43 protein-coding genes, 2 tRNA genes and 1 pseudogene (2 of these 46 running past the window's edge) are annotated in these 57,671 nt (G+C 37.7%); 19 read left to right on the top strand and 27 right to left on the bottom strand.

Translation table 11 applies throughout. The annotated features are described in order from the left end of the window. Positions 1-928, bottom strand: partial view of an NAD(P)/FAD-dependent oxidoreductase gene (locus tag RM706_RS04745; RefSeq protein ID WP_311349879.1) — the 5' portion only. It extends 329 nt beyond the left edge of the window; 928 of the gene's 1,257 nt are visible here — the first part of the coding sequence; it begins with the start codon at positions 926-928; the stop codon falls past the left edge of the window. Between the two features lie 143 nt (positions 929-1,071). Here RM706_RS04745 and RM706_RS04740 point away from each other — a divergent pair, with 143 nt between their 5' ends. From RM706_RS04740 to RM706_RS04720, 5 genes are read left to right on the top strand one after another with little or no spacing between them, the layout of a single operon-like run. Further along, positions 1,072-1,482, top strand: a complete 411-nt coding sequence (locus tag RM706_RS04740; protein WP_311349878.1) for a 6-pyruvoyl trahydropterin synthase family protein — start codon at positions 1,072-1,074, stop codon at positions 1,480-1,482. Further along, complete coding sequence (folE, locus tag RM706_RS04735) at positions 1,445-2,146, top strand: GTP cyclohydrolase I FolE (protein ID WP_311349877.1); 702 nt, start codon at positions 1,445-1,447, stop codon at positions 2,144-2,146. Before RM706_RS04740 ends, folE begins: the two co-directional genes overlap by 38 nt. 13 nt (positions 2,147-2,159) lie before the next feature. Beyond that, the gene (locus RM706_RS04730; RefSeq protein WP_311349876.1) at positions 2,160-2,843 is read left to right on the top strand and encodes an SDR family NAD(P)-dependent oxidoreductase; all 684 of its coding nucleotides are present in this window, start codon (positions 2,160-2,162) and stop codon (positions 2,841-2,843) included. A 3-nt stretch (positions 2,844-2,846) separates the two neighbouring features. Beyond that, positions 2,847-3,368, top strand: a complete 522-nt coding sequence (locus tag RM706_RS04725; protein ID WP_311349875.1) for a glutathione peroxidase — start codon at positions 2,847-2,849, stop codon at positions 3,366-3,368. Beyond that, positions 3,368-3,778 carry a hypothetical protein gene (locus RM706_RS04720; RefSeq protein ID WP_311349874.1) on the top strand — a complete coding sequence of 137 codons (411 nt, stop codon included), beginning with the start codon at positions 3,368-3,370 and terminating at the stop codon, positions 3,776-3,778. The genes RM706_RS04725 and RM706_RS04720 overlap by 1 nt, the downstream gene beginning before the upstream one ends. 103 nt (positions 3,779-3,881) lie before the next feature. On the opposite strand, the gene RM706_RS04715 is transcribed toward RM706_RS04720, so the two are convergent. The 14 genes and pseudogenes from RM706_RS04715 to mce form a co-directional block, all read right to left on the bottom strand. Beyond that, a complete protein-coding gene (locus tag RM706_RS04715; protein ID WP_311349873.1) occupies positions 3,882-4,478 on the bottom strand; it encodes a DUF6434 domain-containing protein in 597 nt (198 codons plus the stop codon). Positions 4,479-4,563: 85 nt separating this feature from the next. Next, entirely contained in the window at positions 4,564-5,055 is a 492-nt protein-coding gene (locus RM706_RS04710) for a CIA30 family protein (RefSeq protein ID WP_311349872.1), read from the bottom strand. Between the two features lie 91 nt (positions 5,056-5,146). Next, on the bottom strand, positions 5,147-5,572 hold the full coding sequence (locus RM706_RS04705; protein ID WP_311349871.1) for a hypothetical protein: 426 nt from the start codon (positions 5,570-5,572) through the stop codon (positions 5,147-5,149). Then, entirely contained in the window at positions 5,569-7,059 is a 1,491-nt protein-coding gene (locus RM706_RS04700; protein WP_311349870.1) for a cryptochrome/photolyase family protein, read from the bottom strand. Before RM706_RS04700 ends, RM706_RS04705 begins: the two co-directional genes overlap by 4 nt. Further along, a complete protein-coding gene (locus RM706_RS04695) occupies positions 7,060-7,191 on the bottom strand; it encodes a DUF2256 domain-containing protein (RefSeq protein WP_311349869.1) in 132 nt (43 codons plus the stop codon). Then, positions 7,188-8,306: an FAD-binding domain-containing protein gene (locus RM706_RS04690; protein ID WP_311349868.1), complete on the bottom strand. Its 1,119-nt coding sequence runs from the start codon at positions 8,304-8,306 to the stop codon at positions 7,188-7,190. Before RM706_RS04690 ends, RM706_RS04695 begins: the two co-directional genes overlap by 4 nt. After that, positions 8,306-8,593 (bottom strand): TIGR03643 family protein, encoded by a 288-nt coding sequence (locus RM706_RS04685; RefSeq protein ID WP_311349867.1) that lies wholly within the window; start codon positions 8,591-8,593, stop codon positions 8,306-8,308. Before RM706_RS04685 ends, RM706_RS04690 begins: the two co-directional genes overlap by 1 nt. Then, positions 8,590-9,000, bottom strand: a complete 411-nt coding sequence (locus tag RM706_RS04680) for a DUF2452 domain-containing protein (protein ID WP_311349866.1) — start codon at positions 8,998-9,000, stop codon at positions 8,590-8,592. Before RM706_RS04680 ends, RM706_RS04685 begins: the two co-directional genes overlap by 4 nt. Beyond that, positions 9,001-9,165, bottom strand: coding sequence for a Lacal_2735 family protein (locus RM706_RS04675; RefSeq protein WP_311349865.1), 165 nt, complete (start codon positions 9,163-9,165; stop codon positions 9,001-9,003). Between the two features lie 12 nt (positions 9,166-9,177). Beyond that, positions 9,178-9,404: pseudogene (locus tag RM706_RS04670) on the bottom strand (hypothetical protein). Positions 9,405-9,572: 168 nt separating this feature from the next. Next, a complete protein-coding gene (locus RM706_RS04665; RefSeq protein ID WP_311349864.1) occupies positions 9,573-10,121 on the bottom strand; it encodes a BfmA/BtgA family mobilization protein in 549 nt (182 codons plus the stop codon). A 358-nt stretch (positions 10,122-10,479) separates the two neighbouring features. Next, a complete protein-coding gene (locus RM706_RS04660; protein WP_311349863.1) occupies positions 10,480-11,691 on the bottom strand; it encodes a site-specific integrase in 1,212 nt (403 codons plus the stop codon). Between the two features lie 224 nt (positions 11,692-11,915). Continuing rightward, positions 11,916-11,989: transfer RNA gene (locus tag RM706_RS04655), tRNA-Ile, on the bottom strand. A 53-nt stretch (positions 11,990-12,042) separates the two neighbouring features. Continuing rightward, entirely contained in the window at positions 12,043-12,456 is a 414-nt protein-coding gene (gene mce / locus RM706_RS04650; RefSeq protein ID WP_311349862.1) for a methylmalonyl-CoA epimerase, read from the bottom strand. 92 nt (positions 12,457-12,548) lie between these two features. Here mce and rbfA point away from each other — a divergent pair, with 92 nt between their 5' ends. Together rbfA and RM706_RS04640 are read left to right on the top strand one after the other, a co-directional pair. Further along, positions 12,549-12,941 (top strand): 30S ribosome-binding factor RbfA, encoded by a 393-nt coding sequence (rbfA, locus tag RM706_RS04645; protein WP_311349861.1) that lies wholly within the window; start codon positions 12,549-12,551, stop codon positions 12,939-12,941. A 3-nt stretch (positions 12,942-12,944) separates the two neighbouring features. Continuing rightward, positions 12,945-14,156 carry an ABC transporter permease gene (locus tag RM706_RS04640; protein WP_311349860.1) on the top strand — a complete coding sequence of 404 codons (1,212 nt, stop codon included), beginning with the start codon at positions 12,945-12,947 and terminating at the stop codon, positions 14,154-14,156. On the opposite strand, the gene dusB is transcribed toward RM706_RS04640, so the two are convergent. Together dusB and RM706_RS04630 are read right to left on the bottom strand one after the other, a co-directional pair. Further along, the gene (gene dusB, locus RM706_RS04635; RefSeq protein WP_311349859.1) at positions 14,153-15,148 is read right to left on the bottom strand and encodes a tRNA dihydrouridine synthase DusB; all 996 of its coding nucleotides are present in this window, start codon (positions 15,146-15,148) and stop codon (positions 14,153-14,155) included. The two genes, RM706_RS04640 and dusB, sit on opposite strands and share 4 nt — an antisense overlap. A 223-nt stretch (positions 15,149-15,371) precedes the next feature. After that, entirely contained in the window at positions 15,372-17,795 is a 2,424-nt protein-coding gene (locus RM706_RS04630) for an outer membrane beta-barrel family protein (protein WP_311349858.1), read from the bottom strand. A 98-nt stretch (positions 17,796-17,893) separates the two neighbouring features. Here RM706_RS04630 and lepA point away from each other — a divergent pair, with 98 nt between their 5' ends. Continuing rightward, positions 17,894-19,690 (top strand): translation elongation factor 4, encoded by a 1,797-nt coding sequence (gene lepA / locus RM706_RS04625; protein ID WP_311349857.1) that lies wholly within the window; start codon positions 17,894-17,896, stop codon positions 19,688-19,690. Here lepA and RM706_RS04620 read toward each other — a convergent pair. Both RM706_RS04620 and RM706_RS04615 read right to left on the bottom strand, forming a co-directional pair. Then, positions 19,687-21,525 carry a cation:proton antiporter gene (locus RM706_RS04620; RefSeq protein ID WP_311349856.1) on the bottom strand — a complete coding sequence of 613 codons (1,839 nt, stop codon included), beginning with the start codon at positions 21,523-21,525 and terminating at the stop codon, positions 19,687-19,689. The two genes, lepA and RM706_RS04620, sit on opposite strands and share 4 nt — an antisense overlap. 47 nt (positions 21,526-21,572) lie before the next feature. After that, a complete protein-coding gene (locus tag RM706_RS04615) occupies positions 21,573-23,777 on the bottom strand; it encodes an amino acid permease (protein ID WP_311349855.1) in 2,205 nt (734 codons plus the stop codon). Between the two features lie 215 nt (positions 23,778-23,992). On the opposite strand from RM706_RS04615, the gene RM706_RS04610 reads away from it, so the two are divergent. From RM706_RS04610 to RM706_RS04575, 8 genes are all read left to right on the top strand, one after another. Next, complete coding sequence (locus tag RM706_RS04610) at positions 23,993-24,853, top strand: MBL fold metallo-hydrolase (protein WP_311349854.1); 861 nt, start codon at positions 23,993-23,995, stop codon at positions 24,851-24,853. Between the two features lie 29 nt (positions 24,854-24,882). Then, on the top strand, positions 24,883-26,535 hold the full coding sequence (locus tag RM706_RS04605) for a S8 family peptidase (protein WP_311349853.1): 1,653 nt from the start codon (positions 24,883-24,885) through the stop codon (positions 26,533-26,535). Beyond that, a complete protein-coding gene (locus RM706_RS04600; protein WP_311349852.1) occupies positions 26,532-28,385 on the top strand; it encodes a M1 family metallopeptidase in 1,854 nt (617 codons plus the stop codon). Before RM706_RS04605 ends, RM706_RS04600 begins: the two co-directional genes overlap by 4 nt. Positions 28,386-28,453: 68 nt before the next feature. Continuing rightward, entirely contained in the window at positions 28,454-28,840 is a 387-nt protein-coding gene (gene rnpA, locus RM706_RS04595) for a ribonuclease P protein component (protein WP_311349851.1), read from the top strand. Beyond that, positions 28,824-30,449 (top strand): S41 family peptidase, encoded by a 1,626-nt coding sequence (locus RM706_RS04590; protein WP_311349850.1) that lies wholly within the window; start codon positions 28,824-28,826, stop codon positions 30,447-30,449. Before rnpA ends, RM706_RS04590 begins: the two co-directional genes overlap by 17 nt. A 16-nt stretch (positions 30,450-30,465) precedes the next feature. Next, positions 30,466-31,659 (top strand): alpha/beta hydrolase, encoded by a 1,194-nt coding sequence (locus RM706_RS04585; RefSeq protein WP_311349849.1) that lies wholly within the window; start codon positions 30,466-30,468, stop codon positions 31,657-31,659. A 21-nt stretch (positions 31,660-31,680) separates the two neighbouring features. After that, on the top strand, positions 31,681-32,901 hold the full coding sequence (gene dcm / locus RM706_RS04580) for a DNA (cytosine-5-)-methyltransferase (protein WP_311349848.1): 1,221 nt from the start codon (positions 31,681-31,683) through the stop codon (positions 32,899-32,901). Next, entirely contained in the window at positions 32,901-33,509 is a 609-nt protein-coding gene (locus RM706_RS04575; RefSeq protein WP_311349847.1) for a hypothetical protein, read from the top strand. Before dcm ends, RM706_RS04575 begins: the two co-directional genes overlap by 1 nt. Here the strand turns inward: RM706_RS04575 and RM706_RS04570 are convergent. The 4 genes from RM706_RS04570 to rpiB all read right to left on the bottom strand — a co-directional run bounded on the left by RM706_RS04570 (position 33,506) and on the right by rpiB (position 37,630). Next, positions 33,506-33,946, bottom strand: coding sequence for a GNAT family N-acetyltransferase (locus RM706_RS04570; RefSeq protein WP_311349846.1), 441 nt, complete (start codon positions 33,944-33,946; stop codon positions 33,506-33,508). The two genes, RM706_RS04575 and RM706_RS04570, sit on opposite strands and share 4 nt — an antisense overlap. Positions 33,947-33,952: 6 nt before the next feature. Continuing rightward, positions 33,953-34,873 carry a cation diffusion facilitator family transporter gene (locus RM706_RS04565; protein ID WP_311349845.1) on the bottom strand — a complete coding sequence of 307 codons (921 nt, stop codon included), beginning with the start codon at positions 34,871-34,873 and terminating at the stop codon, positions 33,953-33,955. A gap of 23 nt (positions 34,874-34,896) precedes the next feature. Further along, positions 34,897-36,663: a glycoside hydrolase family 9 protein gene (locus RM706_RS04560; RefSeq protein ID WP_311349844.1), complete on the bottom strand. Its 1,767-nt coding sequence runs from the start codon at positions 36,661-36,663 to the stop codon at positions 34,897-34,899. Between the two features lie 535 nt (positions 36,664-37,198). Further along, a complete protein-coding gene (rpiB, locus tag RM706_RS04555) occupies positions 37,199-37,630 on the bottom strand; it encodes a ribose 5-phosphate isomerase B (RefSeq protein WP_311349843.1) in 432 nt (143 codons plus the stop codon). A gap of 594 nt (positions 37,631-38,224) precedes the next feature. Here rpiB and rnr point away from each other — a divergent pair. From rnr to RM706_RS04540, 3 genes are read left to right on the top strand one after another with little or no spacing between them, the layout of a single operon-like run. After that, positions 38,225-40,414 carry a ribonuclease R gene (rnr, locus tag RM706_RS04550; RefSeq protein ID WP_311349842.1) on the top strand — a complete coding sequence of 730 codons (2,190 nt, stop codon included), beginning with the start codon at positions 38,225-38,227 and terminating at the stop codon, positions 40,412-40,414. A 57-nt stretch (positions 40,415-40,471) separates the two neighbouring features. Beyond that, positions 40,472-41,155 (top strand): head GIN domain-containing protein, encoded by a 684-nt coding sequence (locus tag RM706_RS04545; RefSeq protein ID WP_311349841.1) that lies wholly within the window; start codon positions 40,472-40,474, stop codon positions 41,153-41,155. 1 nt (position 41,156) lies between these two features. After that, positions 41,157-41,828 (top strand): LysE family translocator, encoded by a 672-nt coding sequence (locus tag RM706_RS04540; protein ID WP_311349840.1) that lies wholly within the window; start codon positions 41,157-41,159, stop codon positions 41,826-41,828. Positions 41,829-41,850: 22 nt separating this feature from the next. Here the strand turns inward: RM706_RS04540 and RM706_RS04535 are convergent. The 4 genes from RM706_RS04535 to RM706_RS04520 all read right to left on the bottom strand — a co-directional run. Continuing rightward, positions 41,851-41,921, bottom strand: a tRNA-Cys gene (locus RM706_RS04535). Positions 41,922-41,982: 61 nt separating this feature from the next. Then, on the bottom strand, positions 41,983-42,333 hold the full coding sequence (gene folB, locus RM706_RS04530; RefSeq protein WP_311349839.1) for a dihydroneopterin aldolase: 351 nt from the start codon (positions 42,331-42,333) through the stop codon (positions 41,983-41,985). Positions 42,334-42,380: 47 nt separating this feature from the next. Then, positions 42,381-43,328, bottom strand: coding sequence for a PorP/SprF family type IX secretion system membrane protein (locus RM706_RS04525; RefSeq protein ID WP_311349838.1), 948 nt, complete (start codon positions 43,326-43,328; stop codon positions 42,381-42,383). Between the two features lie 20 nt (positions 43,329-43,348). Then, on the bottom strand, positions 43,349-57,671 hold the 3' portion of the coding sequence (locus RM706_RS04520) for a T9SS type B sorting domain-containing protein (RefSeq protein WP_311349837.1). 338 nt of this gene lie beyond the right edge of the window; the window shows 14,323 of its 14,661 coding nt (coding positions 339-14,661); its start codon lies beyond the right edge, outside the window — the gene reads right to left on this strand; the stop codon is at positions 43,349-43,351.

Genomic DNA, 57,671 nt, shown 5'->3' with positions numbered 1-57,671 from the left:
GCGCCATTTGTAAACCAGTGTGAAAGAATATATTATTTATCAGCGATTCAGAATCTGCTATCAAACCTATTAGGGGTTTATCAATAACTCGTTTTGGAGTGTTAAAATATAAAGTGTCGCAAGATTTCCATTGGGTCGATTGCCCTTTCAGGTTCCTAATTAAATTACTGGCCTCCGTAGCTACTAGGGTGTAATCGCTTTGGAGCGTTTCGCCATTGCTCAGTTGTATTTCTCCATCCCTAATGGCCTTCACTTTTGTATTGAATTGAAAAGTGGTGTTGGATAGCTTATTCGCCAACTGTTTAGGGATAGCGCCAATACCAGCTTTTGGAAGTGCTGCATAACCTTCTCCTAACATCTTATAAATAAATTCAAACATTCTGCTAGAAGTGTTCAAATTAGGTTCTAAAAAAATTCCTGAAAAGAATGGTTTAAAAAAGTCATCTATCATTTTAAATGAAAAACCTAAATCCATTAGATAGGATAATGTAGTTTTTTCTTTGGTCTCAAATATTTCTGATACTGTTTTTCGTTTTAAAGCTCTGTTCAGCTTAAGAATTTTTATTTTATCTGATAAAGTGCCAATACCCGACAAAAGTGTAGGGAACAATAAAGAGGTATCTCGTAATGGGTCGCCTAGAGTAACTTGTTTGCCATTTTTGAATATAGTAGCTCCAGGTTTAAATTGTTGTAAATCCAATGCAGCTGTATCCAGATATTTTTGAACAGCAGGATATGCGGTTAGCAATACTTGAAAACCCCTATCCAACTGATAACCTTTAACGATATCTGTTTTTACTCTCCCACCAATGCAATCTGTGGCCTCAATAATAACAGGTGAATATCCATTTTGTTCAAAAACGGTAGCTGCTATTAAACCACTAATTCCTGCTCCTACGATGTGTATCTTATAATTCGAGTTGCTCATTTCCTTTTAGCTAACAAATCTATCTTCCGTATGCAAAGTTATGAGGTTTAATTTTTGTTTAACAATATTAATTATATATTAAACAAAAATTAAAATACTTTTACATTCTTTATACTATCTACAAAAAACAATTCTCACAATACATGAATAAAATTGCAATTGTAAGGTGCGAGCACTTTAATGCAGCACACAGGTTACACAACAAAAATTGGAGTGATGAAAAGAACAAAGAAGTTTTTGGCAAATGCAACAACCCCAATTATCACGGTCATAATTACGATTTAGAAATAAAAGTTATTGGTTTGTGTGATTTAGAGACGGGTTATGTTGTAGACACAAAAATTTTATCCAACATAATAAAAGAAAAGGTTTTGAACAGGTTTGACCACAAAAACCTTAACCTAGATACTCAAGAATTTATAGACCTAAATCCTACTGCTGAGAATATTGCTACAGTTATATACGACTTGTTGAGACCAGAGATTGAATCAAAACTTGAATTAAAGATTAAACTTTATGAAACACCAAGAAACTATGTTGAATACCCTTATTAAAGAAAACGGACTTAACGGATTTTCGGATGAAGAAATAGGCGACGACCATATTTGCACGGGACTTGAAACTCCTATGAAAGCTAGTGCTTTTGAAATTTCTGATGAAGAAAAAAAAGATAAAATAGCAGGTTTATTTGCGCAGATAATGGATGTTATGGGGCTAGACCTAGACGACGATTCATTAAAAGGTACTCCTAATCGTGTTGCAAAAATGTACATAGATGAGATTTTTTCAGGTTTAAATCCTAATAACAAACCTAAAGTTGCCCTATTTGATAATAAATATCAATATAATCAAATGCTGGTTGAAAAGAATATCACGTTTTATTCTAATTGCGAGCATCACTTTGTTCCAATAATAGGAAGGGCTCATATTGCATATATTTCTTCTGGTAAAGTTATTGGGCTTTCTAAGCTAAATAGAATTGTGCAATACTATGCCAAACGACCTCAAGTACAGGAGCGACTGACAAATCAAATAGCAGCTGAGCTTACTCAAATATTAGATACCAAAGACGTTGCAGTGATTATAGATGCAAAACACTTATGTGTTTCTTCTCGTGGAATTAAAGATGATACTTCTGCTACTGTGACTTCTTTTTATGGAGGTGCATTTAATGTACCAAATAAAATCACTGAATTACAGAATTATTTGAATCAATAGCGAAATCATAACAATGGGGACAATAATAGTAATAGGTGGCAGTAAAGGAATCGGTAAAAGCATAGTAAATATGATGTTGGAAAGCCATAGGGTAATTAATATTAGTAGAACACCCCCTGAGTCTCGACATTCTAATTTAACACATTATGATGGTGATATACTAACTGATGAATTGCCAGATTTAGATAGTGTTGATAGCCTAGTCTACTGTCCGGGAAGTATAAACCTCAAACCTTTAGCGAGATTAAGTTTAGACGATTTTCGTTCCGATTTTGAAATCAATGTGCTGGGTGCTGTAAAAGCCATTCAGAAGTACTTGCCACAATTAAAGAAAGGTGTCAACCCATCTATTTTGCTTTTTAGTACTGTGGCTTCCAAACTAGGAATGCCTTTTCACGCTAGTGTAGCAACTTCAAAATCAGGCGTAGAAGGATTGGTGAAGTCATTGGGAGCAGAATTTGCGCCAACGATACGCGTAAATGCTATAGCACCCACGGTAACCAATACGCAATTGGCATCTAAATTGTTGCGCAACGAAAAAATGATAGCAAATATTACGGAGCGTCATCCTTTAAAAAAGTTTTTAAATCCAGAAGAAGTGGCTTCAACAGCAGCCTTTTTATTATCCGATAAGGCAGCTTCATTTTCTGGGCAAATCTTTGAGATGGATTGCGGTATTGTATCTTTTAAAATATAACAGATGAAAACAATTAGTAAAGCAAAAATAGTATCAAACAAGAAAGAAGTGGTGACTCCTTCTATTTACGATATCTCCATTAATGCACTTGACGGTACTTCTATAGATTTGACTTCCTACAAGGGTAAACACATTTTATTTGTAAATGTGGCTTCCCAATGTGGCTTTACTCCACAATATAAGGAGTTACAAAAATTAAGTGACACTTACCCCGATACATTAGTAGTCATTGGCTTACCTTGTAATCAGTTCGGGAAACAAGAGCCTGGAGATGCTTCACAAATTCAAACATTTTGCGAGCGTAATTTTGGTGTTACGTTTTTACTTACCGAAAAAATCGATGTTAAAGGAAGTAAAAAACATCCACTTTATAAATGGCTTAACACTAAAGACCAAAACGGAAATAAAAGCTCTAGTGTAAAATGGAATTTTCAGAAATATCTGGTCAATAAGGAAGGAAAGCTTATCGATTACTATTATTCGCTAACTAAACCTATGAGCTCTAAAATCACGAAACACTTATAATGTCTATATCGATTATAAGGCTAGGCATTGATTTTGGTCTAGTGGTTTTAATATGGATGATACAACTTATCGTCTATCCAAGTTTTTTACATTATACTACTACAAATCTGGCAGGATGGCACAGAAAGTACACTCCGTTAATCGGTTATATTGTTGGACCTTTAATGTTGGGGCAATTAGGGATTGCCATCTATCAGGTAAGTACCGATTTTACGTTCTATCATAGTCTAAGCATATTGATAATAGCTGCTATTTGGATAATAACGTTTTTACAATTTGTTCCTATCCATAACAACATTTCAAAAGGAAGGGTAAGCGAGTCTATGTTAATGTCCTTGGTTCGAAAAAATTGGTCAAGAACTATTTTATGGACTTTGATTTTTCTAAGTAGTGCGGTTCAATTTTTTTAGAGCGCTTCGTTAAACCTTTGCAACCACTTAGCATAATTAATTAAGCAAATAAAAGTCTTTAATAAATATTTGCCATTAGCATAACTTATCGTAATATCTACTTTTATTCAAGTTCTAAGTCAGAACTTTCATATTTAACAAATCCATTTGTTGTGGGTAATTGTTTTTTTAAATTCCAATACTTTTTTGCATCTGTAAGCGTCTTGTTTTTGTTGTCTGTCAAAAAATCTCTAGTATACTGAGCAAGCATATTATTATCAGCAATTTTTCTTTTGAAATTGGGGTCTTCTTTCCTTTTTTCGAGCTCAAACCATTTTTCTGCTGCTTCAGCTAATGTCTTGCCTTCATTGGTCTTTACCCAATTCATAAAATCGCTATGGCAAGAAAACTTACTTCCAATCTCACTTTTCATAAAACGCCTAAAGTTTGGTCCAAACGAAACATTGTCAGTAATTTTAGTTTCAAGTTTTAATTCAGATTTAGCCCAATTAAATTTTGATTTTGTTTTCTGCTTTTTGGGCTCAGGTTTTAATTTTCCATCATTATCAAGAGCATATATAATTCTATCTCTTAAATCAAATTTTCTTCCATTTGTAGGTAATCCTGAGCACTTACAAATAGTCACCATCTCTTCTTTTAACCAATACCACTGATTAAATTCATTTCCAGTTTTTATTTCTTCAAAGTTTGGTCTTGACATTAATTCTCTTTTATATTCAATTTAATACCTGTATATTACGGTTAGGGTGTTATGATGTAGCTTCTTTCTTTAATAAGTCAATTTTCTATTCCAACCTCACAAAATCGATTTCAAGCATAAAATTTTCCGCTTTTTTATTTCCAATTAAAAAAGCGATTTCTTGAATACTATCACTGTCATAGTTTCCAATATCTAAGGTGCGCCCGCGAAAAGCTGGGTACATCTCTTTGAGATGAATTTCAATGGTTTCCCATTTATTGGTTGTGTTGAACTTACCTGTGTACGAATGGTAATCTGATGCATTTGCCTTCACTCTAAACTGATAGGATTTTCCATCTCCTTTAACGCGTAGTACGGCTTTTGTATATCCAGTGGTATTAATCTTTTTAAATCTATAGCGCAGTGAAGAAAAACCACCATTATTTTCTAAAGATACGTTGCCTTTAAAAACACCGTGACCGTTTTCGTCAATAGTAAAACTTCCAGCTGACCTACCACCCATTACTACGTCATCTACGACCCTCCAGTTATTTATATCACTTTGGGTATCAAAATCAAAAATTAGTTGTGTTTGCATAGACATTATAAATAGTAGTAGTAAACTAATTTTTTGCATTTTTTTCTTTTAAAACTTTCGTGGGATCGTGAAAATTAGTTACCCTATTTTATTAATAATCATAGTATTCCAGATTTAGAAAATTATTTTTAAGTTGGACCATTTTATCAATGAACTTCTTATTTTGTTTATAGTTCTTGTTTTTTAAAAACTGGATAAAGTTTCCATTGGCGTGAATACTAAATGATTGTGCGTTATATATGACCAAACGATAGTAAGGGATAATCCACGAAAAGCGTTCCAGTTTTTTAGTAAAATGAACGATAATGCCCTTGGGACGTAATTCGATATTTGCATAATCGATTTCCGAAAATTTCAACTTGCCCAGGTTTAATTTAGGGCTGATTTTGTGAATCATCAACCTACTAGAACCTATACCGCCTTGTTTGATACGTTGTATGAGGCTAAATGGTTTTCCTGCCAGTGCTACACTTTCTATATCGTAATCTTCATTTTTATGTGTGGTATTAAATATCATACACTTGTTTTTAAACTGTTTAAATAATGCTCGCCATTAGCTAGATGTGCTTCTTTTTTTTCTTGAGACATTTTATCAAACATCCGTACAAGCATTCCCAATCTTGGGTTTTGAAGAAAGAAGGAGCGATGTGTGTTCATAAATCGCCAAAAAAGCCCATCCCAAGCAGCTTGCCATTCGCCTTTTTTATAATTGCTCATTTTCATTAGATAATTGCTGCCACTTATGTAGGGTTTGGTAGCTAACAGACCACCATCTGCAAATTGACTCATTCCGTAAATATTAGGCACCATTACCCAATCATAGGCATCAATAAAGAGTTCCATAAACCAGCGGTATACTTCATTAGGGTCAAACTCGCAAAGCATCATAAAATTTCCAAGTACCATTAACCGCTCTATATGATGGCAATAGCCCGTTTGCAATACTTTTTTAATCGTTAGATCCATAGGAGGAATACCCGTTGTGCCATCATAAAATGAAGATGGAATTTTTCTAGTAAAACCCCAATAGTTACGTGTGCGTTCATCACTTCCCCGACTTTCGTACATTCCCCTTATAAACTCTCGCCAACCTATGATTTGACGTATAAAGCCTTCGGTAGAATTAATAGGAATATCATTGTTTTTCGCATATCCTAGACTCTTTTCTACAACTTCTTGAGGTGTTATTAATCCGACGTTGAGCATAGGCGTTAACACACTGTGGTTGAGTATGGAATGTTCGGCAACAATGGCATCTTCATATAAGCCAAATTCCATAAAACGCTGTTTTAAAAACTGCGTAAACCAATCTTGAGTGGTTTCAAAATTTATGGGATAGAGCAGTTGCTCTGTAAGGCTGCCCAAGTGGTTTGAAAAATGGGTTTCTACATAGTTTCTTGCTTCTTTATAATAGCTGTCAACGTCTGGAAATTGGATAGACGGGGGTGTCTTTTTAGCAGGATATTTTTTTCTATTCTCGGTATCATAGGTCCATTTTCCACCTGTGGGTTTTCCGTCAGCTTCCAAAAGAATATTTCGTTTTTTTCGCTGTTCGGTGTAAAAAGTAGTTTGATGGTATTTTTTCTTATCCTTTCTAAAAAAAGTGGTAAGCTCCTCTTTGGTATTCAGAAATAATGGCGAATCAAAAACCGTAGCGGTAATGTCATTTTCTTTACAGGAATTTTGAATACGTTTCTGTAACCAGTTGTCCACAGGGTCTATATAGTTAATATGCGTGATGCCCTGTTGTTTTAGGTGGGGAATAAGATTTCGGATATCCGAATTATCGTGAATAGCTTCTACATAATGTACTTCTATAGGTTTGGCTTTTAAATACGCTTCATAGGCTTTCATAGTAGCCCTGTGAAATGCTATTTTTTGTTTGTGAAAAGGGTATTGTTTAAAAAACAAAAATTCTTCTATCAGATAAACAGAGGTTTTTACTGCAAAAAGAGGAGAGTCTTTAAAGAGTTGATGGGGAAATATGAGGTTTATCGGATTCATTTATGCTTTGTTTCTTCTACAACGTTCACTACAATATTTTACGCTTTCCCAGTTCTTTTCCCATTTTTTTCGCCACGAAAAAGGGCGCTGACAAACCACACATAATTTTTCGGGTAAGTGTTGCTTTTTCAATAGGGCAGTTCTTTTTTACATTTTTTCCAAAAAGCGAAAAATGATGGATAGTACCCTTTAAAAGAGAACATCCAATCTCTAGGTTCTTCATTGCCCTTATAGTGATTGTTTAAGGGATGTTCCTTGTAATAGATAGCTCCAAAAGCATACGAGCGTATGAAGTCATCAAACGCTCCTACATATAGTTGGATACCTTCAATATTATCTGAAAGTGCCAATATAAAATCAAGGGTCTTTTGTGATATGGGATAGTCTTTAAAATGAGAAGGCTCTAACAATAAAACCCGATTCGCAACCACTTCTTTTTTCCAGAGTGGGTCAAGGTTATAAAAATTATAGACCAATGTGGGTAAAGATTCATCTATTGTAATTGTGGTCGTTGTTGGTAAGGGTGTTTCTAAGTGTATTGAAGTACATTCCTGTAATATATTTGGAATTGGAAGAGAACCAAATGCCTCATAAGATACATCCAGAAACGTAGCTGTCTGCTTCGTATGGCAGTATTTGTTAATGTTATCTTGATTAGCATAGTACTTCTTATTACTGTTCGCTCCTGCTACCCATTGCCAACTGAGTGCGTTGCTTGCCCAATCTGCATCCAATAAATTATAATACATCCATTGTGCGGGGCGCTTCCAATGGCTTTGCGCCATGTTACAGACAATGGAAGCAATGTACATCCGCACGTGATTGTGTAGATAACCTGTTTTGTAGAAATGGGCAATAGCAGTATCTAAGGCTTTAATTCCTGTATTTGCATCAACAACAGCTTTCGGAATTTGAGTATTGGAAATAGGGTATTGTTCGTTTTTTAAATCGGTATTGATAGCTTCTCCTTTAGCTATCCAGACTTGTTGCCAATAATCTCGCCAAGCAAGTTCTTGAATAAACTTTTCAATGTTTTGGGGTTGATAGCCCTGTGTTAATAATTCGGAAAGAATCTGTTGGGTTGAAATTACGCCTCTAGAAATATAAGGGGATAAATAGGTGACGGATCCATCAACAAAATTTCGAGTTTTGCCATACTTTACAGGCTTTACAGAACGGATACGTTGGGTTATCTCATTATAGGTAGTTGGGAATAAGGAAATATCATTTTCAAACAAATCATTCATTAGCGTTTACTGATTTTATTTCCTGAAATGGCTTTTTGCCGTGAGCATTTAAAACGGCTAATCTCTGGACTTCGTTTTTTTAGATGTTTTTGGCTCACCCCGCTATTCACTCGTTTCCTCCAACGGTTAAAACTTGACCTTTTAAGATTAGCTCGCATTAGCTTTATCACCTCTTTTTCAGGCAACTCAAACTGAAAAAGTATCGCTTCAAAAGGTGTGCGGTCTTCCCAAGCCATTTCTATGATACGGTCTAGTTCTCTTTCCGTAAATGCCTTGTTTTTTTTCACTGGTCTTCTATTTTTTGCCAAATCTGTTCGGCATTTAGATAAAAACTACCTAAAGGCTCAAAGTTGCATTGGTTAGGAGCAATAAGAGAGAGAAAAGCTTCTCCATTTTCCCTTTTATAGAGATGATATATTTCCCCAATAACAGGTTCAAAGGAAAACTTCGCATTAAAAATGAGTTGGTTGTATTCAAACTCATTCATTATCTTTTCATACTCGGCTTTGAGTTCTTCATACCTGGCCTTGACCTTGTGGTTTATTTTATTGATACTCCTATTTTTCCAAGCAAGCGTATCTGTGGTCGTAATTACAGGTGCCCCAATATTTGTGGGATAGGGTTTTAATGCCGCATCATAGGTTTGGTTTTCGTTATTAAAAACGACATTGTCGGGCTTTTTGTCTACTGCCATTTAGCTTAGCTTTTCTAGCTGTTTCATTACTTCTTCTGCCTCGTAGGTTTTTTGATCGCTCAATTTTCTATTGGTCGTAGAGAGACTGTGGGCTTCTTTTAAAAGCTTGGCATATTGCTGTTGTAACTTTTCTTTTTCTGATTTCTTTTTGAATAATCCGAACATATTTTATCTTATTTATATTGAGTTGTCTGGTCTAACTTTTAGGCGTTTCTCAATTCTTTTTTTCTTTGCCGTAATTCGTTTCACAATGTCCATCAAGTTGCATCTTTAGTTTCTCAATATATTTCATTAATTGCTAAAATGAGAAGTTTGGCTTCCCTTGAAGCCTTTACACGGTCACTTGTAGTCATATTGCTCATCTTGGTATTTTCAAAAGCTAAAGCCTCTTTTAAAATGTCCATAAATAATTGTGTTTAGCTTTTATCAAATATAATTAAACAAAAATAGATGATAAATAAAGCACAGACAAATGATTGTCTAAAAGACCATCAAAAGCAAACGAAACTTTGTTTCGTGCTGCAGGCCCAAATCTTACCAAACTAATACTACTGAGCGAGGCAGAAATTTGGCTAATCTCTTTGCATTTTGTTCTTGATAGCTGCTAATTCGGTTGCATTTGTGTCAATTTTCCAATAAGGGCTTCCAAACCTTGGCTTTACCCATTTAACTTTTAAAAGGAATTGTAAAACCTCTTGTTTTTCTATTTTATGTCTTTCTTTTAATCGGTCAAACCGTTCTTTAGGAATCATTCCTTTCAACTCATTCCACTCCTCTTTCGTCAATTTCTTAAATTTCTTTTCTTCCCTTATTGGTTGTCTGCTCTTTTTTACAATCTTATGTTGTCCAAAAAGAGCAAGCAGCATTTCGTTGGTAGGCAATGTTTGAGTCTTTTCTATATCCCTGACTATAGCAATCAAAGCATTAATTCTTTTTCTCGTCTTTTCACCATCCTCATCAACCCGTTTTGGGAATTTGCTTGATGGTAAAATTCCGTGCCATTCAAAAAAGTCCATGACCAACTCCCATGTTTCTGAATAGGACTTCGTTATCTTCTTTGAAAATCGTCTGAACCTTTTGATGGTTCTATGGTCTAGCCTTATTGTTCCAAATCCATCCATTTTCTTCTTTTTTTAATTCAATTGTTACAATCTAAAGTCCTGTATTTGGGGCTTTGAAGCTTGATTGTTACAATTAGAATTTCTTTTCCTATTTTTAATTTCACTTTAAAATGTTGAAAATCATTATTTTACAATCATTTTTAACTACGTAACGTCGCTTTAGCGCGTTACCCTCTTGCTATTCAAATCTGGTCTACTTCGTATCCCAAATTTTGAATACGGCAAAACCGCCTTAAATTCAAATAAGTAAGTTGCACCCTATGAAATTTTCCCTTAACGTTTTTCTTCCCGAACACTGGAAAAATTCCACAGGAACCATGTGCAAAAGTCAAGGGTAAGATTTGGGATAAAACTGTTGTCAATATCTTCCTGCTACCAATTCCATGTCCTTGCTCAACTTATGGTCAAGCACCTGAGCATAAATCTGAGTAGTCCGCATAGACTGATGTCCTAGCATTTTGCTTACAGATTCAATAGGTACTCCATTGGACAGCGTGACGGTAGTAGCAAATGTGTGACGGGACAAATGGAATGTCATTCTTTTATTGATATGACATATTTCCGATATCTCCTTTAGATACTGGTTCATCTTTTGATTGCTCAAAACAGGAAGTAATCGTTGCCCTATTTGCTTATTTGGTGACGCTCTGTATTTATTAAGTATTTGTTCTACAATGGGCAAAAGAGGGATGGTGCTCTGTACTTTTGTCTTTGTCAGTAGAATCCTTATCCATTTTTTATGCCCTATGCTGTGGATATTTTCTTCGCCCAAATTTTTCGCGTCGATATAGGATAACCCCGTAAAGCAACAAAAAACAAAAACATCCCTTGTCCTTTCCAATCGAACTAACTTGAATTCTTTCTCAATCAACAATCGCAACTCAATATCAGTCAGCACTTCCCGATACGTTTTCAGCCATCTTGCCTTCCAATGGTAAAAAGGGTCCGTTTTCATCCAATTATTGGCAAGAGCTATCCGTACTATTTTCTTGAAATTGGTCACGTATTTGACAATAGTATTATGACTTCCCGCTTTGCTCAATTTAAGGTAATGCTCAAACCCAGTGACAAACTTCAGATTCACATTGGTAATGAAAAGGTCTTTTCCTCCATATTCTTGAAAGATGAACCTTTCTAAATGGTTTCGGGTTCTTACGTGCCTTCTATAAGTGCTATAGGTGTAATCAACTCCCAAGAGAGATTGCATGTTATTGTTATGATTATCATAAATAGAAAGCACAGTTTTGATTTTGCTCCCCTTGTTCAAAAGTTTATCCTTGACCGTAACTGCTGAATATGGCTGTCCTTGCGAGACAAACTCCGCTTGGATTCGACGGATGCGAACCTTTAAGTCATCTAAATGATTGTTGATTTCATCTGTATTCTGCCCTTTTCCAATAACCCTGTTGGAGATGGGGCACCAATTCTTTGGTCTGACTTTTCTTTTTAAACTGAGTTCGACCCTCTTGGAATCAACTGTGATTCGAAGAAAAAGAGGGGACATTCCATGCTTGTCGGAATCACTCGTTTTTGGGTAAAAAAGGATTGAAAATGTGTTTTTTGCCTCCATAACTGTGCTTTTTGGATTATTAATATCACTTGCAAATCCGAACAAAGAATTGAATGTCAATTCTTTAACATAGTTTGGGCGGCATTTTTGCGAATAAAAAAGTACTCACCGAATCACTCACCAGAATGGTTGATTTCATATGGTTTTATATGAAATCAATAAAAATGAAAAAGCCTGAAAATAGTTCATTTTCAGGCTTTTAGGGAATTTTTGAATTTTCCCAGTGGTCCCACCTGGGCTCGAACCAGGGACCAACTGATTATGAGTCAGCTACTCTAACCAACTGAGCTATAGGACCTGTTTTCTAGGGCAGCAAAATTATGTTTTATTTTTCTATACACCAAGATTTTCTTAGCCTTCGTTTTCTTGAATCTCTTGACATAGTTCAACTAAGACGCCATTAGTGCCTTTTGGGTGCAAAAAGGCAACTCGTTTATGATCAGCTCCATTTTTGGGAAATCCGGGTAAAATCGTAAACCCTTCTCCTTCTAGGCGTTTTATTTCATAATCCAAATCATTTACGGCAAAAGCGACATGATGAACCCCTTCGCCTTTCTTTTCTATGTATTTTGCAATGGGACTATTTTCATTTGTAGCTTCTAAGAGTTCAATTTTATTAGGTCCTGATTTAAAAAATGAAGTGCGCACCCCTTCTGAAACAACTTCTTCCATTTTATACGAAGCAACACCTAGCAGCTTCTCAAACAACAGATTAGAAACAGTCAAATCTTTAACCGCAATACCAATGTGTTCTATCTTTTCCATTATTTTCTTGTTTAGTGCTCTTAAAATCTAAATTACATCTGCTAAAGTTAGCAAATCATGAGCTTCGTCAGTATTTGCCTTATTTTTGTAGAATGGAAACACAACGCCAAAAAAAAATTGCGGGTATTATTCAGAAAGATATGGCCGAGGTATTACAGCGTGCCGCAACCGATGGAGGTTTAAAAGGCACTTTAATTTCAGTCTCCAAAGTGTATGTCACTTCAGACCTTTCCATAGCCAAGGTTTATGTGAGTATTTTCCCAAATAATAAGGCCGCTGAATTGATAAAGGGAATGAAATCCAACGAACCCCTTATTAAACACGAGCTAGCACAACGCACCAAAAACCAATTGCGACGTGTACCGCATTTAAATTTTTATATAGATGATTCCCTTGACTATATAGATGGTATTGAAAAGTCATTAAAAGGTGATGAAAACCCAATTGAAAATAGCGATTTATTACCTAAAAGAAAGAAATCATAGCTCTTGAACTTTCCATTATACATCGCTAAGCGGTATATACGCTCAAAGAGTAGCCAAAGTGCGGTGAACATTATCAATTTCATTACTTTTCTGGTTATCGTCATTGGCTCTGCAGCTTTGTTTGTAGTGCTTTCTGCTTTTGCAGGATTAAAAACATTTAGCCTTCAATTTACAAACACCTTTGATCCAGATTTAAAGGCTATTGCAACGACAGGTAAATTCTTCTCGTTATCTGAAGATGACGAAAAAGAACTGTCTAAAATAGAGGGTATCGCGAACTATTCAAAAGAAATTGAAGAACGGGTATATTTAAGTTATAAAGACAAGAATCATATCGCCTATATCAAAGGTATTGGAGCTAATTATAGAAGTGTTACAGGCTTGGACAGCACATTATATTATGGCAGTTGGGGTGTTGACGAACTCAACGTTGTCGCCGGGCGCGGTATCGTGAATCTTCTAGGCCTAACCATTAACAACTATCAAGACCCTCTTAAGGTAATCACTTTAAAACCTGGCAAAGGATCGCTTACCGCTGATGTTTTGAGTTCTAAATCAACTTATAATCAACTCTCTGTATTGGTGAGCGGTGTTTATGCCATTGAAGATAATCTTGACCATAAATATGTCTTTGGCCAATTACCAATCGTTCAAGCTTTTTTAGAAAAAGACAGTACACAAGTGTCTGCCCTTGGTTTTAAGTTGACTACAAACAGCAATGAACAGAGCGCTCGAATAGCCATAAAATCTGTATTGGGAGATAAGATCATTCTCTTGAACCGACGTGAACTCAATGGAACGCTATACCGAATGCTCAACACCGAGAACTTGGCCACATATCTAATCTTTACCCTTGTTTTAATCATTGCGCTTTTTAATGTTGTAGGCGCCATCATTATGATGATTTTAGATAAGCAGCAAAACTCTAAAACCCTTTATTCATTAGGCACAACCATCAAAGAATTGCGACGGATATACTTTATACAAGGTGTTTTGGTCACTTCTTCTGGGGGGGTTATAGGTGTGTTGTTAGGGTCGGTGCTTATTGGTTCACAGTTAGCTTTTCAATGGTTAATGATTACACCATCGCTCCCCTACCCAGTAGAATATAGCTCGCTAAACATATTAATTGTTCTAGCAACGATAATTGTTTTGGGGCTTATTTCTTCCAAAATTGCCAGTAGTAGAATATCTAAAGAATTAGTTGCTGCCTAAGTTGCGAATTGAAAATCGCCAAACTTTTCTAAGACTTCATCAAAAGCTGTGAAAACATCTGCCGAATCATCACTGGTGACCATTTTCATTCGGTATTGCTTAAAATTAGGAATACCCTTAAAATAATTGGTATAATGACGACGGGTTTCAAAAACGCCCAACTTTTCACCTTTCCAATCAATAGACATTTGTAAATGACGTCTTGCTGCCTCAACGCGTTCTACCATTGTTGGTGGTGCAGCATGTGTGCCTGTTTCAAAAAAATGCTTTACCTCATTAAAAAACCAAGGGTAACCAATACTTGCCCTCCCTATCATAGCACCATCCAACCCATATTCATCGCGCATTCTCATAGCGGCTTCTGGTGAATCAACATCTCCATTACCAAACACAGGGATGTGCATTCGTTGGTTATTTTTAACTTCTGCTATGGGTTTCCAATTGGCATTGCCTTTGTACATTTGGGCACGTGTTCTGCCATGAATCGCAATAGCTTGACATCCTACATCTTGCAGACGTTCTGCCACCTCAACAATTTTAATGGAATTTTCATCCCAACCCAAACGTGTTTTTACCGTGACGGGCAACTTGGTGTGCTCGACCATGGCTTTGGTCAGAGAAACCATTAAATCAATATCCTTTAAAATTCCCGCACCAGCTCCTTTAGAAACTACCTTTTTAACGGGGCAGCCAAAATTAATGTCAATAATATCCGGTCCTGATTTTTCTACAATCTCAACAGACTGTAACATCGAATCAAGGTTGGCTCCAAAAATCTGAATCCCTACCGGACGCTCTTTCTCATAAATATCTAACTTCATGACGCTTTTAGCGGCATCACGAATTAACCCCTCAGAAGAGATAAATTCCGTGTAGACCACATCTGCACCTTGCTCTTTGCACAAGGCTCGAAAAGGGGGGTCGCTTACATCTTCCATTGGAGCTAAAAGCAATGGAAAACTTGGAAGTTCTATGTTTCCTATTTTAGGCAATTTCTTTTTTTTGGATTACAAAAGTACATCAAAAAGGGATATTTCTCAAAATCAAATGGTTACATCTAAAATTATTGAATGGCAAAGAATGAAATGCATGACTCACAGGAAACCTTTGATGCCTAACACATTTCTTCAACTAATGAAATGTATTTGGAATTTTCCGGCAACTTAAAAAATCGAGGCAATCGAGGCACAACTTATTTATGGCCAAAATGAAAAATTAATCTTCTTTTGATAGTCGGTCTCGTTCTTTTTTATCGATTCCTCTTTGATTGTCTTCTAAACGGAAATTACCAAAATTATAGGTAAAGCCTATTCGTACAAACTGTGTTTCTGGTTGCACAAAATAGAAGTTATCTTGATTTAAATACCTAGAACTCAATACCGAATTTACATCGCCCAATAAATCTTCTGCGGTAATCGAAATAACTGCCTTATTATCCCAAAGTGACTTTCTTAAACCCAAGGTTAAATTCGTGTAAGGGTCTTGTATATATGAACCAAATAGATAGTTTGACATATGACTAAAAGTAACTTCTCCGCTAAATGTTCCATCTTCAGAAAGCGTCAAGTAATTGGCCAAATACACAAAAAAACCATTTACTTCATTAGTAAACTCCTGATTACCGCTTTCTATGGCTAAAAACGTTTCATCTTCATGAAAGATAGACATATAAGCATACAGAAACCAGGGGTTCGCAATACTTTTGCTGACTGTAAAGTCTAATCCGTAAGAGGTACTTGCCAAAACATTTTGCCTTGATTCTCTTAATACCTGGGCCTCATTATCTTGAAAAATAAGATTTCTACTAATGAAGTTGCCATTATCACGATAATAAAAGTCAAAAAAGTACTCACTATTTAGGGTATAATTGATATTAAAATTATTACTAAAATTGGGAACTAAGCTTGGGTTTCCCTCAAAAAAGTCGTTCTCATTCGAAAAATAACGGAAAGGATTCAAATCATTATACCTTGGACGTGCGACTTTTCTACCATAATCAAATGCAAAACTATGCTTGTCAGAAAGGGTGTATAAAAAATAAACCGAAGGGAAAGGTTCAAAAAAATCTTGATTATTGGTTTCTCCTAAAGTCAAAGAAGTTCCCTCCGCATTGGTGTATTCGCCCCTTACGCCAAGTTTCATTGAAAATTTTTCCCAACTCTTTACAAAACTTAGATATGCCGCGAAAATCTCTTCATCATATAAAAAATCATCAGATAGGCCTTCATTTACACTATCGTCAGCACCCAAAAAATTAGAAAAATCAATATTGCTCTGTGAATCTACATTTGAATATTTTATTCCTGATTGGATTGAAGCATTTCCTAAAGGAGAGGCAAAATCAAGTTGTCCGGTGAGAATATCTATATCTTGTAAAGCATCTGTCTGAAAACCAAAACTTCTTAAAAATTCTCCCTCAGAATCAGAATAATTGGAAAGTATATTTTGTTGTGACTCTTCTTCAAATCTTGTGTAATGCGTATTTAGTGTTAATGTAGCTCCAGGTTTCTTTAACTTATGAACATATGAAAAATCAAAGGCCAAGTTGGTATTGTCCTCGTTATACGTATTACTTGTGGTAAAAGTAGAATCTATTTGGTTAGCCGAATTTGCGATTGATGTAAAAATAGCTCTGTTTCTTTCTTGATTATTGTTGAAAATCATGTTTGAAGTAATATTTATGGCATTATAATCGTCAAAGTCATAATCAATACTCGTATTGATGTTATGTGCATCAGAACGGGAAATACCCTCTTCCTCGGTTGACCATATTGAATTTATGCTATTGTCGGTGTCAAAAAAATTAATGCCTTTTTGTTCCCGTAGGTTATCTTTTCTTGGGTTGTACGTGTAATTGGCAAATAGATTCAATTTTTCAGTTTTAAAGTATTGGCTGGTTCCAACACTATACTTTGGGAAAATTGACTGGGTATAAGAACCATTAAAACTCCCTTTATAACCTGGCACAATATTTTTGCTCGTCACTATATTCAGAATGGGCCCGGACTCTGCCTCATATCTAGCGGGTGGATTGGGTATTACTTCTACAGATTTTATGTTCACGCCTGATAAACCTTCGAGCAAATCCCTTATTTCTTGTCCGCTTAGCTGTACTTTTCTGTCATTGAGGTAAACAGTAGCATTCTGCCCCCTAATTTGTAGTTCTTCTTGATTGATAATGACACCTGGTGTTCCTTTTAAAATGTCCCAAGAGCTCCCCTGAGAAACAATCGTATTTTCCACCTGAAAGACCAGTCTGTCTGCCAATCTTTGAACCACTGGTCTGCGGGCAGTAACAAACACCTCATCCAAACTTTCAATTGCCGTAGGAATAATCAATGCTCCCAATTTAACGTTTTGTCGAATATCAAGAGCCAAAGGCTTTGAGCCTCTGCCAATATAGCTTGCCTGAAGTAAATATAAGTCTGGGGTTACCTCTTCTAGCTTAAAAAAGCCATCGTCACCGGCTGAAGTACCTTGTACAAAGGTAGAATCTATAGAGCTTAGCAATAAAATATTTGCAAAAGGAATCACTTCATTTTCACTATTGACCACCTTGCCTGAAATCTCAAAAGTTTGTGCGGATGTGTTTCCCCATACGAAAAACACCATAAGAATGGTAAGCAGTAAGTTCTTCATTCACTGTTTGGGTTGTAAGTCAAAGCTAATAAAATAATTTAACCTCCTTTTTGTATTTCTTGAGGCGCCCTAGCAAAAGAGCTATATTTGCACTCTCTATGAAAAAGATTAGAAATTTTTGTATTATAGCCCATATTGACCACGGCAAAAGTACTTTGGCAGATCGCTTGTTAGATTTTACCGGTTCGGTTACCGATCGTGAAAAACAAGATCAGTTACTCGATAGTATGGATTTAGAGCGTGAGCGTGGTATCACCATTAAAAGCCATGCTATTCAAATGGAATATGTTTATGAGGGCGAGACCTATATTCTCAACCTCATCGATACTCCAGGGCACGTTGATTTTTCATATGAGGTTTCAAGATCTATTGCGGCTTGTGAGGGGGCCTTGCTTGTTGTTGATGCTGCACAAAGCATACAAGCTCAAACTATTTCTAATTTATACCTGGCATTAGAAAATGATTTGGAAATCATTCCTGTTCTAAATAAAGTTGATTTACCTAGCGCGAGTCCTGAAGAAGTAACTGATGATATTGTTGATTTATTAGGGTGCAAACCTGAAGAGGTTATTCCTGCAAGTGCAAAAACGGGAATCGGAATAGAAGAAATCTTAAATGCGGTAATTGAGCGAATTCCCGCTCCAGAAGGTGGTACTGAAGAACCACTGCAAGCTTTGGTTTTTGACTCCGTTTACAACCCCTTCAGAGGAGTTGAAACCTACTTCAGGGTAATTAATGGGGAAATTAAAAAGGGGCAAAAAATTAAGTTTGTTGCTACAGATAAAAGTTATTTTGCTGATGAAATCGGCACATTAAAATTAACACAGCATCCCAAAAAAATTATTTCAGCTGGTGATGTTGGTTATTTGATTACAGGTATCAAAGATGCGCGTGAAGTTAAGGTGGGTGATACCATAACCGATTCTGCAAATCCTACCAAAAATGCAATTGCTGGTTTTGAAGATGTAAAGCCTATGGTTTTTGCAGGTATTTACCCTGTGGATACAGAAGATTTTGAGGAATTGCGCTCCTCTATGGAAAAGTTGCAACTTAATGATGCTTCTTTGGTTTTTGTGCCTGAGAGCAGTGCTGCTTTAGGGTTTGGTTTCCGTTGTGGTTTTCTAGGAATGCTGCATATGGAGATTATTCAAGAACGCTTAGAGCGAGAGTTTAACATGACCGTCATTACTACGGTACCTAACGTAAGCTATCACGCTTTTACCAGAAAAGACCCTGAAACCGCGGTTATTGTCAACAATCCTAGCGATCTACCAGACCCCTCTACCATTGACCGAGTTGAAGAGCCATACATCAAGGCAACCATCATCACAAAATCAGATTTTGTAGGTAATGTAATGTCTCTTTGTATCGATAAAAGGGGACAAATTACTAACCAAACCTATTTAACTACTGAACGTGTTGAATTAAGTTTTGATATGCCTTTAGCTGAAATTGTTTTTGATTTTTATGATAGGTTAAAAACTGTCTCTAAGGGGTATGCTTCATTTGATTATGCTCCGATTGGTATGCGTACCTCAAAATTGGTTCGTGTAGATATTTTATTAAACGCACAACCCGTAGATGCGCTTTCAGCACTGATTCATGCTGATAACGCTGTTACTATCGGAAAAAAAATGTGCGAAAAGTTAAAAGAATTGATTCCAAGGCAACAGTTTGATATTCCTATTCAAGCTGCCATTGGCGCCAAAATAATTTCTAGGGAAACCACAAAAGCACTTCGTAAAGATGTAACGGCTAAGTGTTACGGTGGTGACATTTCTCGTAAACGAAAGCTATTAGAAAAACAGAAAAAAGGTAAAAAAAGAATGCGTCAAGTAGGCAATGTAGAAGTGCCTCAAGAAGCTTTTATGGCCGTATTAAAGTTGAATGATTAATTTTCGTCTTCATCAAAGTCAAACACTTTACCTAAATAGACTAATTTTTGCCCTCCTTTAATATCCGTTATTTCTTTACTAAATGAGGAGATGATTTTTAAATCTCCCCCATCCTCTTTTAAAAAGAGCGGAATAATATCATTATCAGCTTTGGTAACTTCTATTAGGCCATCATAATGCTCTTTATCCTTTAGTTCAATCTCATTGATAGACGGATATTTACGAGCAGCATCGGTTAGCTTTATAAAATCATCTGTATGCGAAAACAGACCCTCTTCAGGGTTATTCTCGGGGTCGTTCATTTCATCAGAATTCACTATTCTAAAGGCCCCATTCTCACCAAATTGTTTTTTAAACTTATCGATAGCGAATTTGTTGATGTCCGAATTCCCTGTTAGGGCCATCAAGTAACCCATATCGTTCAGTTCGATATTATCGGTTAGCGAATCAGAAAAAATATTGGCGGTCATGGCCTCAATCCCCAATTTTTTTGCTTTATCGATATTACTTTGGTTGTTGTCTATCAATACCACATGACGTGTATTTTTCTTTAGGTAGTTGGCAATTAATCGTGAAACTTTTGAGGCGCCTATAATTAAAATTCCTTCTGATTTAGTTAAGAAGACACCAACTAATTTAGCAAAAAGCCTTGCGGTGGTCGCATTCAGCAAAACCGTTCCTAAAACAATCATAAAAACCAAAGGGGTAATATACTCGGCACCTGGTTCGCCCTTGACCAACAGTTTAGAACCAAAAAGTGAAGCGATACCGGCTGCTACAATACCACGGGGGCCTACCCAACCAATAAACATTTTTTCATTTAGCTTTAAACCAGAACCTTGGGTACTCAAAAAAACACCTAAGGGTCTTATCAAAAACACCACAATAACAAAAAGAGCTGCTGTTTGCCAATTGTACAAAAGTTCTAAATCACTGATATTAATATTCGCGGCCAACAATATAAACAGTATGGAAATCAATAGAACACTTAATGATTCTTTAAAATAAAGGAGTTCTTTCAGGTTTGGAAGGTTCATATTCCCTAAAACCATCCCCATGACAACCACCGCCAAAAGACCTGACTCGTGCGCAAAAATATCTGATTCAACAAAGACCAATAAAACCACTGAAAGAGAGACCACATTCATTAAATAATGTGGAATCAGATTCTTTTTGATAGCAAATGCCAATGCATGCGCAAAGGTAAAGCCAAAGGTTGTTCCAAAAAGTAAAATCTTGCCAAACTCAATTAATGCAGTTTGTGTAAAGGCACTTCCCTCGCCTACACTAATAAACTCAAAGACCAAGACTGCAACCAAAGCACCAATGGGATCTATTAAAATTCCTTCCCATTTCAATACGGTGGACACATCTTTTTTAAGTGGAATATTTCTAAGGATTGGGGTTATAACCGTCGGGCCAGTAACTATAATCAAGGCGGAAAACAAAAAAGATATTTGCCATGAGAGACCAAAAATGTAATGCGCCGCAATACCTGCTCCAAAGAAAGTTACTATAGATCCAATGGTAATCAGTTTTGTGATTACTGGCCCTACATTTGCTATTTCAGCTCTTTTTAAGGTAAGCCCCCCTTCAAAAAGGATAATACTTATGGCCAATGAAACAAAATAGTACAGCCCTTCACCTGGAAATAAGCCTTTATCGCCATTCCATATAGGCTCTATTAATTTACCTCCGTCTTCAGTGTAAAGGGTAGCAATTGGCCCTACCAATAAGCCTATTAAAATCAATGGCAAGATAGCTGGCAACTTTAATCTCCACGCCACCCATTGCGCAATGATTCCTAAAATGATAATTCCAGCTAACTCTAGCATGAATGTGAATTTCAGTAAAAATAACAATTAAAACGAATGTCTAGCTGCTAACGATCCCTCATGGTCAATCTTAATACGGAGCATGCCGATTTCTCAGTGAACTTATCCTTGCCCGTGCCAAACAATATGCTAATCCAGTTATCTTTTTGTGGGGTGCCTAAAATTAAAAGGTCGAAACTGGCTGAAGCCTTAGATATTGCATTAATTGGGTCATTATCTTTTTGAACGATGACCATACTTGGTGTATCAACTTTTTGAAGTAATTTTTTAGAGTGGGCCTCCATCTCATTTATGGTATCCCAATCTGTTCTATCAGGAACTACATGTAAGAGCGTCAATGATGCATTGTAAAATTCACATATTCTATCGGCAACTGCAATGAAGTTCTTGTCCCTTCTCCCTGGCCTTAATGCCAATAAGACCTTTCCGATATACCTAACACCATCATCTTTAAATAGGGCAAAATCTGAATTAATATGAGTCAATAACCAACCAATGGGGTTACTTACCAAAATACCGCTATGTGCTCTTCCGTTCCATCCCATAACGAGCCAGTCACAATGTGTTTGGTTACTAAGCTCATGGATGGTATCTGAAATCTCATGTGTTACCGCGGCTTCAAAATCAACATCCAGCTCTTGAGAAGTTGCCAATCTTGAAACTCTTCTTTCTAAAGATGCTATTCTCGGGTTTTCTTCGACCATAGCATCTAAAAAAGTTTGATTGGGTACTTCAGTTACGTTAACTACTTGTATTTTTTCTCGCCTATTAATCGCCGCTCCAATTTCAACTAGCATTTCAGGAGATCTTTCATTGCCCAATAAAGGAACAACCACGCCTGCGTCAGAAGCTAATTCGCCATCTAAGTTCTGTAAACTAGCTTCTTGATTGCTTCGATAAGAAATCGTAGTATTTCTTTTTTTCTTATAGAGTAAATATAGTGCCGGTCGATGCCCATACTTTCTAAGAATCCCAGTCCTCGTAGCATTTTTTCCGAACAAATAGTAAATAACTAAGCCTAGTAGAAATATACCCACAATGGCCATCATAGGACCAACTCCTAAAAAAATAAGTAATGCTATCCCGCTGAAAATTCCGAACAATTGAACGAACGGATATAGAGGAGATCGGTATGGCGGCTTATACCATTGCGCCGACGTTTCCCTTAACACAATAACGCAAGCATTCACTAAAATGAACATCATCACCATAAACGCGCTTGCTAATTTTGCAATTTTTTCGACATCAAGAAAAAGAATGACCATTGCCATCAAAAGGCAAGTCATTATTATAGTAATTACAGGAGTTAAATACTTAGGATGAATTTTGCCCATAAAATCTGGCAATAGCTTGTCTATTGCCATAGCAAAAGGAAATCTAGAAGCTGCCAAAACACCAGAGTTTGCCATCGAAATTAACGTAATGATTCCAACCACAGCCGCAATATATCCGATGACATTGCCCCCTAATAATTCTGAAATAGTATAAATAGGATTAATGTCAGTTGCAAGGGCATCTAAAGGTATGTTCCCAACCAAAACAAAGGCAACAGAAACGTAGATTAATGTCATTATAAAAAGAGACAGGATCATTGCCCGGGGCAAATTGGTCCCAGGGTTCTTAATTTCCCCTGCAATAGCAGCAACCTTGGTAACTCCGGCATAGGAAATGTAAACAAACGCAACCGTTGAAAACAGCCCCATTTTTCCATTGGTAAAAAAAGGCTCTAATAGTTCCGGTGATGTTCTTGGCAGCCCAAACAATAAAATCATTGCCAACGTAACAATGCTTATGCTCACAATAAAAATTTGAACTTTCCCCACCTTTTTTACGCCCATAATATTCAAGAACAAAATAAGCGCCAAAAACAAGACGGCAACATATTTGGTAAGCTCAGGTTCTATATTGACCAAAATTGAGAGATATGCCCCAAAACCCACAAGAGCAAAAGCGCTTTTAAAAAGAAGTGACAACCACAATCCGATTCCAGCTATGGTTCCAAAAAATGGCCCAAATGCCCGCTCAATATATACATAGGTACCCCCAGAAGAAGGCATAGCAGTTGCAAGTTCAGATTTAGATAATGCCGCGGGCAGTATGCAAATTGCAGCTAAAAGATACGCCAACCACAACGATGATCCAGTTTTTGCAGCCGCTAATCCGGGTAACACGAAAATACCACTACCAAGCATTCCCCCTATGCTAATTGCTATCACAGAGGTTAACGATAGGCTACGTTCTAGTTTCTTCAATTTAGTTTGGTCTAAGCTTTAAAAATAGGTTTTTTGAAACAATAATTTAGAATATACCTACTCAGTATTTGAAGATGATTAAGCGAATTGAAGATAGATTGCGGGCTTTATTGCCAATGAATTCATTTCATTTTGTTAAAAAACAACCAATAAAACAGTGTTTTTAAGTCAATTGCTGCAGGCTTTTCTTATTTTGTGCGTCATTTTGGTTTTTAATGACTTTATATCCCGTTGAAACAGGCAATTTTAAGTTGGATGGTGGCGCTATGTTCGGTGTAGTTCCTAAGGCAATTTGGTCAAAGACGAATCCTGCTGATTCGAATAACTTAATCGATATAGCAGCACGAAGTCTTTTGATTGAAGATGGGGATAAGTTAACTTTAATTGATACTGGTCTGGGGAATAAGCAATCAGAAAAGTTCTTTAGTTACTACTACCAATGGGGAGACTATAGTTTGGATGGTTCTCTGAAAAAACTTGGTTTTCATCGCAATGATATTACCGATGTCTTTATGACCCATCTTCATTTTGATCATTGTGGAGGCAGTATACAATGGAACGAAGACAGAACTGGTTACGAACCTGCTTTTAAAAATGCCGCGTTTTGGACCAATAAAGGTCATTGGCAGTGGGCCACACAGCCCAATCCAAGAGAGAAAGCTTCTTTTCTTCAAGAAAACCTATTGCCCATGCAAGATTCAGGGCAATTAAAATTTATTGATAAGGGTGATTCTGCTTATGTCAAAAGCTCCGAGTTGGCCTTTGATATTTTATGCATTGATGGGCATACAGAAAAGCAAATGATTCCTCATATTAAGTATCAGAGCAAGACCTTGGTCTTCATGGCTGATTTAATGCCTACCGTTGGCCATATTCCTTTGCCTTATGTTACAGGGTACGACACCCGTCCATTATTGAGCATGAATGAAAAAGCCAAATTTTTAAAAGATGCTGTTGAAAAAGAATATGTTCTTTTCTTTGAGCATGATGCCCATAATCAAATGTGCACTTTAAAAAATACCGAAAAAGGGACGCGATTAGACGAATTATTTTCTTTTAAAGAAATATTCCATTAACATTAGAGTTACAATTCAAAATACATTTTATGATAACCGTAAATTCAAAATCATTTTTTATCCTTCTTGCTTCTAGTATCTTTTTAGTCGGATGTGGTGCTACAGCATTGGTTTCAACACCTGTTGAAAATATTGATACTGTTCCGCTAAAGATTGCTGACCTTTCTGAAGATGAGAAAAAAACTTGGGGTCATGCTGATTTAGTGTCTGACACAATTCCAGGCATGAGTGTAGACAGAGCTTATTCAGAGCTTATAGGAAGCAAAAAGGGAGAAATTATTATTGTTGCGGTTTTAGATTCGGGTATGGATTTGACCCATGAGGATTTAGATGGGATTTTATGGACCAATAAAGGAGAAAAGGCAAATAATGGAAAAGATGACGACGGCAATGGTTATATAGATGACATCCATGGTTATAATTTTTTGGGAGAATCATATAATGAACAGTTAGAGCATGCAAGAATGCTTCGTTTAAATATTGGTGATGCCGCTGGCCGAGCAAAAGCCCAAATTGAGTTGGATAAAGAATACCCAAAAGCCTTACAGAACAAACAGCAATACGAACAAATATTACAGGCAGTTTCTAATGCGGACAATGAGGTAAAAAAAGCTATGGGGAAAGATTCTTATACTAAAGAAGAATTACTGGCAATGGAACCCACAACTGAACAATTGCAGCAAAGTGTTTCCGTTTTAAGCCAAATGTACCAATACGCAGATTCTATTGACGAGGTTATCTCTGAACTTTCTGAAGGTATCACATATTTCACCGAACAGGTTAACTACAACTTAAATAAAGACTTTAATGGTCGTGAGATAGTAGGTGATAATCCCTATGATTTTAGTAGTCGCGCATATGGCAATGGCAATCCAAAAAATCGTGTTGATGATGAAAGTCATGGTACCCATGTTGCCGGAATTATTGCTGCAGAGCGAGATAATGGAAAAGGTATAAAAGGGGTGGCAAAAAATGTAAGGCTAATGAGTATTAGAGCAGTGCCAAATGGTGATGAGTATGACAAGGATATTGCCTTGGGCATTCGTTATGCTACCGATAATGGAGCAAAAATAATCAACTGTAGTTTTGGCAAGTCATTTTCGCCAAATGCTGAGTGGGTATATGAGGCCATCAAATATGCCGAATCAAAAGACGTATTGATTGTGCATGCAGCTGGAAATGACGGCAATGATTTGGATAATCCTTCAAACCCCAATTTCCCTAATGATCATAGATATGAAGGTACTGAGATTTGTAATAATGTTATTACTGTTGGTGCATTGGCGCCCTCTTATGGTTCAAAAATGGTAGCGACTTTTTCAAATTATGGAAAATCAAATGTAGATGTTTTTGCGCCTGGTGATGATATCTATTCCACGATGCCCAATAATTCTTATGAATTTCAAGGAGGCACCTCAATGGCGGCTCCAGCCGTTGCTGGTGTTGCAGCTTTGATACGATCATATTATCCAAGCCTTTCTGCTTTACAAGTAAAACAAGTATTAATGCAGTCTGGTTTGCGATCTAAGGCATCTGTAGTGCTGTCTGGAGAAGCTTCTAACGCAAAACCTTTTTCTGAAGCCTCTAAATCAGGAAAAATGGTGAATGCATACAATGCCCTGCTTTTGGCAGAGAATATTTCAAAAGGAAAAATGACACTTGATTACAATACCAAAAAATGATAAAACTAGCTAAGAAAATTGTTTTTGCCCTTTTATGTGGGCTTACTACTTTAATCGCTCAAAACGAAAACTCATATTGGCAACAACATGTTGATTATACTATGAGTGTTGATATGGATGTTGAAACGTATCAATACACGGGCACACAAAAATTAGTGTATACCAATAATTCTCCTGAAACAATAAACCGGGTCTATTATCACCTATATTTTAACGCATTTCAGCCTGGGAGCGAAATGGACATCCGCTTACAAACCATTAAAGATGGTGATGACCGTATGATGAACGAAGGAGAAAGCCGAATTTCATCGCTAACGGAAAGTGAAATGGGTTATTTGCATGTGACAGAGCTAACTCAAGATGGTTCAAATGTTACCTTTAATGAAGAAGAAACTATTTTGGTTGTTGATTTGGCAACGCCTATTCCTTCTGGCGGCAAAACAACTTTTGATATGGTCTTCAAAGGGCAGGTTCCTTTACAAATACGCCGTTCAGGAAGAAACAATTCAGAGGGTATTGCTCTTTCAATGAGTCAATGGTATCCAAAATTGGCGGAATATGATTTTGAAGGCTGGCATCCAAACCCTTATATCGCACGTGAATTTCACGGCGTTTGGGGTGATTTCGATGTAAGGATAACAATCGATAAGAATTATACCATTGGTGGGTCGGGTTACTTACAAAACCCCAATGAAATTGGTCATGGGTATGAAGTTGAAGGAACAAAAGTAAAAAGCAAAGGAAAAACATTGACTTGGCACTTTAAGGCGCCTAATGTACATGATTTTATGTGGGCCGCTGACCCAGAATATGTTCATGATAGTGTTAAAATGGAAAATGGCCCAACCTTGCATTTCTTTTATAAGGATAAGCCAGAGCTAGAAGAAAATTGGAAAAAGCTGCAACCAAAAACCATTGCGGCTATGGAGTTTTTTAGCAAGAATATAGGTCAATATCCGTATGAACAATACTCTGTTATCCAAGGTGGGGATGGTGGAATGGAGTATGCCATGAGCACTTTGATTACTGGTGAAAGAAAGTTTGGAAGTTTAGTGGGGGTTATGGTACATGAAATGGCACATTCTTGGTTTCAACATGTCTTGGCGACTAATGAGTCTAAACATTCTTGGATGGATGAAGGCTTTACTTCTTTCATAAGTTCTTTATGCATGAACGAAATAATGGAACAGAATAAGGAAAATCCTTTTGAAGGTTCTTATAAGGGATATTATGCGCTAGTCAAGTCGGGCAAAGAGCAGCCGCAGACAACCCATTCAGACCGTTATGACTTGAACTTTGCGTATGGTATTGCCGCTTATAGTAAGGGGTCGATATTTTTATCACAGCTTGGATATGTTATTGGTCAAGAGAAACTAATGGAGACCATAAGAAGGTATTTTGAAGATTTTAAGTTCAAGCACCCTGTTCCGAACGACATCAAAAGAACGGCTGAAAAACTTTCAGGTATAGAACTAGACTGGTATTTAATGGATTGGACTCAGACCACGAATACCATTGACTATGGAATAAAAGAGGTGGTGGAAGAAGGCGAAAAAACTAAAATTGTTCTTGAGCGAATCGGATTAATGCCCATGCCTTTGGATATTCTGGTTGTTAATGCTGATGGAAGCCAAGAAACCTATTATATTCCACTTAGAATGATGCGAGGTGAAAAAGAAAACCCCTACAGCAACATAAAAAGAACCATCGCAGATGATTGGGCTTGGGCATATCCAACCTATGAGTTGATTATCGATAAGCCCAAAGAAAATATTGCTGGAATTTTAATTGACCCGTCAAAATTAATGGCAGATGTGAATCAAGAAAATAATGGTTATCAACCAGAATAAAAAGCGTTGAAAAAGCATTTCAAAATCCGTTATGCAAGCATGTATAACGGATTTTCTATTTTTAAACCATGGATTTCACCTTCCCAAAAAAAGAAAAACTAAAAAGCAAGAAGTTGATTGAACAGCTCTTTGCAGAAGGAAAACAGCTAAATCATTTTCCGTTAAAGCTACTGTTTCTTCCTACTTCTTTTAGTGATAATAGCAAGGTTAAAACTATGGTTATCGCTCCTAAGAAAAGTTTTAAAAGTGCCGTTAAGCGGAATAGGGTGAAAAGACTGCTTCGTGAGGCATATCGTCTGAATAAGCACATGGTTTTTAACAACATTGAGGGAAACTATGCGTTCGCTATTTTATATCTTGGTAAAGAAATGCCCAGTTATCGGCTCGTTGATGAAAAAATGAAAGCCCTCTTAGATAAATTCACAAAAAAAATATCCTATGAAAAAACTTCATAAAAAACGCTTATTACTTCCGGCTTTTGCTATAATCATCTTGTTCACCGCGACAAGTTTTAAGAGTGATTTTTTTGAGATTGCAAAGCAGATTGAAATATTCACTACACTTTTTAAAGAGCTCAATATGAATTATGTAGATGAAACCAACCCCGCGGAGTTGATGGATTCTGCCATTAAAAATATGCTTAACGAACTAGACCCTTACACTCGCTTTTTAAATGAACAAGATGTTGAAGGTTATAAAATCAGAAATGCCGGAGAATATTCTGGTATTGGTGCATTGGTTCGCTCTTATGAAGATCGATTGTTAATAGTTGAACCATACAAAGACTACCCAGCTGATAGAGCAGGGCTAAAAGCAGGCGACGAAATTATTCAAATCGGGGATATCAAAGTGGCAGATTTCGATGATAATGCAAGTGAGCTTTTAAAAGGAGCTAACGACACGAATGTTGACATCATGTTCAAAAGACTAGGTGAAACCAAAACTGCAACTATAAATAGAGAGAGTGTTGACGTAGATGCTGTGCCCTACTATCATATGGTAGATGACAAAACTGGATACGTTGTTCTTTCAAGGTTTAATAGAAAAGCGTCAGGCCAAACAAAATCAGCTATACAAGATTTAAAAGGTCAAGGAGCAGAACGTTTAATCTTAGATTTAAGAGGTAATCCTGGTGGGTTGTTATCTGAAGCTATTAATGTGACCAATTTATTTGTTCCAAAGGGAGAGTTGATAGTTACAACTAAGTCAAAGGTCAAAAAATTCAATCAGGAATATAAAACCAAAAACCAGCCAGAAGATTTAGATATTCCTTTAGTGGTTTTGGTGAATGGCAGTAGTGCCTCAGCAAGTGAAATTGTTTCTGGTGGATTGCAAGATTTAGATAGAGCTGTTGTTATGGGCGCTCGAAGTTTTGGAAAAGGTTTGGTACAGCGACCGTTAAAGCTGACCTATGGGACACAACTCAAAGTTACCATTTCAAGGTACTTTACCCCTTCCGGTAGATGTATTCAGTCTTTAGACTATTGGAATAGAGATGACGAAGGCAATGCCGTTCGTAACAGTAAATTTAATCAATTCAAAACGCGAAATGGAAGAACCGTAGAAGATGGTGGCGGTGTAATGCCAGATGTTGAGATAGCTTCTTCAAAATCAAATGCCCTTACTGATGCCTTGATGCAAGACAATATTATTTTTGATTTTGCTACCAACTTCTATTATAACAACACCTTTGCCAACACGGATGATTTTTCTTTTTCTGAGTCCGATTATACTGATTTCAAGAAATTTGTAGGGGGAGAAAGCTTCACTTTTAAAACGGAAACCGAAAATTTGTTAGAAGAGGCTCTTAACAAAGACGATAGCCTATTAGGTGCTAATGTTCAAAATAAATATAAAGAACTGCTTTTAGCTGTCAATAGAGGAAAAATCGCCGCTTTAGATACTTATAAAACTGAAATTTCAAAAAAGCTTAAAGACGAAATCATTAAGCGATATTTTTATCGAGATGGACTTTATGATTATAATTTACAGCATGATGATGCCATTTTAACTGCTGTAGAGCTGCTCAAAAACCAACAAAAATATCATGCCATTTTACAATAATTGTAGTAGCAAAATTTTGAAAACTACGGGAGTCTTAAAAGTAAATGCTTTGTTTTTTTTGTGTTTATTGTTAGTGCCTTTTTGCTTTTTTGGTCAAAAGACTTTTGAAACAGGAAAAATTTTAGATTCAATTCCTGTTTTAAATAGCAAAGAAGAAACCTTTTCATTATACCTCCCTACAACATTTCATAAAGACTCTCTAAGTTCAATTATATTCGTATTTGAACCAGGCGCAAGAGGTCGAATTGGTGCAACACCATTTACAGAGGCGGCAGAAGCTTATGGCCATATTATTGTTTGTTCCAACAATTCTAAAAACGGCCTAATGGAGAAAAGTTTTGAGATTGCGAACCGCCTTTTTGACCATGTTTTCAAAAGTTTTAACATTAAAGAAAGTGAAATGTACGTTTCTGGATTTTCAGGTGGCTCAAGGTTGGCCACGGCCATCGCTTCGTTGACTAATAAGTTTAAAGGGGTTGTTGCCTGTGGTGCTGGGTTTTCTTCAAATCCTTCACATGTGCCATCAACACAAAACTTTGCGTACGTTGGTCTCTGCGGTAATGCAGATATGAATTATGCCGAGATGATGCGTAACAAAGAGTTTTTGAATCGCCTCCAATTCAAAAATACGTTGATTACCTATCCAGATAATCATAGTTGGCCTGCCAAAGCGTATATCAATCAAGCCTTTCGGTGGTTATATCTGCAAGAAAATGGTAATCAAAAAGAGCTGTCAATCGCATTTAACGAAGAATTAGAAAAAGCATTGGTGTTTGAACGTTCTGGTGAGTTTTTATTGGCTGCGGAAACTTATGAAAGAATGATGACGTTGCATTCAAGTTCACGCGAAAAACCGGCTATTCAAAAAAAGTATTTAGAATTAAAGAAATCAAAGTCATACAAAAGAGAGCTCAAATCGCTTAATGTTGCCTTAACAAAAGAGAAGGAGATCAATACAAAACTTTACAATAGGTTGTATGAAGATTTTAGTAATCCTCGAAGTGCAAAACTTGATTGGTGGGAACAAGAAATTGGGAAATTGAACAAAATTAAGCAAAAAGATGAGCCCCAGTTAAAACTAATGGTTGAGCGTATTAAGTTTGGTGTTTTTGCAGCAGCTTATGAAAATAATCGTTCTAATTTTTCTGATTCAGAAAGTCCAAAAGTGGTCTTTGCTAAAAAGATTCGCGATATGATCTATCCTAGATAATTCTTTCTATTTTGTGCCCTTATGTTGAAAGTATGTGAACTTTTCGCCGGTGTTGGTGGTTTTCGATTAGGGCTAGAGAAAGCCGACACCTATGAGGTCGTGTGGAGCAATCAATGGGAGCCATCCACCAAGACGCAACATGCATCAATGGTCTATGAGGCCCGTTTTGGCGCTAAAAATCACTCTAATATTGATATTGAACAAGTACGAACTGTTGAAATACCTGATCACGATGTGCTGGTAGGTGGTTTTCCTTGCCAAGACTATTCCGTTGCCACCACCCTTAAGAACTCAAAAGGACTTATCGGAAAAAAAGGGGTGTTGTGGTGGTCTATCTACAGAATTCTTCAAGAGAAAAAAAACAAGCCCCAATATCTGATTTTAGAAAATGTAGACCGCTTGTTAAAATCTCCCTCTAATCAACGAGGGAGAGATTTTGCGATTATGCTAAGGAGTCTTTCAAATTTAGGTTATGCCATTGAATGGCGTGTTATCAATGCCGCCGAATATGGAATGCCACAACGCCGAAGACGTGTATTTTTTCTTGGAGTGCACAAATCAGCACCGATCTATAAAAAAATACTCAAAACGTCCGCCATAGACTCTGTTTTGAGTAATGGTATCCTAGCCAATGCCTTTCCAGCACATAAAGCAGATAATAGCTACCTTGAGTTTGTGCTTGATGAAGACTTGGTTTCATTGTCCGAAAATTTTAATAAAAACGAAAAGCTGTCTCCATTTTTAAATGGGGGTATTTGTGTCAATGGAAAGGTCTCTACATTAAAAGTTGATCCATCATATAATGGAGATTTCTCCAAACTTTCTCAAGTTTTACAAAATGGAGCGGTAACAGATGACTTTTTTATTTCTGAAAATGATTTGCCGAGGTGGCAATATTTAAAAGGGTCCAAAAAAGAAGTAAGAACCACAAAAGAGGGGTTTCAATATAATTATGCGGAAGGGGCTATGGTTTTTCCAGATGATTTAGATAAGCCTTCTAGAACAATAATTACAGGCGAAGGTGGTAAATCGCCTTCAAGGTTCAAACATGTTGTCCATACTAACAGAGGACTACGTAGATTAACCCCTATAGAGCTTGAGCGCTTGAATATGTTTCCAGACAATCATACCAAGTTAGCGGGAATTTCTGATACAAAACGGGCTTTTTTTATGGGGAATGCTCTTGTCGTCGGTATTGTTGAAAAAATTGGTGCTGCCCTTTTGAACAAAATAAGCTCTTAATGGGTTTGAAAAGTTCTTTCGACTCAGACCTGGCAAAAGAACAAAAGCTTGCTGTTCTTTTAGATGCCTATTACGCAAAACACCTCAAAAATTACGATTTCAAGCGCGTAAAGAATCGTAAAGAACAATTTCAAGGTGTTGATGTAAACTTCATACATAAAATCAGCTCGAATAAGTTTCATATTGACGAAAAGGCACAATTGGATTACATCAATGAAGATTTGCCCACTTTTGCTTTCGAGATTTGTTATTACAAAAATGAGATTGAAAAAGAGGGGTGGTTTTTTGACATTAAAAAGAAAACTGATTTTTACGCCCTAATTACAGCTATCTATAATGATGGCGGCACACTATTCTCAACATGTAAAATAACTTTGGTCAATAGAGCGAGGCTACAAGATATTCTTATTAAAAGAGGGCTTGATAAAACTAATCTTAGAAACCATTATAATCAAAATTTTCAAGGTAAAATCTGTGTAAACGAATTGGATTGCCGCAAAGAGGGTTACTTGTTCTTGTCAAAAAAGAATAAGGCCGAAAGACCCTTAAACCTCATCTTAAAGTTAGATTGGTTATTAGAACTTGGGGTTGCCAAAAGATTGGTTTAAGTCTTAACCATTTTAATATGGGGAATATCATCTTCAAGATATTCGATTCCTTCTTCAAGAAAACCAAGACTATTATAAAACTTTATCAAATAGGTTTGTGCGGACAGCTCAATTTGGGTTTCTTTTAAATCTTGTTCGATATAGTCTAAAGTAGCTTGCATAATGATTTTTCCATAACCGTATTTTCTTTCCGATGCTTTCACAACAACCCGACCAATAGCGGTCTTCTCAAAGTAATCTCCGGGTTTAAATACCCTGGTATAAGCTACTACCTGATTAGCTTTTTGCCCGATTAAATGAATAGCTTTATAATCTTTGTTATCAACATCTTGATAAACACAGTTCTGCTCAACCACAAAAACCTCACTTCGTAATTGAAGAATGCCGTAAAGCTCTTTCGTTGTTAACTTATCAAATGTTTTTGCTGAAATCTTCATGAGCCGTTAATCTTGTACAATTATTTTTTTGCTGTCGCATTTACCATACTCTGGTTGAATATTAACATGATTGATGCCAAATTCGTAATAAACGTGCTCTTCTATCTGTTCTAAGATTACATCAAATTCAGAGAGTTTGATATCCTCTTTAAAATCAATATGTGCCTCTAAGTGGATCTCTTCTTCGTTCAATTGCCAAATATGAACATGGTGGACATTTTTAATCAGTTTGATTTCTGAAATAACATTTACAATTTCTTGTACGGCTATCGATTTAGGCGTAAACAACATCAATACTTTTGTAGACTCCTTTAATAAATCATAACCCATATAAATTAAATATAGCGCAATTAAAAGGGTAAGTAAGGGGTCAATCCAGTATATTTCATAGAACTTCATTAAAACACCCCCTATCAATACGGCAATAGAAGCCATCATATCGGTCAGCAAGTGCAAATAGGCCGATTTCATATTCATATTGATATCTGCATCTTTTCTAATAAGCAGAACACTAAAACCATTGCCTAGAATAGCGATTACAGACAACCAAATAACTAAATCAGATCCGATTTCTTCTGGATTATAAAAACGTTTAACGGCTTCAATAATCAAAAAAACAGCAACTACCATTAATGTTGCGGCATTCACAAAAGCCGCTATAATTTCGGCTCTTTTGTAGCCAAAAGTTTTATTGGTGGATGCTTTCTTCTTTGAAAGCCAATTGGCAACATAGCTGATAACCAAAGACAATACATCGCTAAAATTATGAAGGGCATCTGATAGCAAGGCTAGGCTCCCTGAAACCAGCCCGCCTATTACTTGAGCAGCAGTAATAATGATGTTAAGGAAGATAGAAATTCCTAAGTTTCTTCCTTTTAAATCATGATTGTGGCCATGGCTGTGATGATGGTGGTGCGAATGTGCCATGGTTTGTCTTTAAAAATTTTTATTTATTTTGATTTGCCTGCCTCAATCGCAAAATAAATAATATAAGGCGTTGGCGCATTCCAGTTCAAACAAACTTCATTGCTCGCGTAACTTTCCCAAACATCTTTATAAGAATGCATTTGAGAAGCGTTCTCTGGATAATCAACTTCATGTCCATCTTGCCTATCATCATTAGGTCCGCCACAAACAAAACCTGGCACTGGATCTACAATACTATCGGCCTTTGAATGCCTATGGTGTACATTTAGCGGTGGTTTATCTCCAATACCGGTGACCATTGAATACCCTGTTCCATTGTGCCCAAACAAATAGTTTAATGAAGAAAGAACGGCGTCTACATATACTGGGTTAGGTGAACTATGATGCGCTTCACCAATGACAAAGGCCACGTTTTGAACATCGCTGTTTGACCCCCATTGAAAATCATTTACCCCTTGTTGGTAATCAAACGTTTGCACGCGGTTTGTTAAATCATCAGCGACAACAATCAATTTCTTCTTTAGCATATCTTTTACATCCGTTGGAAGGACCACATTGTCGTTCAATAAAGTAAATACCCCCAAGTAGCGCATAAAGCTTTGCCATCCATCGCCATTGGCATAAGTAAGATCTGGAATATTATTTACTATGAAGTTTAAATACTCTTGTTCGCCAGTGCAAGCATATAGTTCCGCTGCGGCCCAAAATTGTTCTTGCGAAGAATCATCATCACCATACTCTCCTGTTACAACATCGTCAGGGTTTTTAAAATTTACGTTGGGGTTTTGAGAGCCCCATTCCCACGCTTTTTTGGCCTGAGTCAGCCATTTTTGGGCTTGGTCTTCGTCGTGTGTTTTATAATGTCGTGCCATCTTGGCCAAAAAAGCTGCAAAATCAAAGGTCGCTGTTGAGCTTTTGGGCATAATAAAACGTGTTTTATCACCTTCATCCGGCATGATTGCGCCACTAAACCTTTTGGTTGTAAGCTTATGAAATACTCCCCCATCTTTATCTTGCATGGTGGCAATCCAATCGGCTTCATATTTGATTTCGTCTAATAAATCATTTATGCTATTACCGCTTTCTGGAATATTTAATGAACCATCAGGGTAGAGGTTTGGGTATCGCTCTAAGGTATATAGTAACTGCCCTGCAGAAAAAGAGCCGTTAGAGATATACTTCCCAAAGTCTCCTGCATCGTACCACCCTTTAGGTGATGCAGTAAAACCGCCTTTTTTAGTGTCTGAGTGGAATTCTACTTTCTGATCTAAATGCCCTGCTGGGCGCTTCCATCTTCCGCCATGTTCATCGGTAATTTCCGAACCAGCTCTTTGATAGTAATAAGATTTGGCCACCGCAATAAGGGCCTCGTCATAAAAAGTGTTTCCAATCTCAAAAGGATGAGAATACAGCTCATTGTCTAATTTAATTTGATAGGTGCCAAGTTGCTTAAGCCCCGAAAAGTCAAATTGTCGAATAGTTTCCCCAGAAAGTTCTGCGGGCTTTTCCTCTCCCATATTTCCAGCAAAAACTTCTTTGCCGGTTTTAAGGTCGATTATAGTAAAAGAAGTTGTTTCGATTTCTCCAACGAAGCTGCCAATCTTTGTTGTATTTGAAAAATACCCTAATTGGTTTAATCGAATGAGATCTGACGCCGATCGTAAATGCTTTGATTTTTCAGTTACTATTTCAATCTTACCAGTATTAGCTTCCAAATCATTTGTTGGTGGCTTTTTTGTATTACAGGCTAAAACAAATGTTAGAAAAAAGAAAGATGGTAAGTACTTCATAACCAAAGGTTTTATTTAATAAATCTAACTAAAAACTCTTTATAAACGGTTGTTTTGATTATAAAAACCCTTATTTGAAGCCAACAGTATTATTTATGACTGGCTGAGAAAAATCTATCGTACTCACCTTTAAGTATGTACAAAAAGCGGGCCTCATTGGGCATTAAATTAGGCTTTTTGTAAGGCAGTTTTAAAATAATTGTTTCAAATAGTAGCTTACCAAATAAGTCTATGGTTTTATAATCTTGTACCATTTTCTTTTCTTGTAAAGTTGGTTTTTACAAATAGTTTAGGGTTTTCTTATTGGTTCATTTTCAGCTTACCCACGAAGCCGCGCTATGCAGGATATCGGCGAAATAACTGACGAGTGGTAGCGTAATCTGTATTTACGGTCTTTTTTTTGAATATAAGAATTAATACCTATTTCAATAGATATAGCAGTTACAATACAATTGTGTGTAATGTATTACGTATAACAATTTTAAATCTATTGTACAAAACACCTTGTACTTGATATACTAAATACGCCTGTTGCTCAAGAGCATGATATTTTCTCTACCCTTCTTTCGTGTCTGCCCCCTTCAAATTTTGTATTTAAAAAAGTATCCACCATTTCCAAGGCTTGGGGCAAGGCAATAAATCGTGCAGGTAGACTCAAAACATTGGCATCATTGTGTTCTCTGGCCAATGTGGTAATCTCTTTGTTCCAACATAACGCACTCCGCACTAACTGGTGCTTATTTGCAGTCATGTTTGCACCATTACCACTACCACAAACAACAATACCAAAATCTACGTTTCCTTGTTCTACATCTTCAGCAACCGGGTGCGCAAAATCGGGGTAATCAACACTATCGGTACCATCAGTGCCATAGTTGGTAACCGTAATGTCCTTTGATTTTAGATAACCTACAATGGCTAGTTTGTACTCCGTGCCGGCGTGGTCATTTCCGATAGCTATTTTCATTGTATATTGATTTAGGTTAGCTAAACCAAAGATACAATTCTTTTGATTTGGGTTTGTTGATAAACGAATATAAAATAATATATCTGACTTTAAATCAACTCATTAAAAAGAACAGCCTTTTGTTGAAAATAAGAAGATAATTGATGAAGAATAAAATTTGTTTTCTGCTATATTTTTAGCAATACAATCTTTTTCATTACATAAACCATACAATTCATTAAAATTTAAATATAAAATATCAAGGGTTTTGTAGTTGTAATTAACATTAAACTAACGTTCAGTTATTAATAAATTTATGTTGAAAGAGGTTATCACCAATTGTCGACAAAATAGATAATGCCTTGGTTTTTAAAATATTCTGTATTGTATAAATTGTCAATAAAAACTTTTTATCGTTCAAAGCAAGAATTAAACAATAATTTTATTCCATATTTCAACACGCTATCATAACCATCATTTTTATTTTAAAATTTTTAAAAAGAAAAAAAGTAATTTATATAATGTTAATAAATGTTGATATTCCTGTTTGATTAGAATGATTTGTTTAAACACGCAGATTTTAATTTGTACTTTTCAGTAAAATACTACTACTTAATGTCTAAAAAAAAGAAAAGAACACGAAGCCAACAAAAGAATGAAATTACAAAGGGCATTTTTACAGTATTAGAAAAAGAACCTTCAAAATCTTTTAATTACAAACAGATTGCTTCTAAAATGGGTATTACTGATACTCAGTTGCGCAATGATTTAATAAAGAGATTGGGGCAACTAAAACAAAAAGACCGTATTAAAGAGATAGAGCGAGGTAAGTTTCAAATGAAACCATCGCTGTTTACTGTTTTATCAGGTAAGGTCGATATGACCTCTAGTGGCAATGCCTATATTTTGGTTGATGATTTAGATGAAGATGTTTTTATTCCAAACCATAAAATCAATAAAGCTTTCCATGGTGATTTGGTTGAAGTAAAATTAAGACCATCAAAAAACAAAAAACGCCCAGAAGGTGAAGTGATTCGTATTTTGGAACGTAAAAAAACAACATTTGTCGGTATTCTTGAAAGAAAGAAAACGTTTGCTTTTGTCAGACCTACCGATTCAAGAATGTATACGGATATTTTCGTACCTATTGAAAAAACCAAAAAAGCAGAAGATGGTGATAAAGTTTTGGTTACGCTGGGTGAGTGGCCTTCTGATAGAGAGTCACCTTATGGAACTATTATTGAGGTACTAGGTAAACCAGGAGAGCATCATACAGAAATACATTCCATTCTTGCTGAATATGGTTTACCTTATGAATTTCCGTACGAGGTAGAGCAATATGCCAATACTTTAGATACTACAATAAAGGCAGAAGAAATTACCAAACGAAGGGATATGCGAGAGGTGTTGACCTTTACAATAGATCCAAAAGATGCTAAAGATTTTGACGATGCGCTTTCTTTTGAGAAACTTGAAAATGGTAATTATGAAATCGGCATTCATATTGCCGATGTTTCTCATTATGTTTTACCAGATTCTATTTTAGAAGAAGAAGCCTATAATAGGGCAACATCGGTATATCTAGTAGATCGTGTAGTGCCTATGTTGCCAGAGGTTTTATCAAATAATGCTTGTTCGCTGAGACCAAATGAAGAAAAATATACCTTTTCTGCTATATTTGAACTTGATGATAATGCTATAATCAAAGATCAATGGTTTGGTAGAACTGTTATTAATTCCAATGAACGATTTGCTTATGAAGAGGCACAACATATTATAGAAACATCGGAAGGCTATATACCTGAAGAAATTTCCATTAGAAAAGATGAGTATTCCGTTTCCAAAGAGGTTGTTGAAGCTACTTTAACCTTTGACAGATTAGCCAAAATTATGCGTGAAAAACGCATGGGTGCCGGTGCTATATCTTTTGATAAAATAGAGGTGAGGTTTAATTTAAGTGATAAGAACGAACCAGATAGCGTTTATTTTAAAGAAGCAAAAGAGGCTAATAAGCTCATAGAAGAGTTCATGCTTTTAGCAAACAGAAAAGTGGCTGAGTTTATAGGAAAACAAAAGCCTAAAAAGACCTTCGTGTATCGAATTCATGATGAACCCGACGAAGATAAATTGATAGCTTTGAATGGAGTTATTTCTAGATTTGGGCATAGTGTTAACCTGAAGGATAAAAATAGTATTAGCTCCTCTTTAAACAAGTTATTAAGTGATGTAAGGGGCAAGAAAGAACAAAATTTGGTCGATACGCTCACTATACGAAGTATGAGCAAGGCGACCTACACCACTGAGAATATTGGACATTATGGTTTAGCTTTTGAATACTATAGTCATTTTACTTCACCTATAAGAAGATATCCTGACGTTATGGTGCATCGGTTGTTGCAACATTATCTCGATGGCGGCAAATCTGCAAAAGAAGAAGTTTATGAAGAAAAGTGTAAACATTCATCAAGTATGGAAATATTGGCTTCAAGTGCGGAAAGGGACTCTATCAAATACATGCAGATTAAATTTATGCAAGACCATAGTGATAAAGAGTTTATAGGTGTAATATCTGGTGTTACGGAATGGGGAATATATGTAGAGATTATTGAGAATAAATGCGAAGGTATGGTACGTATTCGCGATATTAAAGATGACTATTACACCTTTGATGAAAAGCAATATGCTATTATTGGAGACCGGTTTCATAAAATGTATCAGTTGGGCGACGAGGTTGTCGTTATGGTTAAAAACACTGATTTAATAAAAAGACACTTAGATTTTTCTTTAGTAGGAAAGTATGAATAATACTTTTTTTGAATAAATTTTGTTTAAGTAAAAGAACATCAATCAAAATAATAAATAATGAAAAAGCAATGTTTTGTCTTGTCATTATTTTTTTTACTTCAAGGTCTATATGCACAAGAAGAAAAAATAATTCAAGAACTTCAAAAATTTACCGAATTAAAAGCATTTGACGGCTTAGCTGTTAATTTAATTCCATCGACTGAAAACAAGGCGGTCATCACTGGAGCAAATACCCAAAAAGTGGTTATCGTGAACAATGGGGGCAAGCTAAAAATACGCATGCAGTTAGATAAAATATTTAGTGGTTACCGCACTTTTATTGATTTGTACTTTACCGAAAAATTAACCCTTGTTGATGTAAATGAAGATGCCAGAATTACATCTGAAGAAACCTTTACCCAAGAAGTATTGGAACTTAGAGCACAAGAAGGTGGTGAATTGGAGCTAAATTGCCAAACCGAACAAATGCTTGTCAAGGCAGTGACTGGAGGAAAGGTAACCACATCTGGTTTTACAGATAATCAAGATATTATCATAAACACAGGTGGTTCTTATAACGGAAGCAAATTTAAAAGCAAGTTCACTACTATTTCTGTAAACGCTGGAGGAAATGCAACGCTTTATGCAACTAAATATGTAAAAGCAGATGTAAAAGCAGGGGGAACCGTAAAAGTATACGGAGATCCAGAAAAAATGGATGAAAAGACCGTTTTTGGCGGAAAAATTGAACGAGTAGAATAAAATGATAGAAGATATACAGGCAGCAATTCCACTGGGCTTTTTACTGAGCTTTATGATTGGTCCTGTATTTTTTGTTCTTTTGGAAACCAGTACCACAAAAGGATTTAGAGCCGGGCTTTTTCTGAATATTGGGGTAATTATAGCTGATGTTATCTTTCTTGTTATTGCTTACTTCAGCAGCTTTCAATTGTTGGAAAACTTGAGCAATCAACCAGGTCTTTATGTATTTGGGGGAATGATTATTCTAGTTTATGGAATTGTAATTTTTGTAAACAAAGAAGGGAAGAAAGAGAGGGTAAAAGCTAAAAAAGGAACTTATTTAGCATTATTGGTAAAAGGGTTCTTGCTAAACTTTATCAATATAGGGGTACTGGTGTTTTGGCTGGGCGTTTTGATTATTGTTGGTCCAAGCCTTGATAATCAACCCAACCGAATTTTAGTGTTTTTTGGAACAATGTTGGCGGTATATTTTATTACTGATGTATTCAAGATTTTATTGGCAAAACAGCTTCGTAAAAAATTGACAAAAGAACGAATTGTGCTTATAAAGAAGGGTCTTGGGTTGGTTTTGATAATATGCGGAATTGTATTGATTACCAAGGGTTTCTTACCAAAAGACAAATTCAACATTAAAGAGGGTATTGAACGTATAAATGAACAAAAAACCCGGTAAGTCTTACTACCGGGTTTTTTTGAGGCATCGAGCGGATTCGAACCGCTGTACAAGCTTTTGCAGAGCTGTGCCTAGCCACTCGGCCACGATGCCATTTTGGTGGTGCAAATGTACCACACTAATTTTTTGTTTCCAAAACGCAAGCTCGCTATTCTTATCGAGCAAGAGTTACCGAAACACTTTGAACATCACCACCTAAAGGAGGGTTAATTTTAGAGACAACAACTTCGGCATTATTGACTAAAGGAATTTCTAAAAAAATACGATCTAGAATCCGCTTTGCAACATGCTCTAAGAGTTTAGACTTAATGTTCATTTCTTCTTTTACGATATTGTTTAGATGAACGTAGTCAACAGTGTCATTGAGCTGGTCTGTTTCAGAAGGTTTTGATAGATTACAAGCGACTTCAAGGTCAACCCTATAATCGCTGCCGATAATACTCTCTTCTTTTAGACAACCGTGCCACGCGTGCACCCTTATGTTGTTCAATCTAATCTTGCCCATTACTTCAGAAAAATAAAAAGCAAAACTAATCTAAAGAAAGCAAAAAACTAGTAGGTACAACGACAATTACTAATTCCCTGGAACAAATCCATACCAACGGTAAGAACATGCGTTCCTTGGCTATACCCTAATATTTCGTTTGTAATAACCTGATATGAATACCCGAAGTAGAAATTGTTCTTTTTAAGCCCCGCTATTGGGGCAACATACAAAGGCGCCCCCAATTGATCGTTCAAGAAACGATAGGTAAGCCCAACATAATAGTAATCTTCAAAGTTGTGAAAACGAAATTTTGCATTTAAATCGGTTACGGAACGCCCATCATTTTCAAACCATTGAAAGAAAACAGAAGGCTCAAATTCCAATTTACTGTTCTTGTTTTTCATGAAACTATAACCGGAGTATAAATAATAATTTCTTAATGTATTGGGCTCGAAAGTAGGGTTGAATTGCTCTAAGTTTTTCGGCAAGATGTTTGAAGCATTTAGACTTAAGTAAAATTTATCCAACCTATAAAGCACCCCTAAATCAAAATTATGATTTACCGTTGATTTATCATCCGTGGGTATTTGACCATTAGAATCCCTAAAGTTTTCAACGTCAATTCTAAATTGATTAAAGTTATAAGAAAGACCAAAAGACAAAAATTCGTCATCATAACGATCAAGGGTCAAATGATGAGCAAAAGAAACTCTGGCCCCTCGTTGTCTGGTATTACCATTGCTATCGTTGTACATTAACATACCAATTCCCGAACGATTTCCGATGCGGGCGTCTGCCGCAACGGTTTGTGTGTCTGGAGCATCTTCGATACCTACCCATTGGGTAAGTCCATTAAGCCTAACTTTAATATGATCACCAACACCGGCGTAGGTCGGCGACATTAAAAAAGGGTTATCAGCAATATACTGTGATAATTGTGGTATGGTGAGCTCTTGTCCTTTTACAATCAAGGTAAAAAGAGAGAAAAGCAATAAGATTTGGGTCTTTTTCATGACTCTACAGGTTAAATATATCAACGATAAAGGGTAAAGTGACCAACAAACTCTCGGTCATCATTTTCACCTCTTAACTTAATCACATACCAATAGTCTCCCGTTGGTAGTTCTTCATTATGATACACCCCGTTCCAAGGCGCATCATTAATTTCCATTCTATAGAGTTCTCTACCATAACGATCAAAGATGATAGTTAGTACATTGGGGAATGCTTCTAAGTTTTCAGGCGACCAGCCGTCATTCCAATCATCTCCATCGGGGGTAAAGAAATTAGGAATTTCAATATCGATGAACTCCATGAATATTTCAGCCGACACTTCACATCCGTTTTGATCAACCAGGGTTACCATATAAGTATCCGTTCTGTTGATGATAAAGGTGTTGTCCGTTCCGTTGTCTACATCACCAAAGAAGAAGGTATACTCTTCTAATCCGCCTGCGGCAACAGCTGTAATTTCATTGATGTTGTTTTGCTCTAAGCTCAATGTTAGCGGAGCAAAATCCGTAATAGCAAAAGCTACCATATTCATACAGCCGTTGGCATGGGCAATGGTCAAGGTATGATTACCCGGAATCAAGTTGGTGAAGTCAGCAGTAAGTTGCATATCCGCAGGGTCAGTTGAATCCATAGCATATAGCACATCGGTCAACACGGAATTGTCTTCAAATAGAAGCTCTAATCTATTATCGGGCACGATACCATTACACTCATAAATTGGTGTTATAGCAGCATTTAGGTTAACACCAGGCTCAATTTCAACAATTATTGTTTCTTCGCAGTTTTGAGCATCTCTTATGAAAACTACATACGTTCCTGCTGCAAGGTTGTTAAAGATGAATTGGTCTTGAACAAAATCAATGGTATTGCTAGAGTTTAAACTTGTGTGATATGGAGCTGTGCCTCCGCTAATTGTAAGTTCAAAAGAGCCATCTTCGCTTCCTTCACAAACTTCTGGCAAAACAGAAACTGTACTTGCGGCAATTGGATTTGGTTCTGTAATAGTGTATTGTAGTAACTCAAAACAACCATTCTGATCCTGAGCAATAACCGTGTAATCACCTGGTGCTAAATCAGTAAATGTGTTTTCAACATCAAACTGATCCAAATTAGGCGAGATAGCATATTGATATCCTCCAGAACCTCCAGAAAGGGTTACCGATATACTACCGTTCTCTTCTCCATTACATGTTACGTTAACCACATCATCAACATAAGTCAATGATGCTGGTTCCGTTATCGGAACATGTATCGCAGGGGCGGTACAATCATCACTAGTTACGTTTACATAATAATCACCTTGGGGTAAGTTGCTGAATTCGCCAATAACCTGAGGCCCTGCAATTCTTGAAGACAAACTCAAAGAAACATCTGTATACAATTCATATTGATAGTTTCCTAGCCCTCCGTCAGCATCAGCATAAATTATGGCTGTACTTTCTCCAGTACAATTGATTACCGCAGCGGAGGCATCTACAGTTAGTGTTAATGGCTCAATAACGTCTTCTGTAATTTCATTGGAAATGATAGAAGAACAGTTAAAAGCATCTTGAACAAAATAGCTGTAAGTACCGGCGCCTATATTGGTAAATAGATGAGTATCCGCTCCATTTATTTCATTCATTGGAAAGAAGTTGATACCGTCAACACTATAGCTGTATGGCCCTATTCCGCCAGTTGCGATTAGCTCTAATTCCGCCTGGGTTGTACAGGTCAATGGACTTAAACGAAGCAGTTGGGCAGATACTTCCGTTGGGTCAACAATTTGGATAATCGCGGTTTCAGCGGAACAACCCACATCGTCGGTAACCGTGATACTATAAAAACCTGCCGATAAATTATCAAATGTATCCAATACTTGTCTTGATGAAACCTGAGGCGCCATGCTTCCCAATATATCAGAATAAATATTTAATTGATATTCGTAGGCAACAGTAACATTTCGTGGAGCGACAGAGGCTGTTACAGAGGCCGTGTCATCACCAAAACAAACCAAAGTACTTGGTGTAATAGTAGCCGTAATATCATCTGGTCTTATTAGTGTAATGGCATCTGTGAATACACAGCTATAAGCATCCGTTATGGTGATGGTGAAATCTCCGGCCGACAAGTTTGTGAAGACAAACCCTGAAACATTGTTTTCAACATACGATTGGCCCGTTGTTGTATTGTCTAAGCTTATGGTATATGGCCCCTCACCTCCATCGACATTTACCAATAAACGACCTTGATTATTTGTACAACTAACGCTTGATTCTTCAGAAATGGTTGCTGATATAGGGGCGTCGGGGGCAAGAATAGTAATCACATTAGAATTTTCAATACAGAATGGAGCTTGGGTTTGTGTTACCACAACATAATACGTTCCACCGGGTAAATTTGTAAAAGGAGGCAACGCTGCACTCGTGGTTCCAATACCTGACTGTCCGGCAACAGGGTTATTGTTTGAATCAAAGACCTGATAGCTATACGTACCTACATAATCGGTAATTGCAATGTTAAAGCTACCATCATCCAAACCATTGTTCAGGCATTCTTCATCAGTGAGTTTTGTTGCCAGAACATCCATTTCTAAAGGTTCTTCCACAGTATGCACGGTCTCTATAACACAATTGGGATGTGCATCAAGATTTGTTATCGTTATGCTATAATCCCCAGCGCCAAGACCGGTAAACAAACCTGTATTGTTGGTATCGTTAAAGGTTACATTAATACCATTAATCGTGTATTGTAAATTTGGTGTGCCTGAAATAGGGTTTAAGGTAACCCCTACCTGAATTTGTGCATCGCTTCCTGGGTTACAAGTAAGCGGAACCAAGTCAGTAATTACAGGGTCAGTGATTTCGACAAATGGGGCAATGTTTACATTAGTGGCCACAACATTTCTACAACCCCTATCGTCATAAACAAAAACATCATAGTTTCCACCGGCATAATCAGTTTCTATATAAACCGGGTTGGAACCATCTTGAACAGTTGTTGCTGTACCCGTATTTATAAATTCGAAGCGGACAAAATTACCTGAACCACCAACAATTGAAGCTGTATCAATGGTTATCGATGCATTACTGGCGTTGTTGCCAATTGCACAACCAAACTCGACAACATTTGCATTTACATTTGAAATGATATTGGGCTGGTTGATTACTTGAGCAATATCTTGGGTACAGCTATTTGCTGCAGTTACCCTAATAGTGTATGTAATACCAGCAATAGTTCCTTCCAGATTATCAAAAACTGCTGTTGCGTTGGTAACACTAGCAGGATTTGGGCTAATCGGGAATGTATAACTACTTCCAGGACCAGAAATTATAGTGAATGTATAAGGGCCTATTCCATTGTCAGGATCCGCACTGACACTGATAGTACCATCATCTGCTCCATTACAACTTACATCTACATGGTTGTCGACACTTAGATTTGGTATTACGCTATCCTCAAGTCTTTGGGTAATTGTTGTGCTACACATATGACCTGTTGCAGTATCCGTAATAGTGAAAACGTAATCACCTACTATCGTTAAGTTTGTAAATGACGCCGAACCAGAGGCTAATTGTGTATCATCAGCTGGATCTGTCAAAAGAGTACCTGGATACCTAACCTCATAATCAAAAACACCAGAACCACCAGTTTGGGTTACAGTGATATCTCCGCCTGAAAGACAATCTATCGTTTTGGCAATATTGGCAACGGGCGCAATGATATCGTACAATATTTGTGGTCCAACCAAAAGGGTACAGCCAAGCTGATCTATAATTTCAACGGTATACGTGCCCTCTCCTAAGCCACTAAATAAGGTCGTAGTTTGAGCAACACCAACCGCCGTGGCATTTCTATATAATTGATAGCTGTAATTGCTGCCTTGACCACCACTTATAGGACTTGTAGCAGGTATTCCCACTACTTCTATTTCTCCATCAAAACCGTTACAATTCCCTTGATTTGTTCTTAAGTCAGCAACAATTGCAGGTGGAACAGCTAAAACCTCATCTGTCAATTGTCTTGGACAACCATTTTGGTCAATAATCCATATTTCATAAGTTCCAGCACTTAAGTTGTCAAACCTTGGGTTTGTGGTGTAGTGACTACTGTCAAACTCATCTGGTATGGGTGTGTTGCTTACATAATATTGATAACCTCCCCAACCGCCTTGGACATCAGTGATTTCAATAACGCCATCATTTCCAGGAAGACAACTTATAGGCGTTATCAGTGGAGTGGCTGTAATCAAGCCATTAGGTCCAGCAATACTAAAATTTTGAGGATTGGAACACAATGGACTTCCTGTTTGTGTAATGACCACATAGTAATCTCCGGCAGCCAGATTAACGACAGGTGTTGGTCCTGGGGTTCCATGGGTTAATACTCCTGTTTGGGCAATATTAGTTACCTGTTCAAAAACTTGATAGTCAAACCCCCCGGCATATGGGTTGATAGGGTCGTTGATTGTAAAACTTACCGAACCATCAGCACCATTGCAAACAACATCTGTTATGGTTGTGGTAATATCAAAATTATTTGGTTCGCTTACCACATGGGAAATGGATACCACACAGTTAGTGTTAACATTTCTAACTTCGAAGTTGTGTGTACCAACCGCAAGATTGGTAAAGACGTTAGATGGTGCAAATACACCAGCGGGCAGTTCTCTAAACTCATAGTTGGCAAGACCTGCTGGAGTTGATGAATCTGTCAGAGAACCAAAAGCGTTAATAGTAATGTTTTCACCAGTGACGCAAGAAATAACTTGGTCTAGGGTTATAGTAGGCAACAATAACTCATCAAATGGAGCAATAGTTGCTGTGGTCGTGCCTACACAACCATTATCATCGTACACATTAATGGTATAGTTTCCGCCGACAATATTTGTTTCAATATAAGTGTCACTTGCTCCATCTTGAACAGGAGTAACCAAATCAAGATTATTAAAGAATTGGTAACGCACAAAATTGTTTGAGCCACCAACCGCACTGAGGACCGTTATACTTGCATTATTTTCGTTGTTGCCCGTAGTACAGGTAAACTCAACAGGAGTATCCATGGTTGCTGCTATGGCAGCAGGCTCCGCAATGGTAATTGAAGCACTGTCAACACTACAATTATTGGTGGTAGCATCTCCAGTAACGGTTACAATATAGCCGGCCGCAGTTATAGTGGGCGCTAAACCTGTAAAAGTTGCTGAGGTACTTGTAGTGCTAGTGGGCAAAATGCTCACGACGCCACCATCTAATGAAGTGATTTCAAAACTATATGGCGCAGCAGTATTGTTTGTTGTTGAGATGGCTATTGTACCATCATTATCTCCGATACAAGTGATATCGGTTGTTGCTATAGTATCTATCACTGGCTCAATTCTAGCAGGAACCTCGACCGTAAAGGTTCGCGCCGGACAAGATGGTCTGTTGTTATCATAAACCAGAACCGTATAAGTACCGGCTGTAGAGGCTAAATTCCAGACGATGGAATTTGCTGGTGATGGAAGCGATGTTCTTGTTTCATTAACAGGTCCCGTAATTTCATAGTCGTATGAACCTGATCCATCTGTTGCTGAAATCGTTATTTCTGCATTAGGAGAAGCAGTACAATCCAAAAGCTTTATTAGAATGGCACTGGCCTGTAGTGTTGGATAAACTTCGGCCACGTCGGTATCGGTACAACCATTAGCATCAATTATAGAAATAGTATAAGTTCCTGTGGCAACATTGTTAAACGACCCTCCATTGTTTAGATATGTGGCACCTCCATCAATAGAGTAGAGATATGGCGAGGTACCGCCCGATGCTGAAACGGTTATGCCAAAAGGTGTTGTACAATTCGAGGTTGAAACGCTGACTGTTGGATTTTGCGAAACAGTTATGCTCACAGTATGTGACGGTAATGTGGTAACAGGGCAGCTAAACTGATCGGCTATTTCAACCAAGATGTTAAATGGAGATATTGTTGAATCTAGTAGGTTTGAAATAGGCACTTCTATGGGGTTGTCGGTGGTAACAATATCGGCCACAAAGTTTGAACTTGACAAAGTGTAGGTATAATTTCCACCACCTCCAAGCGGGTTTTCTATTTCTACCAATCCTGGGTTGGCGCATGTAACATTCCGGATTACATTGGGTGTAAATGTAATCGAGTCAAGTTCTTCTACCAACACATTTTCACTTCCAATAATACAATTGTTCGGGGCGGCCCCTCGTATTTCAACAAAGTACTCACCCGCCCCTAAGCTAGCAGGGGTTGGAGTTATAAATGAATCACCAGAGGTAAAAAGGCTTACGGTTCCTGTGGTTATTGAAATAGGCGCAGGGGTCGCTACCCTAAATAACTCCCAGTCAAAAGTTCCACCGAGTTCTCCAATAGTTGTTTCTGTTACCGTATAGGTGATTTGACCTGTTGTTAGCCCATCACATGTAGGTGTTGCCACTCCAGTGACCTGCACTGGTGGCGGAGCAAGGTTATTTACATTTACCGTGCTCTGACGCACACATTGTGGCGGCCCAGAGTTATCCCTCACATAAAACACGTAAGTTCTACCGGGAACCAAACCAGTAAAAATGTGATTGCCGGGGGTTGGAGCTGTCCATGTAGCAGTTGCAGGATTAAAGTTCGCGGGATCTTCTGAATAGGTATATTCGTAAGGAGCCAAACCAGCCGTACCTTGAACCGTTACCTGAAGGTCAACACAATCTACTACAATGGCAAAAATATCAATATCCAAATCATCCAAAGGAAAAGGAACTATAAACGGAGGAAAGTCTGTTTGACAGACAGTGTTGCCAAAACCATCGGTAGTTCGCATTGATGGGTTAACGGTATCACCAGGGTTAAACCCAGTTATTTGATCCGATGTTCCTGGACTTGTGCTATCACCAGTCCATGTGGCACCTCCATCTGCACTGAATTCAATAGTTCCCAAAGTGGTCGGATAAGCTAAGAACTCAATTCCAAAATCATTGATATTGCCCGTACAATTGCCTGGCACAACCCCTCCTACTGTAGCGGTTAATTCATCTGGATTATTAATGGTTATGGGAGTTTGGGTATTTGGACATCCGTTAGCATCCGTAACGGTTATAGTGTAATCCCCTGGCATCAAGTTGAAAAAGTCTTGCGTGGAGCCGACTACATTGGTGATCGTTTGATCTGAAGCCCCAGCATTATCCAAATCTATAATTTGAACCGTGTAAGGGCTATCACCAGCTGTTATGTTTACTGAAATAGAACCTGTTCCGTCATGGCACTCAGGGTCTGTAGGGGTTGGCGTATAGACTAAAGCAACAGCTGGGTCTACCGTTACGGTTTCCATATAATTACACGCATCAGGGGCTACGGCTAAATTATCTCTAACATATATGTCGTAATCACCATCATTGCCAGCGGTGACCACAAAGAAATTGGAAGCGCCAAAATCACCAAAGACAGGGACATTTCCTGTTGGCATGAAAGCATATAGGTAGTTTCCATCTCCCCCAATAGCATTGACAGTTATACGTCCATCAGCACAAGAGCTGATATGCTCAACTGAAATTGTCGCACTAAGATTAGGATTTAGCGTGGTTGATTGTAGGTTTGAGCCTACTGGACATCCAAATTGGTCTCGCACCTCAACATCATAGCTTCCATTAGAAAGCCCAGTGAACGTATATGTTGTTGCAGAGGCTGGTGATGGCGTAATCCAAGGCCCTCCATCAAGCCTAAACTGATAATTTCCATTACCCGCAGTTACATTCACAAGAACGGAACCATCGTTAGCACCAGAATAACAAGCCGTTGGTGTTAGATCAAAAACAATAGTATCTGGATCAGTCGTAATTATTGCATTGTCAATGGTATCCTCGCAGCCATTTCTATCCCTAACACGAATCACATAACTTTCACCTGTATTGTTCGCAGGAAGAGGATTGAATACTGGTGATGTTTGGTATGGAGTTACAACAGCTATGATGTTGTATGGTCCAGAAACAGGCCCATCATTCAATTCCAATTGATATTCATAAAATGGGGTTCCACCAATAGCACTGGCTGTGATTGTCGCACCACCATTATCGCAGGTCACATCTTCTGTAAGTGTTGCGCTTGCAACTATAGCATTAGGCTCAGTAAGAGTGAGACTTAAGTTTTCTGTACACCCAGCAATAGGATCATCCACATCTCTAACTACAATATTGTGCAATTGCGCGCTAAGACCTGTAATTTGTTCAGGAGCAAAGAAAGGACCCACAAATACACCACTGTTAATACTATATTCATATCCTCCAGCACCGTAATTATCGGCATCAATGGTTATTGTTCCTGATGAATCACCGTTACAATCTAAATTTTCAAAAGCGGTTATTGAAGCTTTAAAGGAATTTCCATCTGCAATTATGACTGTTGTATCAACATGGCAATCGGCTCCATAAGTAACCCTTAGGGTGTGCGTACCAACAGAAAGATTATTGAAAATGTCAGCACCAGCGCCTGTTTGACCTGGAAGAATTCCATCAATAATATAAATATAAGAAGAATCAAAAGGTGTTATGGTTGCATTGCCCGTTCCATCGCAGTTATAAACTACCGAATAGTTGACCGTTGGGGCAACAGGTAATGGGGCAATTATTACATCAGCTAGGGTAATGAGACAACCAACTGCATTGGCGTCCCGAACGCTTATCGAGTATGTACCATCAGTTAGATTCGTAAAAACATGACCGCCAGTTGTACTTGCAGTCCAAGAACCACCATTGATGCTGTATTGATAATCCCCAGAGCCTCCTGAGGTTGGCGTTATGCTACCTATAGAAATTTCACCCTGTTGGGCACAGGTATAGTCTTGTGTTTGAGTTGCTTCGGCAACAATTTGATTTGGTTCATCAACTGTAACAGTCTGGGATGCTGATTCGCACAGGTTGGCATCTCTAATGCGCACATCATAATTTCCTGCGATAAGATTAGGGAAGTTGTTTCCTGTTACATAAGTTGCACCATTATCTATGCTATAGGTATAAGGTGATTGTCCACCAGAAATGGCCGTTATTGAAATGGAACCATCCGAACCGCCAAAACAGCTTACATCAGAAGGGGTTGGTGTAAAAGCTAAAGCGGCATCTTGGGTGATTGTAATTGTATAAAATTGTTCACAATAACCGGCAATGGTATCGCCCGAGTTATCCCTCACATAAACATCGTAGTTTCCAGGAGTAAAACCAAAAACGGGGTTTGTGGTGTTAAAACTAACATGTGTTGGCGTGTTGCCCGAAGGAACAATGGAATACACATAGTTGCCATCACCGCCATTAGCGGTAATTGTAATATCAGCATCGGTATCACAAACCGAAATGTTTGGAGCAGTTGCAGAAACGGTCAATTCAGGGTTTATGGTCGCCGTTTGTGTTGCCAAAGCCACTGGGCAACCCGATTGGTCTCTCACATCGATATCGAAAGAACCACTTGAAAGCCCATTAAAGGTATATGTTGTTGCCGAAGTTGGTGTTGGGGTCAACCATGGTCCAGCATTTAGCCTAAATTGATATCCACCATTTCCATTGGTCACGTCCACCTGAATGGAAGCGCTATTGGAGCCAGCATAACATGTAGTTGGAGTAACTGCAAAGACAACTGGGTTCATCGGTGCAATTACAATAGGGGTATCTATGATATCTTCACAATTGTTCGTGTCCCTAACTCGAACCACATAGGTTCCGTCGCTTAAACCAGAAAAAACACGATTTGTGCCATTTGTGGCAAAATCAAATGCACCGATAACAATACCTCCACCATTTTCCAATTGATACTCATAACCAGGAAGGCCACCTGTCGCTTCAGCTGTTATGGTTGCGTTTGTCGTGCATGAGAGCGCTGTTGTAATGCTTGCGCTGGCTATTACAGCTGTAGGCTCCGTTATAATTTGGGTAACTGAGGTGGTGCATGTAATTTCGTTGGCTTTTCTAATGAGAACAGTCTGGCTTCCAGTGCCAAAAACAGGGTTGGTTGTTACCGGGGATGTTGTAGACAGGATCCAGTTTGTGCCGCCGTCTTCTGAATATTCAAAACCAGCAACAGCATCAAAATTCGCTACACTAAAAGTTATGGTTCCGTCGGTTAACCCATTACAAGATACATTTGTGGAGCCTTCTAACGTACTTCCAAAAACGCGTCCTGCTTCAACGGTTACTGGAGTGGTGACAGAGAGTTCGCAGACTTCTGGGATTTGGAAAATCTCGATATCATCAATCGCTAAGTCGTTACCATTGTTTCCAGATATTTCTGAGCGAATAACAAATTCAAGAGAGGTGTTGGCACCTGGATTAAAGGTTGTGTCAAATAAAACCCAATCATCTGGACCTGTATTTTTTGGGATTTCCCCTGTTCTGATAGATTGAATCACATTATTTGAGCCATCGAGAATCTCTAGCGTCAAGTCTGGGTTTAAAATAGTCGCGGTAGACCTTACCACATTAAAAATGTACAGAGAGATTTGCAGCGGTCTGTTCGGGATAATATCGTTAATAGGTTTTGTATATATTATTTGCCCTGGGCTTGGTGTACCTACGTTTATAACCAAAAACCTTCCATCGGGATCTGTGGGGTCCGTATGGTCATTAGGGCTGAGCCATGTTCCAAAAGGAGCAACAATACGATTGGTTACTGCATATTCAAAATCATTGATATTACTGTTTGCATCTCCCCCTCCAGAGGTATCGTTGGTTTGATCTTCGTAAGCATAACCTTGTGTATCAGGACTTGGAATAGTTCCATTGCCCACACCAAAATCTTCTGAAAGCAACAAGCTTGGTGTTGGCGGCGTTTGCGATTGGTAGTATGTTGTAACCGTGTAAGTTCCTGGAGCGACATTAGTAAATACATTGTTGTCTTCAGGAGTATTAAATACACCATCCAGAGCATATCTATAGTCATAGCCTGCAATGCTGGGTGATGCAGTAATTGTTCCTGAGCCATCACAATTATAATCTACTTCAGGAGTAAGTGTTACATTTGGCGGCATGGGCAAACCTTCTACCGTAACATTCATTGGAAAGGAGCAGGTTGCGTCACGCACAAATACGGTATAATTGCCAGCGGGCAATAAAGCGGTGGACGATGCGCCCCAAGTAGCGCCTCCATCAAAACTATATTCATACGGGGCATATCCGCCAACTACATTGGTAATGCGAACCTCTGCCCCATTGCTGGGGTCGCAAGTTACATCCCTAGATACTCCAGCAGAAGCTGATAGCGGAAAAGGCTGATCAAGGTCATAAGATTGTTGCAAATCACAACCCGAATCATCAAGGACACGAATGTTATAAGTGCCGGCGACCAAACCTATAAAAGTATTGGTTGGCTGATAGGTTGTTCCTCCATCTATGCTATATTGATAAGGAGCCGTACCTCCAGAAATGTTAATAATAAGCTGCCCATCTGCATCTCCATTACATGATGGTTGAATTTCAGAAATGGAATCAATGGACAAGCTACCATTATCATTTATGGTAACTGGATTTGAAAAAGCGTAACAGTTATTAGCATCTAGAACGATAAAAACATACTCCCCATCCTCACCGGGAAAGTATTCATCTATTAAGTCTCCATCGGTATCCCTCCACCCAAAAGTAAAAGTCGTTCCAACCTGATAAGCGTTTGGGTCAATATTATTTATAATTTCTTGTTCTGTTGGTGAACCACCTGGAGTGTGCAGCAATACACCATCTTTGCTCCAAATGGCAAATAGAAAATCAGGATTTCCTTGTCCACCTGTTTGGGTGAGTTCAATAGTTCCCGCAGAACAACCAATAGCTGCAGTCGTCACCGCAGACAAGGTAGGGTCAGGTATTCTGGTTAAGGTAATATTTTGAATATCTTCACAACCATCATCAGTTCTTGTTATAACTATGTAGTCCCCAGGGTTTACATTATTAAATGTGAAATTATTATCAGGTTGTGCGGTTTCATTGTCGACTAAAGTACCATTTGCCGAACCATCATCTAAACGCAGTTCGTACTCATAATTAGGGCTTACATTCAAAGCTTGAATGGTAATATCGCCCAAAGAGTTACAATTTGCTGCAGTAGTTAAAATGTCAACTTGAAAGTCCCTGTCCAAAATACCAATATCTTCCGTAACAAAAACGCAAGAATTAGGAATCGGGTTGTTTGAAGCATCTAATTGAACAACCTCAACCCTATAAGCTCCATTAGCTGTGATATCAAAACTAGGACCATTATTAGCGCTGAACGGAACATCAATGGTATTGTTGGTAACATCAAATAATTGAAAACCATAACCAGTACCTAAATTAGTGATGGTGATGTTTCCTGGGGTAGTACATACAATATCTCCACTCGTGTGAACCAAGTCTAGGTTATTTTGAAAAACATTGAAATAGAAACGGCTAAAACAGCCATTTTGATAATTTATCACTAGCCTGTATTGCCCAGGTGTTGCTGCCAGAAAATCTCCTCCATTCGCAACGGTGTTCCAAGCGCAAGTATTGTCTTTGTTAGCGCAATCATCTGGCGCAGCCGAACAACTTACTTCATCTAATTGCTCCCAAACGATACTATCGGCATCTGGAATGTTTATCTGTAATAGTTCGGTATCATTTAATCCACATAAAAACACTTCGGGTAATTCGTCACCATCATTAGGGCAAATCAGAATTTGACCATCAATGGTGTTTGAAGCATCATTGATTAGGGTCGTTATTGGGTTAATTTGGGTAGTGCCAAAAAGTTCAACAATAATGATTTCATTGAAATCCTTACAGGGATCTGCAACTTGCTTATTTACAATGTATGTGCCTGTATTGTTGACCAATTGTGTGCTAAGATCACTATCTGGATTCCCATCATTTAAAATTGGGTCAGAGGCATCAATTGTACCGTTGTTGTTACTGTCAAGAACCCAAACATAATTATCAAATCCATCACCAGCATCAAGAACTACGTTTTCACCGCACAATTGTACCGTTCTAGTATAATTACATGCCGTTAAATCATCTAAAAGAAAGTTGGTCGCGCCAGGGGTCACAAAGCCGCAATTGTCAAAATCAGAAACACTTGGGTCGTCTGTGATTACTGCGCTATTGATATCTCCTTGATACGTGGAGTAAGCAATATTTTCAATTAAATCTGTACAAGCGTCAATAAAATCGAAGCAATTTTCGGCGACACGTACCCGGAGCCTTATCGAATAGGTAGGGTCTATCATTTCGACCAAGTCATCAGGAATGCTAAAGGTAATCTCGTTGGTAGCAGCATCAAACGTATGGGTCACCCCTGGCGCTCCTGTATAATCCGCACTGATAAAAGTAGTGTTAATGGGCAGAACATCTCTAATGCTGTAATTTATAGCATCATCGTTTCCTAGGTTTCTAAAACTTAAAACATAGTCAAGGGTTTGACCAAGATTGACGCCCGCACCCGTGATATCATTTCCACCAATATCCTCTACTCTTTTTTCAAGAACAATATTAGGCTCAATAATTTCAACCGAAAAAGCAGTTAAAAAAGGACCATAACCATCACCTGTTGAGGTAAACCTAAGTACAGCGCCAGACTCATCGTTTGGAAGAACGGTCTCGTTCGGATTGTTAAGATTAAATAAATCGATGTCGGTTCCTAAGGTGTTAGTTCCAAACGGGGTTCTAGTTGGAACTTCAGCCCCATCGGTAGTTATTGTTGAATTGAAAAAGTTGTTATTAGGATTGAGTGTGGTTGATAAATTGGTAAAACCAGTAACGGAATTTGCTTTTATATAAAAACGATCATTGGTAATGCCCCTGTCCCCTTCAAGAGCAGCAACACCAACTCTTGCCCTTACAGGGAAAGGATTTGGCAATGTTCTAAACCCATTTACTGCGACATCTACATTTCCAACAGAACCCGAAAGACCAGCGTATCCATCGAAAGTGGAAATGAACTTTCCAGATTCGTTGGGGTTTTCATATATGATGACAAGCACCCATCCAGCTGAACTGGATCCATTTCTTCTTCCACGTGTTGCCCTGATATTTGCTGCGGTGTATTCGCCGTTTGGATTTGAGTTGGACCTGATTAAATCAGTGACCTCTTTATAACATATCACCGGTGCGTCTTTAAAAAAGCCACCAGATGATGGGTCAATTCCATCAAAAATGATATCATCTTCTTCGCCTGGTAGGTCAGGGTCGTTATCGGCAATTAGGTCCACATAAGTTCCTCCGGGAATTCTAAATTTTATTTCATTCCATTCCTCAATTCGGGGGGTTCCATTGAACTGAGACCCACCATCAGTACTTCTTTCATTAGGATAAGTTCCTGCCCAATAAAGCCCGGCGTATCGCACTTGTGAACAAGAAGGGTCAGCTATGTTCAATTCAGCGCTACTA

The sequence above is a fragment of the Croceitalea rosinachiae genome (assembly GCF_031846445.1).
GTDB classification, from domain to species: domain Bacteria; phylum Bacteroidota; class Bacteroidia; order Flavobacteriales; family Flavobacteriaceae; genus Croceitalea; species Croceitalea rosinachiae.
Note: the sequence above shows the minus strand (reverse complement) of the source record. Positions and strands in the feature narration are given on the sequence as shown.

What these genes read in the sequence shown, in the direction of transcription:
- RM706_RS04740 (WP_311349878.1), top strand. Translation starts at nt 1,072, where the DNA reads ATGAATAAAATTGCAATTGTAAGGTGCGAGCACTTTAATGCAGCACAC.
- folE (WP_311349877.1), top strand. Translation starts at nt 1,445, where the DNA reads ATGAAACACCAAGAAACTATGTTGAATACCCTTATTAAAGAAAACGGA.
- RM706_RS04730 (WP_311349876.1), top strand. Translation starts at nt 2,160, where the DNA reads ATGGGGACAATAATAGTAATAGGTGGCAGTAAAGGAATCGGTAAAAGC.
- RM706_RS04725 (WP_311349875.1), top strand. Translation starts at nt 2,847, where the DNA reads ATGAAAACAATTAGTAAAGCAAAAATAGTATCAAACAAGAAAGAAGTG.
- RM706_RS04720 (WP_311349874.1), top strand. Translation starts at nt 3,368, where the DNA reads ATGTCTATATCGATTATAAGGCTAGGCATTGATTTTGGTCTAGTGGTT.
- RM706_RS04715 (WP_311349873.1), bottom strand. Translation starts at nt 4,478, where the DNA reads ATGTCAAGACCAAACTTTGAAGAAATAAAAACTGGAAATGAATTTAAT.
- RM706_RS04710 (WP_311349872.1), bottom strand. Translation starts at nt 5,055, where the DNA reads ATGCAAACACAACTAATTTTTGATTTTGATACCCAAAGTGATATAAAT.
- RM706_RS04705 (WP_311349871.1), bottom strand. Translation starts at nt 5,572, where the DNA reads ATGATATTTAATACCACACATAAAAATGAAGATTACGATATAGAAAGT.
- RM706_RS04700 (WP_311349870.1), bottom strand. Translation starts at nt 7,059, where the DNA reads ATGAATCCGATAAACCTCATATTTCCCCATCAACTCTTTAAAGACTCT.
- RM706_RS04690 (WP_311349868.1), bottom strand. Translation starts at nt 8,306, where the DNA reads ATGAATGATTTGTTTGAAAATGATATTTCCTTATTCCCAACTACCTAT.
- RM706_RS04680 (WP_311349866.1), bottom strand. Translation starts at nt 9,000, where the DNA reads ATGGCAGTAGACAAAAAGCCCGACAATGTCGTTTTTAATAACGAAAAC.
- RM706_RS04675 (WP_311349865.1), bottom strand. Translation starts at nt 9,165, where the DNA reads ATGTTCGGATTATTCAAAAAGAAATCAGAAAAAGAAAAGTTACAACAG.
- RM706_RS04665 (WP_311349864.1), bottom strand. Translation starts at nt 10,121, where the DNA reads ATGGATGGATTTGGAACAATAAGGCTAGACCATAGAACCATCAAAAGG.
- RM706_RS04660 (WP_311349863.1), bottom strand. Translation starts at nt 11,691, where the DNA reads ATGGAGGCAAAAAACACATTTTCAATCCTTTTTTACCCAAAAACGAGT.
- mce (WP_311349862.1), bottom strand. Translation starts at nt 12,456, where the DNA reads ATGGAAAAGATAGAACACATTGGTATTGCGGTTAAAGATTTGACTGTT.
- rbfA (WP_311349861.1), top strand. Translation starts at nt 12,549, where the DNA reads ATGGAAACACAACGCCAAAAAAAAATTGCGGGTATTATTCAGAAAGAT.
- RM706_RS04630 (WP_311349858.1), bottom strand. Translation starts at nt 17,795, where the DNA reads ATGAAGAACTTACTGCTTACCATTCTTATGGTGTTTTTCGTATGGGGA.
- lepA (WP_311349857.1), top strand. Translation starts at nt 17,894, where the DNA reads ATGAAAAAGATTAGAAATTTTTGTATTATAGCCCATATTGACCACGGC.
- RM706_RS04620 (WP_311349856.1), bottom strand. Translation starts at nt 21,525, where the DNA reads ATGCTAGAGTTAGCTGGAATTATCATTTTAGGAATCATTGCGCAATGG.
- RM706_RS04610 (WP_311349854.1), top strand. Translation starts at nt 23,993, where the DNA reads ATGACTTTATATCCCGTTGAAACAGGCAATTTTAAGTTGGATGGTGGC.
- RM706_RS04605 (WP_311349853.1), top strand. Translation starts at nt 24,883, where the DNA reads ATGATAACCGTAAATTCAAAATCATTTTTTATCCTTCTTGCTTCTAGT.
- RM706_RS04600 (WP_311349852.1), top strand. Translation starts at nt 26,532, where the DNA reads ATGATAAAACTAGCTAAGAAAATTGTTTTTGCCCTTTTATGTGGGCTT.
- rnpA (WP_311349851.1), top strand. Translation starts at nt 28,454, where the DNA reads ATGGATTTCACCTTCCCAAAAAAAGAAAAACTAAAAAGCAAGAAGTTG.
- RM706_RS04590 (WP_311349850.1), top strand. Translation starts at nt 28,824, where the DNA reads ATGAAAAAACTTCATAAAAAACGCTTATTACTTCCGGCTTTTGCTATA.
- dcm (WP_311349848.1), top strand. Translation starts at nt 31,681, where the DNA reads ATGTTGAAAGTATGTGAACTTTTCGCCGGTGTTGGTGGTTTTCGATTA.
- RM706_RS04575 (WP_311349847.1), top strand. Translation starts at nt 32,901, where the DNA reads ATGGGTTTGAAAAGTTCTTTCGACTCAGACCTGGCAAAAGAACAAAAG.
- RM706_RS04570 (WP_311349846.1), bottom strand. Translation starts at nt 33,946, where the DNA reads ATGAAGATTTCAGCAAAAACATTTGATAAGTTAACAACGAAAGAGCTT.
- RM706_RS04565 (WP_311349845.1), bottom strand. Translation starts at nt 34,873, where the DNA reads ATGGCACATTCGCACCACCATCATCACAGCCATGGCCACAATCATGAT.
- RM706_RS04560 (WP_311349844.1), bottom strand. Translation starts at nt 36,663, where the DNA reads ATGAAGTACTTACCATCTTTCTTTTTTCTAACATTTGTTTTAGCCTGT.
- rpiB (WP_311349843.1), bottom strand. Translation starts at nt 37,630, where the DNA reads ATGAAAATAGCTATCGGAAATGACCACGCCGGCACGGAGTACAAACTA.
- rnr (WP_311349842.1), top strand. Translation starts at nt 38,225, where the DNA reads ATGTCTAAAAAAAAGAAAAGAACACGAAGCCAACAAAAGAATGAAATT.
- RM706_RS04545 (WP_311349841.1), top strand. Translation starts at nt 40,472, where the DNA reads ATGAAAAAGCAATGTTTTGTCTTGTCATTATTTTTTTTACTTCAAGGT.
- RM706_RS04540 (WP_311349840.1), top strand. Translation starts at nt 41,157, where the DNA reads ATGATAGAAGATATACAGGCAGCAATTCCACTGGGCTTTTTACTGAGC.
- folB (WP_311349839.1), bottom strand. Translation starts at nt 42,333, where the DNA reads ATGGGCAAGATTAGATTGAACAACATAAGGGTGCACGCGTGGCACGGT.
- RM706_RS04525 (WP_311349838.1), bottom strand. Translation starts at nt 43,328, where the DNA reads ATGAAAAAGACCCAAATCTTATTGCTTTTCTCTCTTTTTACCTTGATT.